At 54.3% G+C, this 40639-nt stretch carries 41 protein-coding genes and 1 pseudogene; 18 read left to right on the top strand and 24 right to left on the bottom strand.

Annotation, left to right across the window (positions count from 1 at the left end; translation table 11 throughout):
- Positions 1–190 (top strand): annotated as a pseudogene (locus tag KP80_RS20995) (hydrolase); the annotation flags it as partial.
- Positions 191–296: 106 nt separating this feature from the next.
- A complete protein-coding gene (locus KP80_RS20990) occupies positions 297–1529 on the top strand; it encodes an MFS transporter (protein WP_052285584.1) in 1233 nt (410 codons plus the stop codon).
- A 25-nt stretch (positions 1530–1554) separates the two neighbouring features.
- Here KP80_RS20990 and rluC read toward each other — a convergent pair whose 3' ends face one another.
- Positions 1555–2508 carry a 23S rRNA pseudouridine(955/2504/2580) synthase RluC gene (gene rluC / locus KP80_RS20985; protein ID WP_156315708.1) on the bottom strand — a complete coding sequence of 318 codons (954 nt, stop codon included), beginning with the start codon at positions 2506–2508 and terminating at the stop codon, positions 1555–1557.
- 676 nt (positions 2509–3184) lie between these two features.
- Here rluC and rne point away from each other — a divergent pair.
- Positions 3185–6445, top strand: coding sequence for a ribonuclease E (gene rne / locus KP80_RS20980; protein WP_052285582.1), 3261 nt, complete (start codon positions 3185–3187; stop codon positions 6443–6445).
- Positions 6446–6490: 45 nt separating this feature from the next.
- Here rne and KP80_RS20975 read toward each other — a convergent pair whose 3' ends face one another.
- Entirely contained in the window at positions 6491–7450 is a 960-nt protein-coding gene (locus KP80_RS20975) for a LysR family transcriptional regulator (protein WP_052285581.1), read from the bottom strand.
- 109 nt (positions 7451–7559) lie between these two features.
- Between KP80_RS20975 and KP80_RS20970 the strand changes: the two genes are divergently transcribed.
- Positions 7560–8771: an MFS transporter gene (locus KP80_RS20970; protein WP_052285580.1), complete on the top strand. Its 1212-nt coding sequence runs from the start codon at positions 7560–7562 to the stop codon at positions 8769–8771.
- 84 nt (positions 8772–8855) lie between these two features.
- Here the strand turns inward: KP80_RS20970 and flgL are convergent, their stop codons facing one another.
- From flgL to flgB, 11 genes are all read right to left on the bottom strand, one after another.
- The gene (flgL, locus tag KP80_RS20965) at positions 8856–9794 is read right to left on the bottom strand and encodes a flagellar hook-associated protein FlgL (protein WP_052285579.1); all 939 of its coding nucleotides are present in this window, start codon (positions 9792–9794) and stop codon (positions 8856–8858) included.
- Positions 9795–9808: 14 nt separating this feature from the next.
- Positions 9809–11488, bottom strand: a complete 1680-nt coding sequence (flgK, locus tag KP80_RS20960) for a flagellar hook-associated protein FlgK (protein WP_052285578.1) — start codon at positions 11486–11488, stop codon at positions 9809–9811.
- Between the two features lie 63 nt (positions 11489–11551).
- Complete coding sequence (gene flgJ, locus KP80_RS20955; protein WP_052285577.1) at positions 11552–12502, bottom strand: flagellar assembly peptidoglycan hydrolase FlgJ; 951 nt, start codon at positions 12500–12502, stop codon at positions 11552–11554.
- Positions 12502–13599 carry a flagellar basal body P-ring protein FlgI gene (locus KP80_RS20950; RefSeq protein WP_052285576.1) on the bottom strand — a complete coding sequence of 366 codons (1098 nt, stop codon included), beginning with the start codon at positions 13597–13599 and terminating at the stop codon, positions 12502–12504. The genes flgJ and KP80_RS20950 overlap by 1 nt, the downstream gene beginning before the upstream one ends.
- Before the next feature lie 11 nt (positions 13600–13610).
- On the bottom strand, positions 13611–14309 hold the full coding sequence (flgH, locus tag KP80_RS20945) for a flagellar basal body L-ring protein FlgH (protein ID WP_052285575.1): 699 nt from the start codon (positions 14307–14309) through the stop codon (positions 13611–13613).
- Positions 14310–14404: 95 nt separating this feature from the next.
- Positions 14405–15187, bottom strand: coding sequence for a flagellar basal-body rod protein FlgG (gene flgG, locus KP80_RS20940; RefSeq protein ID WP_052285574.1), 783 nt, complete (start codon positions 15185–15187; stop codon positions 14405–14407).
- An 8-nt stretch (positions 15188–15195) separates the two neighbouring features.
- On the bottom strand, positions 15196–15951 hold the full coding sequence (locus tag KP80_RS20935) for a flagellar basal body rod protein FlgF (protein WP_052285573.1): 756 nt from the start codon (positions 15949–15951) through the stop codon (positions 15196–15198).
- 20 nt (positions 15952–15971) lie between these two features.
- Entirely contained in the window at positions 15972–17237 is a 1266-nt protein-coding gene (flgE, locus tag KP80_RS20930; protein WP_052285572.1) for a flagellar hook protein FlgE, read from the bottom strand.
- 106 nt (positions 17238–17343) lie between these two features.
- Positions 17344–18042, bottom strand: coding sequence for a flagellar hook assembly protein FlgD (flgD, locus tag KP80_RS20925; RefSeq protein WP_052285571.1), 699 nt, complete (start codon positions 18040–18042; stop codon positions 17344–17346).
- Between the two features lie 11 nt (positions 18043–18053).
- Positions 18054–18458, bottom strand: a complete 405-nt coding sequence (gene flgC / locus KP80_RS20920; RefSeq protein ID WP_052285570.1) for a flagellar basal body rod protein FlgC — start codon at positions 18456–18458, stop codon at positions 18054–18056.
- A 3-nt stretch (positions 18459–18461) separates the two neighbouring features.
- Positions 18462–18878: a flagellar basal body rod protein FlgB gene (gene flgB, locus KP80_RS20915; RefSeq protein ID WP_052285569.1), complete on the bottom strand. Its 417-nt coding sequence runs from the start codon at positions 18876–18878 to the stop codon at positions 18462–18464.
- A 156-nt stretch (positions 18879–19034) separates the two neighbouring features.
- On the opposite strand from flgB, the gene flgA reads away from it, so the two are divergent.
- The 3 genes from flgA to flgN all read left to right on the top strand — a co-directional run bounded on the left by flgA (position 19035) and on the right by flgN (position 20518).
- Positions 19035–19694 carry a flagellar basal body P-ring formation chaperone FlgA gene (flgA, locus tag KP80_RS20910; protein WP_052285568.1) on the top strand — a complete coding sequence of 220 codons (660 nt, stop codon included), beginning with the start codon at positions 19035–19037 and terminating at the stop codon, positions 19692–19694.
- A gap of 96 nt (positions 19695–19790) precedes the next feature.
- Positions 19791–20084, top strand: a complete 294-nt coding sequence (gene flgM / locus KP80_RS20905) for a flagellar biosynthesis anti-sigma factor FlgM (RefSeq protein ID WP_052285567.1) — start codon at positions 19791–19793, stop codon at positions 20082–20084.
- A gap of 5 nt (positions 20085–20089) precedes the next feature.
- Positions 20090–20518, top strand: a complete 429-nt coding sequence (flgN, locus tag KP80_RS20900; RefSeq protein WP_052285566.1) for a flagella biosynthesis chaperone FlgN — start codon at positions 20090–20092, stop codon at positions 20516–20518.
- Between the two features lie 43 nt (positions 20519–20561).
- Here the strand turns inward: flgN and murJ are convergent, their stop codons facing one another.
- The 4 genes from murJ to rimJ form a co-directional block, all read right to left on the bottom strand.
- Positions 20562–22097, bottom strand: coding sequence for a murein biosynthesis integral membrane protein MurJ (gene murJ, locus KP80_RS20895; protein WP_052285565.1), 1536 nt, complete (start codon positions 22095–22097; stop codon positions 20562–20564).
- A gap of 231 nt (positions 22098–22328) precedes the next feature.
- Positions 22329–23252 (bottom strand): Gfo/Idh/MocA family protein, encoded by a 924-nt coding sequence (locus KP80_RS20890; RefSeq protein ID WP_052285564.1) that lies wholly within the window; start codon positions 23250–23252, stop codon positions 22329–22331.
- A 4-nt stretch (positions 23253–23256) separates the two neighbouring features.
- Complete coding sequence (locus tag KP80_RS20885) at positions 23257–23910, bottom strand: YceH family protein (RefSeq protein ID WP_052285563.1); 654 nt, start codon at positions 23908–23910, stop codon at positions 23257–23259.
- 10 nt (positions 23911–23920) lie between these two features.
- Positions 23921–24505: a ribosomal protein S5-alanine N-acetyltransferase gene (rimJ, locus tag KP80_RS20880; RefSeq protein WP_052285562.1), complete on the bottom strand. Its 585-nt coding sequence runs from the start codon at positions 24503–24505 to the stop codon at positions 23921–23923.
- 364 nt (positions 24506–24869) lie between these two features.
- Between rimJ and tatE the strand changes: the two genes are divergently transcribed.
- The 7 genes from tatE to KP80_RS22745 all read left to right on the top strand — a co-directional run bounded on the left by tatE (position 24870) and on the right by KP80_RS22745 (position 29262).
- A complete protein-coding gene (gene tatE, locus KP80_RS20875) occupies positions 24870–25070 on the top strand; it encodes a twin-arginine translocase subunit TatE (RefSeq protein WP_052285561.1) in 201 nt (66 codons plus the stop codon).
- Positions 25071–25261: 191 nt separating this feature from the next.
- On the top strand, positions 25262–25822 hold the full coding sequence (locus KP80_RS20870) for a lipoprotein (RefSeq protein ID WP_052285560.1): 561 nt from the start codon (positions 25262–25264) through the stop codon (positions 25820–25822).
- A 127-nt stretch (positions 25823–25949) separates the two neighbouring features.
- Entirely contained in the window at positions 25950–26996 is a 1047-nt protein-coding gene (gene pyrC, locus KP80_RS20865; RefSeq protein ID WP_052285559.1) for a dihydroorotase, read from the top strand.
- A 70-nt stretch (positions 26997–27066) separates the two neighbouring features.
- Positions 27067–27312, top strand: coding sequence for a DNA damage-inducible protein I (gene dinI, locus KP80_RS20860; RefSeq protein ID WP_052285558.1), 246 nt, complete (start codon positions 27067–27069; stop codon positions 27310–27312).
- Between the two features lie 281 nt (positions 27313–27593).
- Positions 27594–27848, top strand: a complete 255-nt coding sequence (gene bssS / locus KP80_RS20855) for a biofilm formation regulator BssS (RefSeq protein WP_052285557.1) — start codon at positions 27594–27596, stop codon at positions 27846–27848.
- A gap of 136 nt (positions 27849–27984) precedes the next feature.
- The gene (gene solA, locus KP80_RS20850) at positions 27985–29103 is read left to right on the top strand and encodes an N-methyl-L-tryptophan oxidase (RefSeq protein ID WP_052285556.1); all 1119 of its coding nucleotides are present in this window, start codon (positions 27985–27987) and stop codon (positions 29101–29103) included.
- A 45-nt stretch (positions 29104–29148) separates the two neighbouring features.
- Positions 29149–29262 carry a DUF2770 family protein gene (locus KP80_RS22745; protein ID WP_072129182.1) on the top strand — a complete coding sequence of 38 codons (114 nt, stop codon included), beginning with the start codon at positions 29149–29151 and terminating at the stop codon, positions 29260–29262.
- Here the strand turns inward: KP80_RS22745 and KP80_RS20845 are convergent.
- Positions 29259–30320 carry a rhodanese-related sulfurtransferase gene (locus KP80_RS20845; RefSeq protein WP_052285555.1) on the bottom strand — a complete coding sequence of 354 codons (1062 nt, stop codon included), beginning with the start codon at positions 30318–30320 and terminating at the stop codon, positions 29259–29261. The two genes, KP80_RS22745 and KP80_RS20845, sit on opposite strands and share 4 nt — an antisense overlap.
- Positions 30321–30553: 233 nt before the next feature.
- Between KP80_RS20845 and KP80_RS20840 the strand changes: the two genes are divergently transcribed.
- From KP80_RS20840 to KP80_RS20830, 3 genes are all read left to right on the top strand, one after another.
- Positions 30554–31474: a Kdo(2)-lipid IV(A) acyltransferase gene (locus KP80_RS20840; protein WP_052285554.1), complete on the top strand. Its 921-nt coding sequence runs from the start codon at positions 30554–30556 to the stop codon at positions 31472–31474.
- A gap of 140 nt (positions 31475–31614) precedes the next feature.
- Positions 31615–32832, top strand: a complete 1218-nt coding sequence (gene mdtG, locus KP80_RS20835; protein WP_052285553.1) for a multidrug efflux MFS transporter MdtG — start codon at positions 31615–31617, stop codon at positions 32830–32832.
- Positions 32833–32937: 105 nt separating this feature from the next.
- Positions 32938–33312 (top strand): MysB family protein, encoded by a 375-nt coding sequence (locus tag KP80_RS20830; RefSeq protein ID WP_052285552.1) that lies wholly within the window; start codon positions 32938–32940, stop codon positions 33310–33312.
- Positions 33313–33314: 2 nt separating this feature from the next.
- On the opposite strand, the gene KP80_RS20825 is transcribed toward KP80_RS20830, so the two are convergent.
- From KP80_RS20825 to mdoG, 3 genes are all read right to left on the bottom strand, one after another.
- The gene (locus tag KP80_RS20825; RefSeq protein WP_072129184.1) at positions 33315–33542 is read right to left on the bottom strand and encodes a YceK/YidQ family lipoprotein; all 228 of its coding nucleotides are present in this window, start codon (positions 33540–33542) and stop codon (positions 33315–33317) included.
- A gap of 119 nt (positions 33543–33661) precedes the next feature.
- Positions 33662–36190 carry a glucans biosynthesis glucosyltransferase MdoH gene (gene mdoH / locus KP80_RS20820; protein ID WP_052285550.1) on the bottom strand — a complete coding sequence of 843 codons (2529 nt, stop codon included), beginning with the start codon at positions 36188–36190 and terminating at the stop codon, positions 33662–33664.
- Positions 36183–37718, bottom strand: coding sequence for a glucans biosynthesis protein MdoG (gene mdoG, locus KP80_RS20815; protein ID WP_156315709.1), 1536 nt, complete (start codon positions 37716–37718; stop codon positions 36183–36185). The genes mdoH and mdoG overlap by 8 nt, the downstream gene beginning before the upstream one ends.
- Before the next feature lie 271 nt (positions 37719–37989).
- Between mdoG and mdoC the strand changes: the two genes are divergently transcribed.
- Complete coding sequence (gene mdoC, locus KP80_RS20810; RefSeq protein WP_052285548.1) at positions 37990–39156, top strand: glucans biosynthesis protein MdoC; 1167 nt, start codon at positions 37990–37992, stop codon at positions 39154–39156.
- Here mdoC and ymdB read toward each other — a convergent pair.
- The 3 genes from ymdB to KP80_RS23370 form a co-directional block, all read right to left on the bottom strand.
- Entirely contained in the window at positions 39146–39703 is a 558-nt protein-coding gene (gene ymdB / locus KP80_RS20805) for an O-acetyl-ADP-ribose deacetylase (protein WP_052285547.1), read from the bottom strand. The two genes, mdoC and ymdB, sit on opposite strands and share 11 nt — an antisense overlap.
- Positions 39704–39774: 71 nt before the next feature.
- A complete protein-coding gene (locus KP80_RS20800) occupies positions 39775–40086 on the bottom strand; it encodes a hypothetical protein (protein WP_052285546.1) in 312 nt (103 codons plus the stop codon).
- Between the two features lie 278 nt (positions 40087–40364).
- A partial coding sequence (locus KP80_RS23370; protein WP_231625942.1) for a hypothetical protein occupies positions 40365–40639 on the bottom strand: 275 nt, incomplete at its 5' end.

Here is a 40639-nt window from a genome sequence, read left to right as displayed (position 1 = left end):
AAGAGACAGGGACAAGCTGTTCCCCGCACAGGCGGTCAGCGATGCCTTCACTAAAGCACATAAAGTTTGGGCATCGCAAAAAGCCGACGATATGCTGGTCACCAAGAGCTGGCCAGAGCTGGGGCACGTATTTTACCGCCAACAGCAGGATGAAGTTTTCCCATGGCTGGATAAATGGTTAAAACCATAACCTATCAACCTGAGCCCGCCGCGTCGGTGGGCTAAACGCGATAGATTTTTGCCACCGCACTCAGTACTCTCATGCCATCAATAATCATGACTACAGGAGTGCTCCCGTGAGCACCTCATCGCCTTCGGCTTCAACGCTTTGGATCCCCATAACCCTCGCTAGCATTATCCTGATGATCACCATGGGTATCCGCCAGACCGTGGGACTTTTTGTCCATCCTATCGTGATGGAAACCACCATGAGCATCACCGAAATCAGTATGGCGCTGGCGATTGGTCAGCTCATGTGGGGGGCATTCCAGCCGCTGTTTGGCGCCTGGGCAGATAAACGCGGGGCGTTCAGCGTGCTGGCTCTCGGGGCTGTGATGATTGCTCTCGGCCAATTAGGCACCCTGTGGGCGGCGTCATTTCTACCGCTCACCCTGGCTCAGGGGCTGTTGAGCCCAGCCGGTGCCGCCGCAGGTAGCTTTTCGGTTTTGATTGGCGTGGTTGCTAGCCGCTTGCCGACGGATAAAGGTTCAATGGCCAGCGGTCTCATCAACGCCGGTGGTTCGGTCGGACAATTTATCTTCGCACCGCTAGTACAGTTGATTATTAGCCTACGTGGCATGGCCTCTGGGCTCGGTTTTCTGGCGGTAGCCGCGCTGGCGACGATTTTCCCGTCGTGGCTGTTGTGCCGTGGCAATAAGCGCGAAACGCATGTAGCAACCGAACATGCCGCCGAAGATACTGGGCTCAAAAAGCAAATTACCCTTGCCTTTCGTAATCCCAGCTACCTGCTGCTGCATGCCGGCTTTCTGACCTGCGGTTTTCATGTGGCGTTTCTCACCACTCACCTACCTTCAGAAGCCGCACTGTGTGGTCATGATGCTTCGGTTCCCGCCATCAGCCTGTCGCTGATAGGGCTGTGCAATATTGCAGGCAGTATTGCCGCGGGCTTTCTCGGCAAGCATTACCCCATGAAATATATCCTGGCAGTGCTTTACGCGTCCCGAGCGGTAATGATTGCGCTATTCCTGCTGTCGTCCAAATCAGAAACCGCATTCTACGTCTTTGCCTGTGCTATTGGTTTTACCTGGCTTGCCACCGTGCCGCCAACTGCCGGGATTATTGGCAAACTCTTTGGCACGCGCTATCTGGCGACGCTGTTTGGCTTTACGTTATTTAGCCATCAAATTGGCGCCTTCTTTGGGGCATGGCTGGGTGGCGTGGCAATGCAATACGAAGGGAATCTGATGTGGGTGTGGTATGCGGATATTGTCCTGGCTCTGCTGGCGGCGTTAGTGAACCTGCCGATTAAAGAGAAAAGCGTCGCCGTTCGTCTACGAGAAATAGCGTAAAAAAAGCGGGCCTGGCCCGCTTTTTTTATTTCTGGTTGCGCAGCACCTGCAGGCAACGTTTAAGAACGTTATCCATAGGGGCTTCCACGCGCATCACTTCACCGGTTCCCGGATGAGTAAATTTCAACGCGGCGGCATGCAGAAACAGGCGATTAAGCCCGGTGCCCGCCAACTGCTTGTCAAACTCACGGTCGCCGTATCGGTCGTCAAAGGCTATTGGATGCCCGGCGTGCAGCGTGTGCACACGGATCTGGTGAGTACGACCCGTCACTGGGCTACAGCGAACCAGAGTGGAAAACTCGTAACGCTCTTCCACCTTGAAGCGGGTTTCCGACGGTTTGCCTTCCTGGCTGACGCGTACAATACGTTCGCCACTCTGCAGAATGTTTTTCAGTAGCGGTGCCTGCACGCTTTTCACGTGCGACTGCCACTGCCCGCGCACCAGCGCCAGATAGTCTTTCTGCATCCCCTTCTCGCGAAGTTGCTCATGCAGCGAACGCAGCGCAGAGCGCTTTTTCGCCACCAGCAGAACACCTGACGTATCGCGGTCAAGGCGGTGAACCAGCTCAAGGAAGCGCGCTTCCGGACGTAGGGCCCGCAGCCCTTCAATCACGCCGAAGCTTAAACCGCTGCCGCCGTGAACGGCGGTACCGGATGGTTTGTTCAGCACGAGAATATGATCGTCTTCATAAAGAATCACATCGCTCAGCGCCGCCACCTTTTGCAGATGCGGAGACACCGCATCTTCTTCACGTTCGGCCACACGTACCGGCGGAACGCGAACCTGATCGCCGTCTTCCAGCTTATATTCTGGCTTGACGCGTTTCTTGTTCACCCGCACTTCACCTTTACGCAGGATGCGGTAAATCATGCTCTTCGGCACGCCCTTCAGCTGGGTGCGCAAAAAGTTATCAATTCGTTGCCCGGCTTCATCAGCGCTAATGGCAATCATTTTTACGGTTGGAGTCTCAGTTTTCATGGTGCGCGATTCTAAATACCCCCGCTCAATAGCGCCACTCATTTTTCTATGCTTATATTTAGCATGACCTGTTTTCTCCTGGTGCTTTCCACCGCGAGTTGTTTGTTATTAGAACAATCTCAACGGACGGGTGAAGAAACTGTGAGTAACCGGGTGATAAAAGGTGAAAGTCATCTTGCTATAACTAGGTTAGCAAGGAATAATGAAGCTGTTTTCCGTGTTGAACCTGGAATAACAAGGATATTTACGGAATGACCAGTTTTGTTTGTTTGATCATCCACGCAGCAATGGCGTAAGACGTATTGATCGCTCAAACAGTTAGCGGGCTGCGGGTTGCAGTCCTTACCGGTACATATACTGTACGAATTTTAGATGATAGACAGCGAGCACAACGGGAAACATCCGTGCTTACGCAAGTAAGATGCTAAGACCTCTAGCCTCTAAAAGATGACGAGTATAAATGGAATCTTCTCTGGAGAGTTATCCCAGGTTGTTCCCCAAATAATTGCGCTGTGGTTCCGTTTGAAACACAGGCTACCGACACTCTGCGCCTCTTAAACGAGCGACAACCGTGAGGTTGGCGACGTGAACAGTCACGAGGCCATCGGTCTACCCCGGAAAGGCAATACTCTGCTCGCAGCTTAGTCGTCAATGTAAGAATAATGAGTAAGTTACGATGAAAAGAATGTTAATCAACGCAACTCAGCAGGAAGAGTTGCGTGTCGCCCTTGTTGATGGGCAGCGTCTGTACGATCTGGATATTGAAAGCCCAGGACACGAACAGAAAAAAGCGAACATCTACAAAGGCAAAATTACCCGTATTGAACCTAGCCTCGAAGCCGCATTTGTTGATTACGGCGCCGAGCGTCATGGTTTCCTCCCCCTCAAAGAAATCGCTCGCGAATACTTCCCTGCTAACTACAACTCACATGGCCGTCCAAACATCAAAGACGTGCTGCGTGAAGGCCAGGAAGTGATCGTTCAGATTGATAAAGAAGAACGCGGTAATAAAGGCGCTGCGCTGACCACCTTTATCAGCCTGGCAGGCAGCTATCTGGTACTGATGCCGAACAACCCACGTGCTGGCGGTATCTCTCGCCGTATCGAAGGTGACGACCGCACCGAGCTCAAAGAAGCGCTGGCCAGTCTTGAACTGCCAGACGGCATGGGTTTAATCGTCCGTACCGCAGGCGTCGGCAAATCCGCCGAAGCGCTGCAGTGGGATTTAAGCTTCCGCATGAAGCACTGGGAAGCTATCCAGAAAGCCGCTGAAAGCCGCCCTGCTCCGTTCCTGATTCACCAGGAAAGCAACGTTATCGTTCGCGCTTTCCGCGACTACCTGCGCCAGGACATTGGCGAAATCCTGATTGATAACCCGAAAGTAATGGAAATGGCGCGTCAGCACATTTCTGCGCTGGGTCGTCCGGATTTCAGCAGCAAAATTAAACTGTACACCGGTGAAATCCCGCTGTTCAGCCACTACCAGATCGAATCGCAGATCGAATCCGCCTTCCAGCGTGAAGTCCGTCTGCCATCCGGTGGCTCTATCGTTATCGACAGCACCGAAGCACTGACTGCTATCGATATCAACTCCGCGCGTGCAACCCGCGGCGGCGACATCGAAGAAACCGCATTCAACACCAACCTTGAAGCGGCGGATGAAATCGCCCGTCAGCTGCGTCTGCGTGACCTTGGCGGCCTGATCGTTATCGACTTCATCGATATGACCCCGGTACGCCACCAGCGCGCGGTAGAAAACCGTCTGCGTGAAGCGGTACGCCAGGACCGTGCGCGTATCCAGATTAGCCATATCTCTCGATTTGGTCTGCTGGAGATGTCCCGTCAGCGTCTGAGCCCGTCACTGGGTGAGTCCAGCCACCACGTTTGCCCGCGTTGCTCCGGCACCGGTACCGTGCGTGACAATGAATCTCTGTCACTGTCTATTCTGCGTCTGATTGAAGAAGAAGCGCTGAAAGAGAATACCAAAGAGGTTCACGCGATTGTTCCTGTACCAATCGCCTCCTACTTGCTGAACGAAAAACGTGCTGCGGTAACCGCCATTGAATCCCGTCAGACCGACGTGCGCTGCATCATCGTGCCAAACGATCAGATGGAAACCCCGCACTACTCCGTTCTGCGCGTGCGTAAAGGTGAAGAAACCACCACGCTGAGCTATCTGCTGCCTAAGCTGCACGAAGAAGAGATGGCATTGCCGGTTGATGAAGAAATCGCTGAGCGTAAAATGCCTGAGCAGCCAGCTCTGGCCACCTTCGTCATGCCGGAAGTGCCGCCAGCACCAACGGCAGAAACCTCAGCCGCCGCACCGAAAGCCAAAGCCGCTGTCGCTGCTGCTCCTGCGGCCCCTGGCCTCATTTCCCGCTTCTTTGCTGCGTTGAAAAACCTGTTTGCCGGTACGCCGGAAAAACCGGCTGAAGCTCAGCCAGAAAAACAGCAGGAATCTAAGCCGGAGCGCCAGCAGGAACGTCGTAAACCACGTCAGAACAACCGTCGCGATCGTAATGACCGCAACGACCGTCGTAACGACCGTGGTGACCGTAACGAGCGCAGCGATCGTAACGAAAATGCGGAAGGTCGTGAGCCGCGCGAAAATCGCGAAGGCCGCGAGGACAACCGTCGTAACCGTCGTGAGAAGCCACAGCAGTCAAGCGAAGCGCGTGAAAACCGCCAGCAGACTGCAAACGTAGCGGAAGACGGCGATAAATCGAAGTCCCGCGACGAGCAGCAGCCACGCCGCGAACGTAACCGCCGCCGCAATGACGATAAACGTCAAGCGCAGCAGGAAGCGAAACCGCAGAACCGTGAAGAAGCCCCGGTGGTTCAGGAAGCCGCACCAGAAGATCGCGTACAGAACATGCCGCGTCGCAAGCCGCGTCAGCTGTCGCAGAAAGTGCGTATCGAAACCGCCGAGCAGACCGCTGCACGTGAATTTATTCCTGATGAGCCACAGCAGGAAGCGCCGCGTACCGCACTAGCAAAAGTTGATTTGCCAGCGGTGGTGGATGCACCTGTTCATGCTGAGCAGGATGAGAACGGTGAAGCGCGCGATAACAACGGTATGCCACGTCGTTCCCGTCGCTCACCGCGTCATCTGCGCGTCAGCGGCCAGCGCCGTCGTCGTTACCGTGATGAACGTTATCCAACACAGTCCCCAATGCCGCTGACCGTCGCTTGTGCGTCGCCAGAAATGGCATCGGGCAAAGTGTGGATTCGCTATCCGGTTGCCCCAGTTCAGGATCAGGCTATCGTTGATGTGCCTGTTGAGCAGGAAGTGATTGAGCAGCCAGCCGTGGTTGAAGCCGTTGAGCAGACTGTTGCCCCACTCGCGGCCGTCCAACCGGCTGTTGTTGAAACGCCAGTACAGCCAGCGGAAACCGTTGCACCAGAAGTGGTTACCGAACCTGTCGCTGCAGTGGTTGAAGAAACTGCACCAGTTCAGGAAGAAGCGCCTGCGCCAATCGTGGCCGAAGAAACACCTGCTGCCGTTGAAGCAACTGAACAGCCTGTCACTGAATCTGTCGAAGCGAAAGCCGAGATTGAAGAAGTTCAAGCGCCAGCGCCGGTGATCGCCGAGCCCGTCGTAGAAGTCGCTCCAGTCGTTGAAGCGCCTGCTGAAGTTGAAGCACCTGTTGCTCCAGCCCCAGTGGTTGCAGAGCCTGTTGCGAAAGAACCCGTGGTCGAAGCACCCGCTGTGGTAGCGAAACCTGTGGTTGCCGCTCCGGCTGCAGCAGTTGTGGCTGCAAGCCATGCAACCGCACCGATGACCCGTGCACCAGCGCCAGACTACGTGCCAGAAGCACCGCGTCACAGCGACTGGGTTCGCCCATCCTTCGGTTTTGAAGGAAAAGGCTCCGCAGGCGGTCATAGCGCAACGCATTCAGCAACCGCTGAACCAACGCGCCCGCAATCGGCTGAATAAGCCGAAAGCAGCAAAATAAAAAATCGGCCCTCGTGGCCGATTTTTTTATTCCCCAAACGGTCGCGGTAGCACTCTCTTTTCCGGTTGCCGCATCCCCGCTATCTGCGGCATAACTTCACGCATCAGATCGAGAAACTTACGCAGCCGCACCGGATAATAGCGTGCCCACGGATAAACCAGATGTACCGGCAATGGTGCCGTCTGCCATTGTGGCAATAGCTCAACTAACGAACCGTTTGCCAGCTCATCCTCCACCGTCCAGCTAGAGACAACCGCGGCACCCACACCCGCCAACGCGGCGTTTTTTGCGACGTACAGGCTATCGGTACTCAGCCGGGAGGCTATCGTAATATTTGCCATCTGGCCGCTCTCAGTATGGTTGAGCACAATTTCATGCTGATAAAACGTGCTGATGGCAATCCATGGCAGCGCCGACAAAGATGATGGCTCTACGATGTCCGGGAAGCGCTGCAACAGCGTGGGTGAAGCGACAGTGCATCTCGGTACCTCGGCCAACAGCACCGTGACGGTAGCCGGGTCAACCTCCGCCCCCACGCGAATCGCGCAGTCAATATTGTCGCTGATAAAATCAACGGCTTTGTCATGCAGCATCCACTCTACGGACAGCTGCGGGTAACGCGCCAGAAAGCCCACCAGCGGTGCCAACAATTGCTGCTGACCGAAAGCATGAGGGGCTCGCACCCGCAGCGTCCCTACGGGCTGTTCATCAGTCAGCTGCAGCGCATCCTCCAGCGCCAGCCACGACTCCACCACCTGCCGAGCGTGCTGGTAGCAGCGCTCACCGTCATCGGTGAGCTTCATCGCGTGAGTTGAACGCAGTAGGAGTTTCGCCCCCAGCATCTCTTCCAGCGTCTGGAGACGGCGACTGATGGTCGCCTGCGTCGTTTCCATTTGCCTAGCAGCAGCGGAAAGTGAACCCGACTCAACTATGCGAATAAAAGTGCGCATCAGCTCAACACGATCTATACGCTCATTTCTTTTCATCTACTCATTGCCTATACGCTGAACGTATAACTGTTTTACCACCACAACGGCTACCGCTCCACCCCTGAGATGCGGAAAATACACGCCATACACCGTTGAGGATAAACCCATGACCACATCCACTTCTTCACAGGCCGCTGGCCTGCTGATTTTTATTCTGGCACTTGGCGCAGGTTTCAGCGTCGCCGCCATTTACTATGCACAGCCCCTTTTGCCTTTGATGGGCGCCACGCTCAATTTGAGCGTCGAGGGAATGGGGCTCATTCCCACACTGACGCAGGCCGGCTATGCGCTGGGGATTTTATTTCTGCTGCCGCTGGGCGACCGCTATGATCGCCGTACGCTAATTCTTATCAAAAGTTTGGCGCTGGCGGTATTGCTGCTGGTTTACAGTCTGACGCAGCAGTTTCACTCCCTGCTGGTGGTAAGCCTGCTGATTGGCATGGCAGCGACCATGGCACAGGATATTGTTCCAGCGGCCGCTATTCTGGCACCGGCGGGCAAACAGGGGAAAATGGTTGGCACGGTGATGACCGGTCTGCTGCTGGGAATCCTGCTGTCGCGTACCGTGAGCGGTGTCGTTGGCGAACTGTTTGGCTGGCGGGTGATGTATCAGGCCGCGGCGGTGAGTATCGCGCTGATTGGCATCCTGCTGTGGCGCGTCCTGCCGCATTTTGCTACACACTCCGAGCTGCGTTACCCGGCGTTGATGGCATCGATGGCTCATCTGTGGCGACGCTACCCGACATTGCGCCGTGCAGCGATGGCCCAGGGTTTTCTCTCTGTTGCCTTTAGCGCCTTCTGGTCCACGCTCGCGGTGATGCTGGCCGAGCATTACCATATGGGCAGCGCCGTAGCCGGTGGGTTTGGTATCGCCGGTGCCGCCGGTGCGCTTGCCGCACCGCTGGCTGGCGGTCTGGCAGATAAAGTCGGCGCGGAGAAAGTCACCCAGCTAGGGGCCGCGCTGGTGAGCATTTCATTTGCGCTGATGTTCCTGCTCCCTGCTCTTCCCCCAATGGCGCAGCTGGCGTTAATTGCAGTCGCTGCCGTAGGCTTTGATCTCGGGTTACAGTCAAGCCTGGTCGCCCACCAGAACCTGGTTTACAGTCTGGAACCGCAGGCTCGCGGTCGCCTGAATGCACTGCTGTTTACCGGCGTCTTTATCGGGATGTCGCTTGGCTCCGTTCTTGGGACGCAGGTCTATTCGTTGGCAGGCTGGGAAGGTGTGGTGGCACTGGCCACGGTGGCCGGTCTGGTGGCGTTAGCCATTCGTATTAGTGAAACGTACCGTCTGCGAAACGCCGCACTGAGCGCGCATTAAAAGATGAAAAAAAGCCCGCGCCGGGGTAATGACGCGGGCGATAAAAACATATCCAGTTTCCAGATATGTTCAAACCTTATGTTATTATTTATTCAGTTGAAACAGTGACATACCTTGCATGTCGGTAAATGCTTTATAGGCCGCCTGCAGCGCAGTTTGCTGCATGGTGTAGTTGGAAATCGTCGAGTTCCAGTCTACATCCACCAGGTTACTCATCTGCTGAGTTTGCGCCAGTGAGCGGTCATCGCCCAGCGCATCGAGTTTATCCAACTCGTTAAGCTGAGTACCCAGTTCAGCGCGCACGGTCAACACGTTGTTCAGCGAGTTGCTCAGGCTGCGGTTGGCGCGGTCAATGACAGCCGTCTCTGCATCTTTTGTCGCATCATCAGCGTCTTCGAGCGGCTTGTTCAGTGACGCAATCGCGGTGTCGAGAGCGGTGAAAATATTCTTATCGGCATCCGGTTTGGCGTTACTGGTGGCACTATCGAAGATCAGGTCCCCGGTATGGCCAATCACCATAGAGCGCGAGGAGTCTACCTGCTGCTCCACGTTAATCTTACCGCCCACATATGTCCCAGAATCATCAAACGGCGGCGTATCCGTTTTATAGCCGGCAAAAATATAGCGGCCGTTACCATCGGTACTGTTCGCCAGGTTCAGCAGCTGATCGCGAATCCCCTGCAGATCGGTTGCCAACGACGCACGGTCGTCGTCACTGAGCGTGCCATTACCGGCATAAACAATCTTCTCTTGCGCCGACTGAATCGCGGTAGTCACCTGCTTCAACGTGCTCTCTTCCGTCGAGACGCGCTGAGTGGCGAAGGTACGGGCAGTGGCAAACTGGGCGTTTTGCGCCTGCGCCTGGGACAGCACAACCGCCTGAGACGCCGCGACTGGATCGTCAGACGCACGGTTAACCCGTTTGCCGGTCGACATTTGCTCACCGTACTTCAACCATTCAGACTGTGAGTTAGTAATACCGCTCATATTCTGCTGGTACATCATTAAGGTACTGACGCGCATGTTATTCCCTCTCCTTAGCGAATATTAATTAATGCGTCGAAGAGGGTGCTTGCGGTTTGCAGCACCTGCGCATTAGCCAGATAGTACTGTTGGAACAGCTGCAGGTTGCCGTACTCTTCGTCGAGATTGACGCCAGAAATTGACTGCTGCTGGTTGCTCAACTGCGTCACCACGTTTGCCTGGGTTGTGCTGCTGCTCTTAAGCGTTGCAGTTTTAGTACCGATGGAACTCACCAGCGCCGCGTAGGAGTCGTTAAAAGTTTTTGAACCACCGACCACTTTACTGTTTTGCAGATCCAACAGCGCCTGACCGTTGCGGTTATCGCTTTCGCCAACGCTCGCGCCGGTGGTATCAGCCAAACCCATCGCAATCTGCGATTCGCTGCTAATCGCCACACCCATATTGACGATAGTGTCGCTAACCGGTTTAACAATAAAGCTGTCGCCCGTTGCGGCAGGATTAGTCCCACCCGATTTCAACTGTGCGGTAACTGTCAACCCATCAAACTTCAGTACACCGTTAGCCAGATCGCTATCCGAGTCCAGTTTAACGCTGGTGTTATCAGACAGACGCGTCACTGACCAACCGCTGTCGGTTTTCACCACTTTGTAATCGGTGGCCTGCACGGCGGAAGATTTGGTCATCGTCACACCCAGCTCAGCATCGCCGGTGTTTTTACTGTTGGCAATGGAGGACGGATCACCGAAATTAAAGAAATTGACTCCCGTTTTACCGTCGGCATCAATCCCCTGCTTGTGGACCGTGTTAAATGCATCAGCAAAAGCCAGCGCCATTTGGTTCAAGCTATTGCGCGTCTGGTCAAGATCCTGGGAACGGAAGGTCAGCAGACCGCCCAGCGAACCGGTGGTTAGCAGTTTTTCCGGGATTTCAACGTTGCCTGCGACATTATCGACATAGGCCACAGTGGTACGGTTTGGATCCGCGCTGCTCGGTACGGCGGCCAGCTGGCTCGCTTTGCTACCGGCAACGAGGGTATAACCGTTCGCCATGGTGATGTTATACGTGCTGCCGTCCTGGACGTTAACTTCCACGCCCACCAGCTTGTTCAGCTCGCTCACCAGTTGGTCGCGCTGATCCAGCAGGTCATTTGGCGATGCGCCCGCACCGACGCCGGTTAACCGTGAAATCTTGTCGTTCAGGCTGGCTATCTGTGAGGAGTAGTTGTTCACCAAATCGACGGTTGAAGAAATAGACAGGTTAACCTGCTTATCCTGATCGCGAAGATACTGATCAACGACTTTAAACTGGTTCACTACGCCGTCAGCTTTGCCCAGCACGGTCTGACGCGCAGCCGGGTCTTCGGCATTACTGACAAGCGTCTGCAGACTGCTGAAAAAGTCCTGCAGCGTCGTCGACAGATTGTTAGTGGTGCTGGAAATCATGCTGTCGATTTTCGACACCTGCTCGTAGCGCGTGGTTAAACCGGTGCTCTGGCTTTGCGCGGTACGCAGCTGGTTGGTGATAAACGCGTTGTACTCGCGCTGGACGCTAGAAACGTTGACGCCATTCCCCACCCAACCGCCGGCACCCAGCGTACTGTTGGCTGAAGCCAGCACCGTCGTCTGGCGGGTGTATCCGGCCACGTTGTAACTGGCGATGTTGTTACTGGTGGTGTTCAGCGCGGCCTGCGCGGCACTAAGCCCGCTCATCGCGCTGTTAATTAAACTGGACATGAACGCTCCTTCTTAAGGCCATGGTATTACTTATCGGATGGCAGACTGCAAACTTGAGGCAAATCAGAACAGATTTTCGAGATCGTTGCGGTAGGTGTTACTGACCTTCTCGCTCATCGATTTCAACTGTTGAATCATGCTGGTTAATTTACGCGCGTATTGCGGATCGGTGGCGTATCCGGCGTTTTGCAACGCCTGCGCCCCCTGCTCTGCGGTCGATGCCGAAGTCACTGCGGCATAGCGCGGATTGCGAGTCAGCAGGCCGACGTAGTCCGACAACGCTTCCAGGTACGAGCTGTAAACGCGGAATTTGGCTTTGACCTTCTTCGCCTCACCGTTTTCAAACTCGGTGGTCGTTATCTCAGTGACTTTGCCCTTCCAGTCGCCGGAAGCTTTAACGCCAAACAGGTTGAAGCTCGGCTCGCCGTTTTCACGACGGATCTGCCGCTGCCCCCAGCCGGACTCCAGCGCAGCCTGCGCCAGAATCAGGTGATGTGGAATACCGCTCTGCTCACTCGCTAAACGCGCGGGCAGAGAGAGCTGGGCAAGGAAGTCCTTCGAATCGCCGGACAGCGGGGTATCGCTGCTGTCCGGCGCTTTTGGCAGCGCTTTACGCACCATCTGCGTCAACGCCGCATTCTGGTAGCTGGTTATCGTCTGCATATCGAACTTCATTGGTACCTGGCCGACGTTTTCGGCCGGTTCACTTTGTTGTGCTGACAGCTGTTTGACCATCTCCTCTGCAAGGCCAAGGCCCTTACCCGCGGTCATCTGCTGGGCGATTTGCTGGTCATACATACTGGTGTAGAGTCGAGTCTGGTCACTGCTGAAAAGACCATCTTTCGGCAGGGTTTCGCGCATGCTTTTCAGCATCATCTGCACGAACATGCCTTCAACCTGACGCGCCACAGGCCGCAGATTCGCCTGCGGATCCTGCCCAGCTTTGGTCTTGAGCTCATTTAGCGACTGCGAGTCCCAGGCGGCGCTGGCCAGTAATTTGCTGTCAGTCAACATTAGACAATCTCCACTTTCGCCCGCAGACAGCCTGCGCTTTGCATCGCCTGGATGATGGACATCAGATCCATCGGCGTTGCGCCCAGCGCATTAAGCGCACGGACCACATTGTTGAGATTGGCGGAAGCACGAATGCTCTGCAGCGAGCCGCCGCTTTGACGCAAGTCGATCTGGGTTTGCGGTGTCACCACGGTTCTGCCACCGGCAAACGGCGTATCCGGCTGATTGACCTGCGCGGAACGGTTGACGGTGACCGACAGGTTGCCCTGCGCCACAGCACAACTATCCAGCGTCACTTCACGGTTCATGACCACAGAACCGGTACGCGAGTTAATGATGATTTTCGCATCCTGCGGCGCGAGGCCGACTTCAAGGTTCTGAATATCCGCCAGCAGGCGCACCTGCCCACTGCCGCCGGTTGGCGCACGCACCTGAACGGTACGCGCATCCAGCGCCGTGGCGTTACCCAGGCTGCTGCGACGGTTGATGGTGTCGGCAATCTGCTGTGCCATGGTGAAATCGTCATCATTAAGCTGCAGGTTAATGGTGTTCCCGGCGCCAAACTGGGTTGGCAGTTCGCGCTCAATGGTTGCGCCACCGGTGATACGGCCACCGTTCAGCTGGTTAACCTGCACGCTGCTGCCGCCTGCCGCCGCGCCCGCACCACCGACCAGGATGTTCCCCTGTGCCAGCGCGTAGACCTGGCTATCAACGCCCTTCATTGGGGTCATCAACAGCGTTCCGCCGCGTAAGCTTTTGGCGTTACCCATCGATGAAACCACAACGTCGATAGTCTGCCCCTGGCGACCAAACGCCGGGAGCTGCGCGGTGACCATGACCGCCGCCACATTTTTCAGCTGCATGTTGGTGCCCGCTGGCACGGTAATGCCCAGCTGCGACAGCATGTTGTTAAGGCTTTGGGTGGTAAACGGCGTTTGCGTCGTCTGGTCACCAGTACCATCCAGCCCCACCACCAGGCCGTAGCCGATAAGGGAGTTTTCTCGCACCCCTTGCACGCTGGTGAGATCGCGAATACGTTCGGCATGAGCCAGGCCGGTGACCAGCACCAGCGCCAGAGTTAGCAGAGTTTTAAACATAATTCACCTCGTTACATCGGCGACAAGTTAAGGAAGAAACGCTGCAGCCAGCCCATATTCTGTGCTTCGTTGATGTAGCCATTACCCACGTATTCGATGCGAGCATCCGCCACCTGCGTTGATGGAACGGTGTTGCTGCCGCTGATGGTGCGCGGGTTAACGACACCTGAGAAGCGGATAAATTCGGTTCCCTGGTTAATCGCTATCTGTTTCTCGCCCACGACGTGCAGGTTACCGTTGACCAACACCTGATCCACCGTCACGGTTAACGTCCCGCTGAAGGTGTTGCTGGCGTTCGCGCCGCCTTTGCCGTTAAAGGTGTTGCCACCGGACGCTTCCACATCGGCACGCTCATTGCCAAACAGGCCCTGCAGATAGCGCGGCACGGTGTCAAAGCCAAAGTTAGTTTTGCCATCGCGGCTGGCATTCGCCGACGAGCTTTTGCTCGCGCTGACGTTTTCTTGCAGCACAATCGTCAGCGTATCGCCGATATTGCGCGGACGTCGGTCTTCAAACAGCGGTTGATAGCCGTAGTTAATCGGCTGCGCGGTCTGGAAGATAGAACCGTTCACCACCGGTACCGGACCGGGGATCGGCTGTGCCGTCGTCGCCCCTTCCACCAAAGGTTTGGTCGGGATCAGGGCACATCCCGCGACGCTGATGGCGACGAGGGTTAAAAGCGGAAAACGAAACGCTGCGGATTTTTGCATTGCTTTCTTCTTCTGAATCTCAGGAACATCCCGGCATCGCTGCGCTCAGCCGGGCTACTCACTCTCTTGTAGCCCGGCTAAGCGGGGCCATCCCTTTACAGCTGCGTCAGTTTTTGCAGCATCTGGTCAGTGGTTGATACCGCTTTACTGTTGATCTCATACGCGCGCTGCACCTGGATCATATTGACCAGCTCTTCCGCCACGTTGACGTTAGAAGTCTCTACGTATCCCTGATACAGAAGACCCGCACCGTTTAAACCCGGCGTGGTGTCATTCGGCGCGCCCGACGCCTGGGTTTCGATGTACAGGTTTTCACCAATACTTTCGAGACCGGTGTCGTTCATAAAGGTCGACAGGTTCAACTGCCCCACCTGAACCGGGTTTGCCTGGCCCTGCTGGGTCACGCTGACGATGCCATCGCGCCCAATCGTGATGCTGATGGCGTTGGCCGGAATGGTGATAGCGGGCTGAACTTGATAACCGCTGGCGGTCACCAGCTGACCGTTCTGATCTACCTGGAACGAGCCGTCACGGGTGTAGCCCGACGATCCATCCGGCAGCAGGATCTGGAAGAACCCGTCACCTTTGATCGCCACGTCTTTACTGTTGTTGGTCTGCGACAGGTTGCCCTGGCTATGCAGACGCTCAGTGGCCACCGGACGGACGCCGGTACCAATCTGCAGACCTGAAGGCAGCGTCGTTTGTTCGGATGATTGCGCACCCGGCTGGCGAACGGTTTGATAGAGCAAATCTTCAAACACCGCACGCTGGCGCTTAAAACCATTGGTACTGACGTTTGCCAGGTTGTTGGCGATAACGTCCATATTGGTTTGCTGCGCGTCGAGACCGGTTTTCGCGATCCATAATGAACTGATCATATTTTTCCTTAGCTCATTGACAGCAACTGGTTAGCTTTCTGCGTGTTTTCATCCACGCTGCTGATAACCTTCATCTGCATTTCAAATCGGCGCGAGCTGGCAATCATATCCGCCATTGCCGCCACCGGTTTGACGTTACTTCCTTCCAGCACCCCGGACTGTAAACGCAGCGTAGGGTCAGCCTGGAGCGTCTGCCCGCGCGTGGCGATGGCGGACGGAGTAAGATGGAAGAGCCCATCGTCACCGCGCGCCACTTCCGTTGCGTTGGCTTTCACCACCTTCAGCTTGCCCACTGGTGATACCGTGTTCGGCGGGTCACCCGGCGTTAGTGCCGAAATGGTCCCATCCGACGCAATGGTCACCTGCGAGCCCTCCGGTACGCTAAGCGGCCCGGCCTCGCCGATAACCGGATTGCCCTGAATAGTCAACTGACCGGTCGGACTGACCTGGATGTTACCGTTGCGGGTATAGCCTTCACTGCCGTCTGCCGATTGCACCGCCAGCCAGCCATCCTGTTGGATAGCGACGTCCAGCGGACGCGCGGTATAATCCAGTTGCCCTGGCGTCATATCCGCCCCCGGTGTGGTCGCGGCGACCAGCGTACGTGTTTCCACGGACGGCCCCACCACGGGCACCGCACGCATTGCGGTTAGCTGCGCGCGAAAGCCCGGAGTGGACGTGTTAGCAAGGTTGCTCGCCGTGACCGCCTGCTGCTGCATGGTCTGGCTGGCGGCACCCATTGCCGTATATATCGCGTGATCCATGACGTCACCCTGTTAGAGAATTAACGCAGGTTAACCAGCGTGTTGAGGATCTGATCCTGGGTTTTGATGGTCTGCGCATTCGACTGGTAGTTACGCTGCGCCACAATCATGTTCACCAGTTCTTTACTCAGATCGACGTTGGAAGCCTCCAGCGCACCGTTGGTCAGCGAACCGAAGTTACCGGTACCCGCGGTACCCAGCAGCGCCACGCCGGACGACTGGGTTGCCGACCAGACGTTGTCGCCTTCCGACTGCAGGCCGCCGGTGTTGGAGAAGTTCGCCAACACAATCTGTCCCAGCAGCTGGCTTTGACGGTTGGAGTAGTTCCCGACCACCGAGCCATCGTCGTTGACCTGATAGCTCACCAGGCTGCCCGGCGCGTAGCCGTTCTGAGTGGTCGCCACCACATCGCTGGAACCGGTGTTCTGCTGCATGGAGTTGAGGAAGCTGAGGTTGAAGGTGCCCGCAACGGAGCCGTTGAGTGAAGCCACGTTGATGGCGATTTCTGGGTTGGCATTTGCCGTATCCAGAATCAGTGTTCCCGGGTTGGCCGGATCGTCGATATAGTTCGATACCGTGTCCAGCGTACCGCTGGAGTTAAACGCCATCTGCGCGGCCTTAACTGCTGCGGCACCGCTCACGCTGGTATCCTGGGTATAGACGTCCCACTTGTTCTCAGCCGTTTTCACATAATAAACGTTCAGATCGTGAGAGTTACCTAGACTGTCATAGACGGTCACAGTCCCTTTTTTGCTGTAGGTATCCGGGTCGCTTGCATTGAACGTTTTGGTAATGACGTCATCCGTCGAGTTCAGGTTCATCTGCATGGTGCCGGTGGTTGACGCTTTTGCCGACATCAAGGTGTTAGGAATCGACAGCGCCACCGGGTTCGCACCCTGCTGAATGGTTGGCGGCGTACCGCTGGCCGGGTAGCCGGTCAGGTTCAGCCCCTGTGAGTTCACCAGATTCCGGTTCTCATCGAGCGAGAACTGGCCGTTACGGCTGTAGTACACCGCCCCGTTGGTATCAACCAGACGGAAGAAACCGTTCTGACTGATCGCCACGTCCAGCGCGCGACCGGTACTGGTGGTGGTGCCGTCGGTGAAGTCCTGGGTGATCCCGGCAACTTTTACGCCCAAACCCACTTTGGAGCCGGCGAACATATCGGCAAACGACGCCGAGCCGGATTTGAACCCGTAGGTCGCGGAGTTGGCGATGTTGTTGCCGATAACATCGAGGTTAGTGGCAGCCGCGTTTAAACCGCTGACCGCTTGTGAAAAGGCCATTACGTCTCTCCTGAAATAGTGATACGCAGCATCATTCAAGTCCCATCAGGGCCTGGGGGATTGCCCCAGCCGCCGAAGCGGCTTGAAAGACCGCGCGCATCAAGGCTTAAATAATCTGGCGAACCTGATCCAGCGTGGTAGTGCCGTAAGTTCCCAAATCCAGTTTGTTTCCGTCTTTGCCCAAGGTAACGCCCTGCACCAGAGCAAACTGCAGCGGCTGGACCACCAGCTGCGTGGTGCCCTGACTCGCTGCAAAGCTGATGTTGTAAGCGCCATCCGGTGCCGCCGTGCCATCGTCCAGTTTGCCGTCCCAGGTAAAGGTATGAACGCCCGCGGTCTGCGCGCCCATGTTCAGCGTACGGATCACTTTGCCGTTGCCATCGGTGATGGTGGCGGTGACCTTTTCTGCTGCTTGCGTCAGCTCAATACCAAACGGCGTGGTATCCACGCTTTCGCTGGTACTGTTTTTGCCCGCAAGAATGGTCGAGCCTGGGATCATCACGCCGTGACCGACCAATGAGCTTGCCTGCAGAGACTGGCTGCTATCGATTTGTCCGGAGATGGAACCCAGCGTGGTGTTGAGCTTCTCAATACCGCTCAGGGTGCTGATCTGCGCCAGCTGTGAAGTCAGTTCGTTGTTTTGCAGCGGGTTGGTTGGGTCCTGGTTTTTCAGCTGTGCCACCAGCAGCGTCAGAAAGCTACTTTGCAGATCTGAAGAGCTGTTGGTGCCGGTGCTGCTCACCGATGATGATGAGGACGCCGCCTGGCTGCTGGAAGTGTCATTAATATTGGATACGACGGACATGGGTTATCTCCTTATTGTCCAAGCGTCAGCGTTTTGAGCATCATGCTTTTCACGGTATTCAGCACCTCAACGTTCGCCTGATAGCTGCGTGACGCTGACATGGTGTTAACCATTTCACCGACGACATCCACGTTCGGCATGCGGACATAGCCCTTGGCATCCGCCAGCGGATTCCCCGGCTGATAGACCAGCTTGTCGGGTTCCTGGCTTTCCACCACATCGGCCACCTTCACGCCGCCGGTCGCGGCACCGACTGGCGCATCGACCTGGAAAACCACCTGCTTAGCGCGATACGGCTGCCCATCCGGCCCCGCCACGCTGTCGGCGTTTGCCAGGTTACTGGCAGCCACGTTCAGACGTTTGGACTGAGCAGTTAGCGCAGAGCCCGCGACGTCGAAGATATTGAGTAATGCCATGGGTTAGTTCCCCTGCTGCAGGACACTCATCATGCCCTTGATTTGTCCGCCCAGAACCGTAAGCCCGGTCTGGTACTGGAGGCTGTTATCGGCAAACTGCGTACGTTCCCGGTCCATATCGACGGTGTTACCATCCATCGCAGGCTGGTCGGGAATGCGGTACAGCAGGTCAGCTTCAGGTGTCGAAATTGTCTGGGCGGGAATATGGCGTGAAGAGGTCAAGGTCAGCGCAACGCCGCTGTTTTCCGCGCGCCCGCGCGTCATGACCTTTTTAAGTTCACTGGCAAAATCAATATCGCGCGCCTGATACCCCGGGGTATCGGCGTTAGCAATATTGGCGGCCAGAATCTCCTGACGCTCAGCGCGCAGGTTTAGAGCTTCTTGCTGAAAACGTAGTGCGGCATCGAGTTTATCGAGCATGTCTCCTCCGCTAATGGCAAAGTTTCAGCTATAAGCTTAATTCTCCGCCCCTGCGCGTCATCGTTGGAATAAGCACAATATGCGTCGCTATTTATTGCGTTGATGTAGGAACAAGTTGGGTAAAATGCGTACATTCGCCATCCACTGGAGTGTTCCATGCGTCAGCTCATTGCCCCGTTTACCGCTGCGCTACTGGCCTTTAGCCCACTTGTTCAGGCGGCTGATATCCAGACACAGTTGACCGATTTTTTTACTCAGCGGCTAACCGGCTTTAGCAACGAGGTCAGCGTGAGTTTGCGCAATGCGCAAAACCTGAAGCTTGCCTGCGACGAGCCTGCGTTTAATACGCCGGGGAATTCGCGCCTGTGGGGAAATATCACGGTGCTGGCACAGTGTGGGAATGCGAAACAGTATTTGCAGGTTAGCGTACAGGCCATCGGTGATTACGTGGTTGCCGCTGCGCCAATCGTGCGCGGTTCACCGATTGAGGCGCAAAGCGTGACCCTAATGCGCGGGCGACTCGATCAGCTTCCGCCACGAACCATGCTGACGCTGGCCCAGGCGGAAGATGCCATTAGCCTACGGGATGTCGCTATCGGACAGCCGATTCAGCTGTCGATGGTACGCCAGTCATGGCGGGTGAAGGCCGGGCAGAAGGTGATGGTGATTGCGCAGGGTGAAGGATTCAGTATTAACAGCGAAGGCCAGGCATTAAACAATGCGTCCGTGGCGCAGAGTGCGCGGGTACGTATGCCGTCTGGTCAGGTTGTGAGCGGACAGGTCAATACTGATGGGAATATTCTGATTAATCTATAAACGTCATAAAGAAACTGTATCGGTTGCCGATAGATAATTAACAATTAATGAGAGTCGGCGCCTGCGCCATACAAGAGCCTCCATGAGGAAAGAACCATGAGCATTGATCGTACATCACCTCTGAAAGCGGTTACCCCCGTACAGCAGCGCGAAACGCAGGAAGCCAGCGCGCAGAAAACTCGTGCGGATAAAACCACCACCGCCACCAGCGCGAGCGTGACCTTAAGCAATGCGCAGACGGCATTAACCCGTTCCGGCAGCAGCGATATTAATATGGCTCGCGTGGAAGAGCTGAAAACCGCCATCCGCAACGGCGAATTAAAAATGGACACCGGTAAGATTGCCGACGCATTAATCCAGGACACACAAGATTATCTGCAGAGTAAATAAATAAGATGAGCGGTTTGTCAGCAATTCTCGACCAAATGACCAGCATCCTCAACTCACTCAAAGAGGTGATGGATGCTGAGCAGCAGCAGCTCTCCGCAGGCAACGTCAATGGCCTGCAACTTGCCAGCATAACGGAAGAGAAAAGCTCTCTGTTGGCAACGTTAGATTATCTGGAGAAGCAGCGCCGGGTCGAACAAACGGCACAGCGAAACGCCGAAGAAGATGTCAGCGATCGCTGGCAGGCTATCACCGATACCACACAGCATCTGCGCCGCGTGAATCAGCATAACGGCTGGTTGCTTGAAGGCCAGATTGAACGTAATCAGCAGGCGATTGACGTCCTCAAACCGTTCCAGGAAACGGGGCTTTACGGGAAAGATGGGCAAACCGCAGGCGGTGGCCTGGCGCGTAGCGCGAAGAAATTCTCAGTTTAACGCTTGCGGGGCAGCAGAATGTGCCCCGCGAAGTGCATTTCTATTACGCCGTCCGGCGAGCAAACTCTTTCACTTTGAACCCGAGAATCGCCAGCGTCGCAAAGTAAGCCACGATCCCGACCACCACCACGGCAGTTAAGCGTAGCAGGCGATATGGCATGGTTCCCACCGACCATTCCGGCATCACGTACATCATACCGACCAGCGCTGCCGCCATGACGATCACCGAGACCACCAGACGCACCAGGAACATGCGCCAGCCCGGCTGTGGGGTGAATATTTTCTGTTTACGCAACTGCCAGTAGAGCAATGCGGCGTTAAGACAGGCCGCCAGACCAATCGACAGTGACAGCCCGGCGTGCTTAAGCGGACCAATAAACGCCAGGTTCATCACCTGGGTCATAATCAGCGTCACAATGGCGATTTTCACCGGTGTTTTAATGTCCTGGCGTGAATAGAAGCCGGGTGCCAGCACTTTGACCACAATCAGCCCCATCAGGCCAACGGAGTATGCCACCAGCGCGCGCTGGGTCATTGCTGCGTCAAAGGCGGTAAATTTGCCGTACTGGAACAGCGCCACGGTCAGTGGTTTTGCCAGAATCCCCAACGCCACTGCGCTTGGCAGCGCCAGCAGAAAGCACAAACGCAGTCCCCAATCCATCAAACGACAGTACTCATCATGGTTGCCGCTGGCGAAACTTTTTGACAGAGACGGCAGCAGGATTGTCCCCAACGCCACGCCCAGCACGCCGGAAGGGAACTCCATTAAACGATCGGCATAGTACATCCACGAGACGGAACCCGAGACCAGGAAAGAGGCGAAAATGGTGTTAATAATCAGAGAAATCTGACTCACCGAAACACCCAGAATAGCAGGACCCATCTGCTTAACCACACGTACCGCGCCCGCATCTTTCAGATTAATGCGTGGCAGCACCAGCATACCGATCTTCTTTAAATGCGGCAGCTGATAAGCCAGCTGCAGCACGCCGCCGACCGTGACCGCCCATGCCAGTGCCAGCACCGGTGGATTGAAATGTGGCGCAGCAAACAGCGCAAAGCCTATCATGCTGACGTTCAGGAACGTGGGCGCAAACGCGGGAACCGAGAAACGGTTCCAGGTATTCAAAATCGCCCCCACCAGCGAAGCCAACGAGATCAGCAGGATATAAGGGAAGGTAATGCGCAGCAGCTGCGTGGTGAGTGCGAATTTATCGGCGGTGTCAGCAAAACCGGGCGCGGTAATGGTGATCACCCACGGCGCGGCAATCATCCCCAGCACCGTCACCAGCGCCAGCGCTAGCGTCAATAGACCGGAGACATAAGAGACGAAGACGCGGGTTGCATCCTCACCCTGCTTACTTTTGTACTCGGCAAGAATGGGGACGAATGCCTGTGAGAACGCGCCTTCGGCAAAAATACGACGCAGAAGGTTAGGCAGCTTAAACGCCACGAAGAAGGCATCGGTTGCCATACCGGCACCGAATACCCTCGCCACAATCGCATCACGCGCAAAACCCAGCACGCGTGAAAACATGGTCATCGAGCTGACGGCTGCCAGCGATTTAAGTAGGTTCATTAATCTGTGATTCCACAACCCGGTTCAAAGCACTCATAAGTAGAGCGCTGAAAAAGTGGCGTTAGTCTACCGGGTTCGGGATGAATTGCTACTGCCAGTTGTTACAGCTGATGTGGGTTTTCAGCAGAACTTACCGACTGAGTGCGGGGTTCTGTTCACCTTTCGTCAGGCGATAGATGATGCCCCTTTTCCTGTGAACGGAAAACCGCACGCAGCCAATAGGAAACAGAGTTACTCGCGAATAGCCTCACGCCACAACCCTTCCACAATCCGCTGGGCATAAATCGCCTGCTCGCCCGCCGTATCTGGCACCGTTTGGTTTTGCACGCACTCAATAAAGTGCCGCGCACAGCCCGCAAAACCGCGCTGTTCAAGCGTAGTTTGCCAACCGGGAATCGGCTGAGTGACAATGCCGGCGCCGCGTTCTTCACGCCACTCACGCATGTCGGTCACCTCATAAAGTCCGCCGTCGGTCACGGCCTGCACCCACTCGCGCTGGCTACCGGCTCGGCGGTGCATGCTGGTGGTAATCTGCAGGCCGGGCTGGCTAAAGTGATGCTCCGCGTAGAACATACAGCCTTCATCGGTGGTTTGCAGCGTACCGCTAGTGAGCTTCGCCTTGCCATCTGCGAGCCACAGTGCGGTATCCACCACGTGCAAATAATCATCCAGCAGCGTAAAACGCAGATCGTTTGGCCCCACGCTGTCAGTACGATGCTTATCCATACGCAGCGAGGACATCTCCCCTGCCCGCTGTTTTAACTGCTGGTACAGCGGCGAGAATCGACGGTTAAAACCGACCATCAGAGTGAGATTTTTACGCGCAGCCAAAGCTACCAGACGTTCAGCGTCATCCAGTTTGTCAGCCAGCGGCTTATCAACACAGACATGGACGCCCGCATTGAGCAGTTCGCTGACCACGGCGTAATGAGAGGCTGTTGAACTGTGTACAAAGACCGCATCACACTGGGCCGCTAATGCGGCCAGGGAGTCGGCATAGGGCATACGAAAGGTTTCACAGACCCGCAGCGCCTTCTCTTTGCCCGGCGACCAGGCCGCCTGGAGCGTCCAGTCGGTTGCTGCGCTGAGTACCGGCAGCCAGGCTTTCTGAGCGATACCCCCCAGACCAACCACACCAATGCGAATTTTAGCCATCTGATTACTCCCCAAGGTGCGCCAGCAGTGAATCCAGACGCTGTTTTAACTCGGCAACCTCACCTTCCAGCGCTTCCACACGTGAACGCAGATCGTCATCAATCACCGGCGCATCGGGCTGGCCGGTTGCTATTGACTGCACATCAACCTCACCGCTAAACAGGTGCATATAGCGGCTTTCGCGTTTTCCTGGCTCGCGCGGCAAGCGGACCACAAACGGGCCATCTTCGCGAGTCGCGAGGCGCTCAAGGGTATTTTCAACTTCAGCCATATCGCTAAACTCGTGCATACGCTGAGCCCGGCCGCGAAGTTCACCCGGCGTTTGTGCGCCGCGCAGCAACAGAGTGGTCACCAGCGCCACTTCTGCGGTGGAGAGCTTCAGATCGCCAAATTCAGAATTACAAAAACGCTGTTCGTATTTAGTGACTCGATTACCAAAACCGCTGACCGTGCGCAGATAATGGCGTTTGACGAGCATATCGAGCTGATCCTGGACTTCCGCTTCGCTCAGCGTCATCACCGGTTCACGGTTAGTTTTCTGGTTGCAGGCCGTAACCACGCCGTTTATCGACAGGGGATACTGTTCGGGGGTCGTGACCTGTTTTTCCAACAGGCAGCCGATAACGCGGGCCTCAAGCGGGCTCAGTTGATATTTCATTGTTGTCTCCTTATCGACCAGCAGTCCATTGGGGGGTCGTCAACGCCGTGAGCACATGGTCGCGCCACTCGCCGTCAATCAACAAATAGTCTTTGGCATAGCCTTCTTTTTCAAAACCCAGTCGCGCCAGCAGGCCACCGCTGCGCTGATTGTGCGGCATGTAGTTGGCCATAATACGGTGAATATGCTGCGTGCGCTGCATATAGCGGATAGCGCTGGAAAGCGCTTCGTACATCATCCCCTGCCCCTGCCACTTTTGGCCGATAGAATAGCCGAGATAGCAGGCGTGGAACGAGCCGCGCACGACGTTGGAAAAGTTCGCCACGCCGATAATCTCTTTCTCTTCCGGATCGAGCAACGCGAAATAAAAAGCCGTTCCCTGCTTATGGAACTCATTAATCATCGACAGTCGCGCCTGCCAGCCCGAAGGATAGCAGTGACTGTCGTCGCGGACAGGTTCCCAGGGTTTTAAAAACTGCCGATTTTCGGCGTAATAATCCGCCAGACGCCAGGCATCCCGGTCATGAACCAGGCGCACAACCAGACGGTCTGTGGTCAATCTAATTTTCGGCACACTACTGCGATAGCCAAACATCTCACTACTCCCGTACCTAACCTATACCCTGGTCGCTTCACTATACCTGCACGACGGCAGCCAATGAAAACAACAATCTATTATTTTGCATTGTGATAAAAAACAGGTCTTGCTGGCAATACGTGAAACAGTGAAGGCGACCAGCAAAATGAAGATGTTTCTGGTCCTTTCTAACCTTTTGAGAAATGGGGGAAAAGCCAGATCGGTTATTTATTCAGCTGAACACCGTTTTTTTGCCATTTCGCGTCAAATAAAACCCCTTCAACTTTGCGAAAATTCGCGACCTGAGATTCTTGCTATATCGCTATCGTGTATTCTATGGCGACGACGCTGTATCAATATTTATTCCTATAAAGGCTCCATGATGGGTGAAATTAGTATTACCAAACTGTTAGTTGTCGTGGCATTGGTCGTTTTGCTGTTCGGCACCAAAAAACTGGCATCGCTCGGCAGTGATTTAGGTGCCGCGTTGAAAGGATTCAAAAAAGCGATCAACGATGACGCCATGAACAACGACGCCGATTTTCTGAATGAGAAAAAACCAGGTGAAAACCACGATAAATAGGATTATGTATTGCGGCTTTACCCGTGGCTAAATTCACCTGTACCGGGCGCTGCCTGCGATATAACATCGGCTCCCGGCATTCGATTTCACCTGACTGTGGCACTTTCAGCGTTTTCCGCTGTCTTAAACCTATTGCCAGCGTATGCTGCTTTTAGTCAGGATGAACACGATGCATCTCGTTGAGGAACTACATGAATAAATTGTTTGTCATTGCCGCCCTGATCGTCAGCGGTCTGGTTGTCGGCTGTAACCAGCTTACGCAGTATTCGGTCAGCGAGCAGGAAATTAATCAGGCGCTGCAAAAGCGTAATAATTTCTCCAAAGATATTGGGCTCCCCGGCGTCGCCGACGCGCACATCGTACTCAACAATCTCACCAGCGCGATTGGCCGTGAGGAACCGAATAAAATCACCCTTAGTGGTGATGCAAAGCTGGATCTGAACTCACTGTTTGGAAGCCAGAAAGCTAACATTGTCCTGACGCTTAAAGCGCTGCCGGTATTTAATCAGGAACAAGGCGCCATCTATTTGCAAGAGATGGAAGTTCAGGATGCTAAAGTGACACCGGAAAAAATGCAGTCCGTGGTTCAGACGCTTATTCCTTACCTGAACCAGTCCCTGCGCACCTACTTTAATAAACAGCCAGCCTATGTGCTAAGAGAAGACGCTAGCCAGGGTGAAGCATTGGCGAAAAAATATGCCAAAGGTATCGAAGTGAAGCCAGGGGAAATTATCATCCCGTTCACTAACTGATTCATCAGTAAGAATGCCCGGCCATCGCCGGGCATTTTTTTAGCTAAAAGAGATGCAAAGGAAAACGTTTACGCTTATCCTTAGTGCCCGGCAAAAATGACTGCAATCCCACCAGCCGGAGCCTCAAATGACCGCATTACCTCAAGTTGTGAAAATTCGCCGCCCAGACGACTGGCATATTCATCTTCGCGATGGCGAGATGCTGAAAACGGTGGTTCCCTACACCAGTGAACTGTATGGCCGCGCGATTATCATGCCGAATCTGGTTCCGCCAATCACCACCGTGGATGCGGCAATCGCCTACCGCCAGCGTATTCTCGATGCCGTACCCGCTGGACACGACTTTACCCCGCTGATGACCTGCTATCTCACCGATACGCTGGATCCTAACGAGCTTGAGCGTGGCTTTAACGAAGGCGTATTTACCGCCGCTAAGCTGTACCCGGCTAATGCTACCACCAACTCCAGCCACGGCGTGACCAGTACCGATGCCATCATGCCGGTCCTTGAGCGTATGGAAAAACTCGGCATGCCGCTGCTGGTTCACGGTGAAGTCACTCATGCGGATATCGATATCTTCGACCGCGAAGCGCGCTTTATTGATACCGTGATGGAACCATTACGCCAGCGTTTGCAGGGTCTGAAAGTGGTCTTTGAGCACATCACCACCAAGGACGCGGCGGAATATGTACGTGACGGTAACGAACTTATCGCTGCCACCATCACCCCGCAGCACCTGATGTTTAACCGTAACCACATGCTGGTTGGCGGTATCCGTCCGCATCTGTACTGCCTGCCAATCCTCAAGCGCAACGTTCACCAGCAAGCGCTGCGTGAACTGGTCGCCAGCGGCTTCACCCGCGCCTTCCTTGGCACCGATTCGGCACCGCATGCTCGCCATAATAAAGAAGCCAGCTGCGGCTGCGCCGGGTGCTTCAACGCCCCAACCGCGCTGGGCAGCTATGCTACGGTATTTGAGGAGATGAACGCGCTACAGCATCTGGAAGCGTTCTGTTCACTGAATGGACCACGCTTCTACGGCCTGCCGGTCAACGAAGGTTTTGTTGAGCTGGTACGCGAAGAGAGCCAGGTTGCTGAAAGCATTGCGCTGAGCGACGATACGCTGGTGCCATTCCTCGCAGGCGAAACGCTGCGCTGGTCGGTGAAAAAATAAAATCGCCCCTCTGTTGTAAAACCCTGATATTGACTGTATAAATATACAGTATACTACACAGGGGGCATTTATGCGTATTGAAGTCACTGTTGCAAAAACCACCGTGCTGCCCGCCGGTGCCTTAGACGCGCTGGCAGACGAACTTTCCCGCCGTATCAACAACCAGTTTCCCGACAGCGGAGGCAGCGTCAGCGTGCGCTACGCCGCAAACAACAACCTTTCCGTCATCGGTGGCATTAAAGAAGATAAAGACCGCATCACCGAAATCCTGCAAGAAACCTGGGAGAGCGCTGACGACTGGTTTATTACCGATTAACCCTTGTTCAAACATTGTGTTTTTGCCGGGTCGCCCCGGCTTTTTTTCATCTTTATCTGCTTGTTTTGCCCGCCTTTCATCCCCATATTTTACATTAGCCGCAAAAACAATGAGCAAAATGGTTGTTTATTGCGCAAACAACAACTGACTCAGGAATTTATGTTGCTTTTGATTTCAATTCTCGAGTATTTATTGAATTGTTGTATACTGATAAAGCTTCACAAAAAATTGCATTAAACCTCGAGAGTTGTTGCCTTTTAACACGTAAATAAGGGGTTATGATGGAAAAGAATAATGAAGTCATCCAGACCCATCCCCTCGTCGGATGGGACATCAGCACCGTAGATAGCTATGATGCGCTGATGTTGCGCCTGCACTACCAAGACCCCAATGAAGCGAGCAACAAAGAAGCAGAAGTTGGCCAAACGCTATGGTTAACGACGGACGTCGCACGTCAGTTTATTTCTATTCTGGAAGCCGGGATTGCCAAAATTGAATCTGGCGATTATCAGGTCAACGAGTATCGCAGGCATTAATGCCGATACTTTCCTCGAATTAAACGCCAACAGGCACCTGCGGGTGCCTTAATTATTTCCACGCTTGTATAACCACGGCGGCTTAATTACTCTACCTGTCTGTGTTTCGCGCCATATCATCGTGTCAGGAAAGACTATGCAATACGATCTTATTATTATTGGCAGCGGCTCTGTCGGCGCTGCGGCAGGTTATTACGCCCGAAAAGCGGGACTCAACGTCCTGATGACCGACGCCCATATGCCACCGCACCAGCAGGGTAGCCACCATGGGGATACGCGCCTGATGCGCCATGCCTACGGTGAAGGCGAAAAATATGTACCACTGGTTCTGCGCGCCCAGACATTATGGGACGAGCTTGCCGCCACCAGCGGCGAAGCGCTGTTTGAGCGCAGCGGCGTGGTTAATCTTGGCCCGGCCGACTCTCTTTTCCTCAAGACCGCTGCGCAAAGCGCCGCACAGTTCAACCTCCCCGTTGAGCACCTTGACGCCGCCGCCGTCATGAAACGCTGGCCAGAAATTACCGTCCCCAACGACTATCAAGCGCTTTTTGAGCCTGATTCTGGCGTTCTCAAAAGCGAACTGGCAGTCAAAACGCTGATTGCCATGGCCAAAGATGCCGGCTGTGCGCAACTGTTTAACTGCCCGGTCACCGCTATTCACAGCGATGCAGATGGTGTCACCATTGACACATCCGAGGGCAGCTGGCGCGGTAAAAAACTGCTGCTAACTGCTGGGACCTGGGTCAAACAGTTCTACCCTGAGCTACCGATTCAGCCTGTGCGTAAAGTGTTTGCCTGGTTCCAGGCCGACGGCCGCTACAGTAAAAAGAACAACTTCCCGGCCTTTACCGGCGAACTGCCAAACGGTGATCAGTTCTACGGTTTCCCGGCAGTGGAAAATGAGCTCAAAATTGGGAAACACAATGGTGGACAGATAATTAACAGCCCTGAAGAGCGTAAAGCGTTTGGCGCAGTCGCCACCGATGGCTCAGAAGCGTTTAGCTTCCTGCGACAAATTCTACCGGGCATCGGGGGTTGTCTGCACGGTGCCGCCTGTACTTACGATAACTCACCGGATGAAGATTTTATTATCGACACCCTGCCCGGCCAACCGAACGTCCTGTTTATCGGCGGCCTGAGCGGCCACGGTTTTAAATTTGCCACCGTGCTGGGAGAAATCGCCGCCCAGTTCGCGCAACAGCAGGCCCCGGCATTTGACTTGAGCCCTTTCGCGCTAAGCCGCTTTAATCACTAAAACAAAACGGCCCCGAATACACGGGGCCGTACAATTGAGAATGTTATGCGTCGCCTGTTCAACTACCTTGTCAACAACATCCGCGAACACCTAATGCTGTACCTGATGCTCTGGCTGCTGCTGGCGCTGATTGACATCGCCTATCTCTATTTCAGTTAGTTTCCGGCATTTTCCGGGTCGGGAATACCCAGTTTGGTATTGAGTCGACCGCGGGATTTATTGAAGATCTTATTGCCATTTTCTCGGCCCGCACGACGCAAACGCTGTTCTTCTTCCGGCAATTTATGCTCTTCCTGACAGGCTTCACTGCAGCAGCCATCAAATTTCGCCGCACAAGCCGGGCATTGGATAAACAGCAGATGGCAGCCGTCGTTTAAGCAGTTGGTGTGGCTATCGCACAGCGTGCCGCACTGGTGACAATGCGCAATAATTTCATCGGAAATGCGTTCGCCCATTCGCTCGTCAAAAACAAAGTTCTTACCAATGAATCGAACCGGCAGCCCCTGTTCACGCGCACGGCGAGCGTACTCAATAATGCCGCCTTCGATGTGCCAGACCTGCTTAAAGCCGTTGTACTTCATCCACGCGCTGGCTTTTTCACAGCGAATACCGCCTGTGCAGTACATCACGATTTTTTTATCTTTATGTTCCTGCATCATCTCAACGGCTTTCGGCAGCTGTTCGCGGAACGTATCTGCTGGGATCTCGAGCGCCTGGTCGAAATGGCCCACTTCATATTCGTAGTGGTTACGCATATCGATGAACACCGCATCCGGGTCGTCGAGCATCGCATTAACTTCCGCCGCTTTCAGATACTCGCCCACATCGCTGGCGTCAAAAGCAGGATCGTCAATTCCATCAGCAACAATACGCTCACGCACTTTCATACGCAGCACCCAGAACGATTTCCCGTCATCATCCAACGCAATGTTGAGACGCAGGTTTTTCAACGCCGGAGCGAAATTGTTCAGGCACTCACGCAGCGCATCCACCCGGCTTGCCGGTACGCTGATCTGTGCATTGATCCCTTCACGGGCTAAATAGACGCGGCCAAAAACATTGAGCGCTGACAGGGCAACGTACAGCGCATCACGCGTTGCTTTTGGATCAACAATGGTGAAATATTTATAGAATGAGATAGTGGTGCGTGGCTCGGTTTCCGCCAGCATCTGCGCTTTGAGCGTCTCATTCGAAATGCGGTTATGCAACACTGGCATGGTGTTCTTATCCTGCAAAATTGAATGGATGAATGGGTTTAATCATAAACGGGGCGCATGATATAGCAATCAGTGTTAATTTACATCCCCACATTTTGCGCTACATTTTCATCACCATTGTTTATGTTACGCAAAACAATCGTTTAATTTAGCGTCAGTCGACAGCGAGTTGTTTTGGATGCCCGATAAAAAGTGCAACAATAGAACCAGTTGCTTATAACAACAGGATAGTCATGACCCATTTACCTAAATTCACCTCTGCCTTGCTTCATCCCCGTTACTGGCCTTCATGGCTCGGTGTTGGGCTTCTCTGGCTGGTTGTGCAACTGCCGTATCCGATTCTTTATCGACTCGGCCACGGTCTGGGCAGACTGGCTATGCGCCTAATGAAGCGTCGCGCCAAAATCGCGTATCGCAATCTTGAGCTGTGTTTCCCGGAGATGAGCGAATCGGATCGTCACCAGATGGTGGTGAAGAATTTTGAATCGGTGGGAATGGGCGTGATTGAAACCGGCATTGCCTGGTTTTGGCCAACCTCACGAGTGAATCGTTGGATGGATGCCAGCGGCCTTGAGCATATACGTGAAGTACAGGACTCTGGGCGCGGCGTTTTGTTGATCGGTATTCATTTTCTGACACTCGAGATGGGCGCACGCATGTTCGGTATTCATAACCCCGGTATCGGCGTTTACCGCCCGAACGATAACCCGGTCATCGACCTGCTGCAAACCTGGGGCCGCATGCGCTCCAATAAAGACATGATTGACCGCAAAGATCTCAAAGGCATGGTTCGCGCGCTCAAAAATGGCGAAATTATCTGGTATGCCCCGGATCATGATTACGGCCCACGCGCCAGCGTATTTGCCCCATTATTTGCGGTCAAAGATGCGGCCACCACGTCAGGTACCTGGATGCTAGCGAAAATGTCAAAAGCCTGCGTTGTGCCCTTCGTTCCGCGCCGTAAACCAGACGGCAAGGGCTACGAGCTGATCATCCTGCCACCGGAGTGCAATCCGCCGCTCGATGATGCCGAAACCACCGCAACGTGGATGAATAAAATCGTTGAGCAGTGCATCATGATGGCGCCCGAGCAGTACATGTGGCTTCATCGCCGCTTTAAGACGCGGCCCGAAGGCGTCCCCTCCCGCTACTAGCTCTTCAAACGCGCAGCCACCGCTGCGCGTTTTAGTTTATGCGATAAGCACTTCCAGCATTGCAGCGATATGTACACAGGCGCATAATTAGCAGGCTTATATATACACTCTTTTTTGTCATACATTACCTGCGGAATCTTATGCAACCCACAGATGCCCCCATCAACTGGAAGCGCAATCTCGCCGTAGTCTGGCTCGGCTGCTTTTTAACCGGTGCCGCATTCAGCCTGGTGATGCCGTTCCTCCCTCTCTACGTGGAACAACTCGGTGTCACCGGCCATAGCGAACTCAATATGTGGTCCGGCCTGGTGTTTAGTATCACCTTCCTGTTCTCCGCGATTGCGTCCCCACTCTGGGGCGGCCTGGCTGACCGTAAGGGGCGTAAAATCATGCTGCTGCGCTCGGCGCTGGGCATGGGGATTGTGATGCTGTTGATGGGGCTGGCGCAGAATATCTGGCAATTTTTAGTGTTGCGCGCGCTGCTTGGGCTGTTGGGTGGTTTTATTCCGAATGCCAACGCGCTGATTGCCACGCAAATTCCACGGCATAAAAGCGGCTGGGCGCTGGGCACGCTATCCACAGGCGGGGTTAGCGGTGCGCTGTTAGGCCCGCTAGCGGGCGGGTTCCTGGCAGATAACTATGGCCTACGTCCGGTATTCTTTATGACCGCTGCGGTCTTGTTTATTTGCTTTATGTTGACGCTCTTCTTCATTCGCGAGCACTTCACGCCAGTGTCGAAAAAAGAGATGCTGCACGTCAAAGAGGTGTTTGGTTCACTGAAAAACCGCGAGCTGGTGTTAAGCCTGTTTGTCACGACCTTAATCATTCAGGTCGCCACCGGCTCCATTGCGCCAATTCTCACGCTGTATGTGCGCGATCTCGCAGGGAATATCAGCAATATTGCTTTTATCAGCGGCATGATTGCCTCGGTCCCCGGCGTCGCTGCACTATTGTGCGCACCGCGTTTAGGCAAACTGGGCGATCGCATCGGCCCGGAAAAAATCCTGATCGCAGCCCTTATTGTCTCCGTGCTGCTGCTGATCCCGATGTCGTTTGTGCAAACACCGTGGCAACTTGGCATTCTGCGGTTCCTGCTCGGTGCCGCCGATGGTGCGTTGCTGCCTGCCGTACAGACGCTGCTAGTCTATAACTCCAGCAATCAGATTGCCGGGCGCATCTTTAGCTACAACCAGTCATTTCGCGATATCGGTAACGTCACCGGCCCGCTGATTGGCGCTGCCGTCTCGGCAAATTACGGCTTCCGTGCGGTGTTTTGCGTTACCGCACTGGTCGTGCTCATCAACGCCGTTTATACCGGTCTGAGCCTGCGTCGCAGCCCTTCCCCTTCTCGCACCTGAATGCTCTCGCCCGGCGGCAAACGTAAATTCAAAGCCCCGGGCCTATACATGCGAAAACTTCAGCTATTATTTCCCTGAATACCCATCAAATTGCAGGGAGTTGAGATGACTTTATACGCCACCCTCGAAGAAGCTATTGATGCGGCACGCGAAATCTTCCTCGCCGATAATCCCGGTCTTGAAGAAGGTGACGCCGACGTACAGCAGTTCAATATGCAAAAGTACGTTCAACAAGACGGCGACATTATGTGGCAAGCCGAATTCTTTGCCGACGAAGACGAAGAAGGCGAATGCTTGCCGATGCTCAGCGGTGAAGCCGCGCAAAGCGTTTTTGACGGCGATTTCGATGAAGTTGAGCTGCGCCAGGAATGGATTGAAGAGAATACGCTGCACGAATGGGATGAGGGTGAGTATCAGCTTGAGCCCTCACTGGATACCGAAGAGGGCCAGACCGCTGCCGATGAATGGGATGAACGCTAGAGCTATTCGTAAGGCCCGTGGCTGGCATCAATCGGCAGCAACAGGGTATCGAAAACCAGCGAAAATGGCAGATCAAGGATGGTGACATAACGCCACGCGGAATCTCGCAGATCCCATTGCACGCCCGGGTAGTACTGATTACCGTGGCCCTGTCCCGGGATCGTCCGGCTGATAATGCTGCCGCATCCGCTGAGCACCATCACCATGGCGGCCACCAGGAGAGTTCGTATCACGTCATTCTTCCTCATTTAACAGACAAAAAAATACCGGCAGTGTTTGCCGGTATTTCCCTACGGCGACGATAAGCTCCGTGTATTCCCGACAGCGGCCGGGAACAGGGCTATTATCGCTATTTTGCTTTTAATGCCAATGGATTCAGCGTCAACTTATTGTATTCGCCCACCCACGAAGAGTATTTCTCCGGCGCAGACCAGACACGATAGTGCAGACGCGACAGCGTAACGGGATCGCTTAGCAGCACCAGACGGCGATCGCGGTTAAGTTTCTCCGGCAGATCGTTTAGCGCCTGTTCAACGTGGCGGTCACGGGCAATTTCCAGCACATGGCTACTGCGGTGACGAGCAGTCGCCATCGCCGTAGCCAACGCATTGAATGCTGGGTTGAACACCGCGTGCATAAAGCCGTCATCCAGAATACGTTCACGGTTAAGCTTCAGATAGCTCTCCGTATCCGCCAACACTTTCGGCGTATTGTACTCTTCTGGAATGAGGAACAGCTTCCAGCGCTTAGTGCGCAGACCGTTAGTTGCCCGACTCGACACCACCGACACGAAAGGTGACAGGATCAGCGAGAAGACAATCGGTGCCAGCCAGAACAGGAAACGCAGATCCAGCCATGCCATCCCAACTGCCCATACCAGGCCCAGCAGCATCTGAGAGCCGTGACGCATAAACGCTTCGCTCCACGGCGTAGAGTCATCGTCACGCTGCGGCGAGTTCCACACCACTTCCCAACCGAGGAACGCGCTGACCACAAACACGGTGTGGAACAGCATACGTACCGGGGCCAGCAGCACTGAGAACAGTACTTCCAGCAGCAGGGAAATCGTTACGCGAATAAAGCCGCCGTACTCTTTTGAGCCCTTGCACCACACCAGAATAATACTCAGCAGTTTCGGCAGGAACAGCAGCACCATGGTTGACGCGAACAGGGCAATCGCCAGTTCAGGACGCCATTGCGGCCATACCGGGAACAACTGACGCGGCTGCAGGAAGTACTGCGGCTCGGTCAGAGCATGAACCACCTGCAGCGCGGTCGACAGGGCCAGGAACATAAACCACAGCGGCGCGGAGAGATAGGACATCACACCCGTCAGGAACACCGCACGATGTACCGGGTGCATCCCTTTCACCAGGAACAGGCGGAAGTTCATCAGGTTACCCTGACACCAACGGCGGTCACGCTTGAGTTCATCCAGCAGGTTCGGCGGCAGTTCTTCATAAGAACCCGGCAGATCGTAGGCAATCCAAACTCCCCACCCTGCACGGCGCATCAGCGCGGCTTCAACGAAGTCGTGTGACAGAATCGACCCGGCGAAGTTACCGTCACCCGGCAGCGGTGCCAGCGCACAGTGCTCGATAAACGGCTTCACGCGGATGATCGCGTTATGGCCCCAGTAGTGGGATTCACCCAGTTGCCAGAAGTGCAGACCGGCGGTAAACAGTGGACCATAGACGCGCGTGGCAAACTGCTGGCAGCGAGCATACAGCGTATCCATCCCGGAAGCGCGCGGTGAAGACTGGATGATACCCGCATTCGGGTTCGCTTCCATCAAGCGCACCAGGTTGGTCAGACAGTCACCGGACATCACGGAGTCAGCGTCCAGCACCACCATGTAACTATACTGGTTACCCCAACGACGACAGAAGTCATCAATGTTACCGCTTTTACGCTTCACGCGACGACGACGACGACGGTAGAAAATCTGTCCTTCGCCCTGCACTTCCGCGATGAGCTCCATCCACGCTTTTTGCTCTGCAACGCAGATATCCGGGTTGTAGCTATCGCTCAGGATGTAAACATCGAAATGCTTTTCCTGACCGGTGGCTTTCACTGATTCCCAGGTTGCACGCAGGCCAGCGAAGACGCGAGAGACGTCTTCGTTACAGATAGGCATAATCAGCGCCGTCCGGTGTTCTGGATTCAGCGGCTCATCCCCCACCGTCGAGGCAGAAATACTGTATTTATCTCGGCCAATCAACAGCTGAAGGAAGCCCATCAGCGCGGTCCAGAAACCGGCCGATACCCAGCAGAACAGAACGGCGAACAGAATCAGAATTCCTGTTTGCAGCAGGTACGGCAGCAGCTGCATAAAGGAAAGCCAGACGTTTTGCCCAATCATGTCCGCTGGATTAATCAGCGCCCATCCCTGATAAGGCAGAATGGTTTTCATGTACCAGGTCGCGACCACGGTCTGAGCCAGCGTCAGGATCAGCAGCGTATAGCGGCGCAAAGAGCCCACCGTACGCCATTTGGCCTCATGCTCCTGCTCTTCTTTAGTCAGGCGAGAAAGATAGCGAGGCGTTACATCACGACCGCGCAGGCGATCCCAAAAACGGCCAACCGGGTTGGTACGCCATGGATCCGGGAACATAGAAGAACGCGTTGCCTTCGGCATCGCCTTAAGCTGAGTGCGCCCTTCGTCATCTTTGGTCAGTTGATCGCCGGCCAGAGAGTCGGGCCAGCTCTGTTCGAGCCGGGCCTTCACGGAGGCTAGCGGGGTGTCGTCATCACGAGAAAAAGTCTGATGTTCATCATCCAGAGCTTCATGAACGGCACGGAGATCCGTGCCGGGAAGCGCTGCTTTTTCAGTATCCGTAAGCGACAGTGCGTCGATATACTTCGTTGTGTTATTCATTTGCAGGCAGCTGATAGCTCCAGGTTTCACTCAGCGTCTGATCGGCGTTGACCAGGGCTGCGCGCATTTCAGTGGTTTTCTTCACATCTTTCACTTTCACGCGCAGCGTTAAGCGCCAACCTTTAGTGACCGGGTTGTAGCGAACGCTGTTTTCGACGATCTCACCGTTGTCGCCAATGCTGGCCTGCGCCGTTACCGGCGTATCCTGCGGCAGTTTACGCATTTCTGCGCCGGTAAAATCGACCACGAATGCCACCGTACCATCCGGCTGACGAATCAGATTGGACTGTTTCACATCACCAGTAGAACGACGGGTCTGCATAACATATGCGCTGTCCGCATCGTGCAGTTTATCTTCGTCACGGGTAAAGGTGATGGTGTACTTGTAGTTCATCTCTTTACCGGCTTCCGGCAGTTTGTCCGGGGTCCAGTAAGCAACGATGTTGTCGTTGGTTTCGTCGTTGGTTGGAATTTCAACCAGTTCCACGGTTCCTTTACCCCAATCGCCTTTTGGTGTGATCCAGGCGCTAGGACGCAGATCGTAGCGGTCGTCAAGATCTTCAAAATGAGAGAACTGACGGCCACGTTGCAGCAGGCCGAAACCTTGCGGGTTTTCAGTCGCGAAGCTGCTGACGGCAAGATGTTTAGGGTTGTTCAGCGGACGCCAAATCCACTCGTCATTACCGGCATGGATAGACAGGCCATTGGAGTCGTGGAGTTCAGGGCGGAAGTTAGTCGTCGGCGACGGCTGGTTTGGCCCAAACAGGAACATGCTGGTCAACGGTGCGACGCCCAGTTTACCCACTTTATCGCGCAGGTAGATTTTGGTCTGGACATCAACCACGGTATCGCGGCCAGGCATCACGACGAAACGATAGGCTCCGGTCGCACGTGGGGAGTCCAGTAGCGCATAAATAGTCAAACGCTTGTCGTTGGCTTTCGGACGCTCAATCCAGTATTCGCGGAAACGCGGGAACTCTTCGCCAGATGGCAGCGCGGTATCGATAGCCAGACCACGCGCAGACAAACCGTAAACCTGCCCCTGACCGAGAACGCGGAAATAACTCGCGCCGAGCATGCTAACGATTTCGTCATTTTTATCTTTGCTATTCAGTGGGTAAAGTACTTTAAAGCCCGCGAAACCAAGATCTTTCACGGTATCTTTGTCGTGCTGAACATCACCGAAGGTGAAATAGTCCGGGCTGTACTTAATTTTACGCACAGAAGTCGCCGTGACTTCATTGATGGTCACCGGCGTGTCGAAATACATACCCTGATGGTAAAACTCAAGCTTAAATGGGGTCTTTATTTTGCTCCAGTATGCCTTATCGTGATTGAACTGGATTTGCTGGTAGTCCGCATATTTCATATCACGGAAAACGGATGGCAGGTTGCTTTTCGGCGCTTCATAGCCCTTATCAGCCAGCGATTTAGCCTGCTTAGCAACGTCATCAATACTGAATGCCCATGCAGATGAGGTACATAGGGATAACATTACGGCTGCGCCTAACCAACGCAGTTTCATCATCTGTGGTGTATGTTTCATATAGCTAAGCACTTCCCCCTTTGTGTGCTTAAATCGATCCGATCCATTTTACTGGAAATTCAAGCAATCCGACAACATAATCCCCATATTGTTCAGCGCAGTGGCTTATGGATTAAGCAACTGTTAACCGCACTTTGCACTTTGCGTGCTTATCCTGGAGACAGGTAACCAGAGTTAGTGTAGGGTGCCAACGAATGTAATCTTTATCGTCTGGCAGCGTAAGACGATTAGTCTGAGAATCGTACCTAACCCTATGAATAACAAACCCGCGCAGCGTGAATACTTCCTCGACTCCATTCGGGCCTGGCTGATGCTCCTGGGGATCCCTTTTCACATATCCCTACTCTATTCCAGCCATACCTGGCACATGAACAGTGAGGCGCCGTCATGGTGGTTAACGCTGTTCAACGATTTTATTCACGCCTTTCGCATGCAGGTATTCTTTGTTATCTCTGGCTATTTTTCCTATATGCTTTTTTTGCGCTATCCGCTCAAAAAATGGTGGAAAGTTCGCGTTGAGCGCGTGGGCATCCCTCTTCTGACCGCCATTCCGCTTCTGACGCTGCCGCAATTCTTAATGCTGCAATATGTAAAGGGTAAGACGGAAACCTGGCATACGCTCACTTTCTATCAAAAATATAATACGCTGGCCTGGGAGCTGGTGTCGCACCTGTGGTTTTTACTGGTTCTGGTTGTTCTCACCACCATCGGTATTCTGGCGTTTCGCCTGATGCGTCGTCGCCAAATGCGCCGTAAAAAGGATCTTTTCGATAGTATGTCGATGGGTAAGCTGACGCTGATGTTCCTGCTATTGGGTATCGTCTATGCAGCGATTCGTCGCACGATTTTCCTGCTTTATCCGCCAATTCTGAGCGACGGATTATTTAACTTTGTCGTCATGCAGACGCTTTTCTATATCCCCTTCTTTATTCTCGGCGCGCTGGCCTTTATTCATCCGCGACTGAAAGCATTGTTCACCACCCCGTCGCCCTGGTGCATGTTTGCGGCGCTTCTTGGGTTCATTGCCTATCTGGCCAACCAGCGTTACGGTTCTGGCGATGCCTGGATGTATGAAACGGAATATGTGATCACGATGGTGCTGGGCGTGTGGATGGTTAATGTGGTCTTTTCGTTTGGTCACCGCCTGCTGAACTTCCAGTCTGCTCGGGTGACCTACTTCGTGAATGCGTCTTTATTTATCTATCTGGTGCATCATCCGTTAACGCTGTTCTTTGGTGCCTGGATCATGCCCAGCATCAGCTCAAATGCGCTGGGCTTCCTGACCGGGTTACTGTTTGTGGTGGGCTGCGCCATCGTGCTCTATGAGATTCATCTGCGCATCCCTGTGCTACGTTTTCTCTTCTCTGGCAAGCCTCAGCAGAAAGCGGCTAAGGCTGAAACACCCGTCACTAAGTATTAGCATCATTGGCCAGACTCGGGATCCGGGTTTGGCCAAGCTGCTGCTGATATAACTGCAACGTCTCATCATCGAAGCAGACAAAATAGACAATTTCAGGAAGGCTACGGCGTGTTAGAAAAGCAGCAACCGTGTTGACCGCGATCTCCGCAGCCGCCGCGTGGGGGTAACCATAGGCGCCCGTTGAAATAGCCGGGAACGCAAGGGTGCGGTAACCATTATCAAGCGCCAACTGCAGGCTATTACGATAAGCCTGCTCTAACAGCGAAGCCTCATGCTCCCCTCCCCCCTGCCAGACCGGCCCTACAGTATGAATAACCGCTTTCGCCTTCAAATCCCCCGCATGGGTGATCACGGCGTGCCCCGGTGGGCAAGTGCCCTGCTGCTGACGTACAACCGCGCAAGCCTCCTGTAGCGAGGGGCCTGCTGCACGGTGGATGGCGCCGTCAACACCGCCACCACCCATCAGTGAAGGGTTGGCGGCATTGACAATAACATCCACGTCAAGGCGGGTGATATCGCCTTGCAGCAGCTGAATTCGTTCGGTCATGCTTACTATCCTCTGTCTAAGAAGAACATATTGTCTACCATAGACAACGCTGACCGCAATTTCGTTTCGGACTATTTGTATTCGACGTTCAGTATTGCCAGTTTTTTCGCCCGGTCCACCCACTGTAAATGGGCTGTGCTCATGTCATTAGAAATAACATCACCCCGAACCAGCGCACTGATAGGGATAGCCTGTTCAGTCCTGCCAATTTTATCGTTATAGCAGTTAACATGAACTTGTTTTGGCGATGCTTGATATGCGCAAGGCGTTTCAACAATCTGCCCAACAAAGTGGATAACACCACTGTTAGCAGCAAGGGCATAGATCGAACTTAACGCGAGGAAGGAAAGGATAGAAATCAAACTGCGGATGATTGTTTGCATGGCAACTCCCAGTGAATTTAAGGTGTCTGGAATAGCGCACGGTTCCGTAGTGCATCTCTGGCTCACATTCTGTAAACATTGCATTTACATTAATGACGTTAGACGGCTTTTATGTTTCCTGCATACGGAGCCTATTGATAAGCCATCTACTTTCTATTCTCGGCAGTCTTTGCGATCTCTTTATTCATTTCGTGAAAGAAAAAGGCCGTAATGCGCAGATTACGGCCTTCTCATCTTTTTAAACTCATTGTGACTACATTACCTATACATCTGAACCATTAACGGAAGTTACAGCCTGCAGCACCCGGTTGGTTACATTTCGCCCCGTCTGATGTGCCTGAAACAGGACTACTGCTAAAGAAACCACCGCGAACTGTGGTTGGCGTCACGCTTGGTGCTCCATTAAACGAAACTACACCAACACCACTATTGCCACCGCTGTTGTTGACGCCGCCATTATTACCACTACCGTTGTTACCACCACCGCTATTACCACCACCATTGTTGCCGCCGCCATTGTTGCCACCGCCATTGCTGTCTCTTATACACATCT

Source organism: Kluyvera genomosp. 1 (genome assembly GCF_001266615.1).
GTDB classification, from domain to species: Bacteria; Pseudomonadota; Gammaproteobacteria; order Enterobacterales; family Enterobacteriaceae; genus Kluyvera; species Kluyvera cryocrescens_A.
Note: the sequence above shows the minus strand (reverse complement) of the source record. Positions and strands in the feature narration are given on the sequence as shown.

What these genes read in the sequence shown, in the direction of transcription:
- mdoG (WP_156315709.1), bottom strand. Translation starts at nt 37,718, where the DNA reads ATGATGAAACTGCGTTGGTTAGGCGCAGCCGTAATGTTATCCCTATGT.
- bssS (WP_052285557.1), top strand. Translation starts at nt 27,594, where the DNA reads ATGGAAAAGAATAATGAAGTCATCCAGACCCATCCCCTCGTCGGATGG.
- pyrC (WP_052285559.1), top strand. Translation starts at nt 25,950, where the DNA reads ATGACCGCATTACCTCAAGTTGTGAAAATTCGCCGCCCAGACGACTGG.
- flgB (WP_052285569.1), bottom strand. Translation starts at nt 18,878, where the DNA reads ATGCTCGATAAACTCGATGCCGCACTACGTTTTCAGCAAGAAGCTCTA.
- KP80_RS20935 (WP_052285573.1), bottom strand. Translation starts at nt 15,951, where the DNA reads ATGGATCACGCGATATATACGGCAATGGGTGCCGCCAGCCAGACCATG.
- flgD (WP_052285571.1), bottom strand. Translation starts at nt 18,042, where the DNA reads ATGTCCGTCGTATCCAATATTAATGACACTTCCAGCAGCCAGGCGGCG.
- flgA (WP_052285568.1), top strand. Translation starts at nt 19,035, where the DNA reads ATGCGTCAGCTCATTGCCCCGTTTACCGCTGCGCTACTGGCCTTTAGC.
- flgG (WP_052285574.1), bottom strand. Translation starts at nt 15,187, where the DNA reads ATGATCAGTTCATTATGGATCGCGAAAACCGGTCTCGACGCGCAGCAA.
- solA (WP_052285556.1), top strand. Translation starts at nt 27,985, where the DNA reads ATGCAATACGATCTTATTATTATTGGCAGCGGCTCTGTCGGCGCTGCG.
- KP80_RS20845 (WP_052285555.1), bottom strand. Translation starts at nt 30,320, where the DNA reads ATGCCAGTGTTGCATAACCGCATTTCGAATGAGACGCTCAAAGCGCAG.
- KP80_RS20970 (WP_052285580.1), top strand. Translation starts at nt 7,560, where the DNA reads ATGACCACATCCACTTCTTCACAGGCCGCTGGCCTGCTGATTTTTATT.
- KP80_RS20840 (WP_052285554.1), top strand. Translation starts at nt 30,554, where the DNA reads ATGACCCATTTACCTAAATTCACCTCTGCCTTGCTTCATCCCCGTTAC.
- flgH (WP_052285575.1), bottom strand. Translation starts at nt 14,309, where the DNA reads ATGCAAAAATCCGCAGCGTTTCGTTTTCCGCTTTTAACCCTCGTCGCC.
- KP80_RS20975 (WP_052285581.1), bottom strand. Translation starts at nt 7,450, where the DNA reads ATGAAAAGAAATGAGCGTATAGATCGTGTTGAGCTGATGCGCACTTTT.
- KP80_RS20890 (WP_052285564.1), bottom strand. Translation starts at nt 23,252, where the DNA reads ATGGCTAAAATTCGCATTGGTGTGGTTGGTCTGGGGGGTATCGCTCAG.
- dinI (WP_052285558.1), top strand. Translation starts at nt 27,067, where the DNA reads ATGCGTATTGAAGTCACTGTTGCAAAAACCACCGTGCTGCCCGCCGGT.
- mdoH (WP_052285550.1), bottom strand. Translation starts at nt 36,190, where the DNA reads ATGAATAACACAACGAAGTATATCGACGCACTGTCGCTTACGGATACT.
- rluC (WP_156315708.1), bottom strand. Translation starts at nt 2,508, where the DNA reads ATGAAAACTGAGACTCCAACCGTAAAAATGATTGCCATTAGCGCTGAT.
- flgE (WP_052285572.1), bottom strand. Translation starts at nt 17,237, where the DNA reads ATGGCCTTTTCACAAGCGGTCAGCGGTTTAAACGCGGCTGCCACTAAC.
- ymdB (WP_052285547.1), bottom strand. Translation starts at nt 39,703, where the DNA reads ATGACCGAACGAATTCAGCTGCTGCAAGGCGATATCACCCGCCTTGAC.
- rne (WP_052285582.1), top strand. Translation starts at nt 3,185, where the DNA reads ATGAAAAGAATGTTAATCAACGCAACTCAGCAGGAAGAGTTGCGTGTC.
- KP80_RS20885 (WP_052285563.1), bottom strand. Translation starts at nt 23,910, where the DNA reads ATGAAATATCAACTGAGCCCGCTTGAGGCCCGCGTTATCGGCTGCCTG.
- KP80_RS20950 (WP_052285576.1), bottom strand. Translation starts at nt 13,599, where the DNA reads ATGTTTAAAACTCTGCTAACTCTGGCGCTGGTGCTGGTCACCGGCCTG.
- mdtG (WP_052285553.1), top strand. Translation starts at nt 31,615, where the DNA reads ATGCAACCCACAGATGCCCCCATCAACTGGAAGCGCAATCTCGCCGTA.
- flgN (WP_052285566.1), top strand. Translation starts at nt 20,090, where the DNA reads ATGAGCGGTTTGTCAGCAATTCTCGACCAAATGACCAGCATCCTCAAC.
- rimJ (WP_052285562.1), bottom strand. Translation starts at nt 24,505, where the DNA reads ATGTTTGGCTATCGCAGTAGTGTGCCGAAAATTAGATTGACCACAGAC.
- tatE (WP_052285561.1), top strand. Translation starts at nt 24,870, where the DNA reads ATGGGTGAAATTAGTATTACCAAACTGTTAGTTGTCGTGGCATTGGTC.
- flgM (WP_052285567.1), top strand. Translation starts at nt 19,791, where the DNA reads ATGAGCATTGATCGTACATCACCTCTGAAAGCGGTTACCCCCGTACAG.
- KP80_RS20870 (WP_052285560.1), top strand. Translation starts at nt 25,262, where the DNA reads ATGAATAAATTGTTTGTCATTGCCGCCCTGATCGTCAGCGGTCTGGTT.
- KP80_RS20800 (WP_052285546.1), bottom strand. Translation starts at nt 40,086, where the DNA reads ATGCAAACAATCATCCGCAGTTTGATTTCTATCCTTTCCTTCCTCGCG.
- flgK (WP_052285578.1), bottom strand. Translation starts at nt 11,488, where the DNA reads ATGTCCAGTTTAATTAACAGCGCGATGAGCGGGCTTAGTGCCGCGCAG.
- flgC (WP_052285570.1), bottom strand. Translation starts at nt 18,458, where the DNA reads ATGGCATTACTCAATATCTTCGACGTCGCGGGCTCTGCGCTAACTGCT.
- mdoC (WP_052285548.1), top strand. Translation starts at nt 37,990, where the DNA reads ATGAATAACAAACCCGCGCAGCGTGAATACTTCCTCGACTCCATTCGG.
- flgL (WP_052285579.1), bottom strand. Translation starts at nt 9,794, where the DNA reads ATGCGCGTCAGTACCTTAATGATGTACCAGCAGAATATGAGCGGTATT.
- murJ (WP_052285565.1), bottom strand. Translation starts at nt 22,097, where the DNA reads ATGAACCTACTTAAATCGCTGGCAGCCGTCAGCTCGATGACCATGTTT.
- KP80_RS20830 (WP_052285552.1), top strand. Translation starts at nt 32,938, where the DNA reads ATGACTTTATACGCCACCCTCGAAGAAGCTATTGATGCGGCACGCGAA.
- flgJ (WP_052285577.1), bottom strand. Translation starts at nt 12,502, where the DNA reads ATGTTGACTGACAGCAAATTACTGGCCAGCGCCGCCTGGGACTCGCAG.
- KP80_RS22745 (WP_072129182.1), top strand. Translation starts at nt 29,149, where the DNA reads ATGCGTCGCCTGTTCAACTACCTTGTCAACAACATCCGCGAACACCTA.